The 57,426-nt window shown below is 69.4% G+C and carries 43 protein-coding genes and 2 pseudogenes; 30 read left to right on the forward strand and 15 right to left on the reverse strand.

What is annotated here, in order from left to right:
* Positions 1-272 precede the first annotated feature (272 nt).
* The 4 genes from ABIA35_RS45510 to ABIA35_RS45525 all read left to right on the forward strand — a co-directional run bounded on the left by ABIA35_RS45510 (position 273) and on the right by ABIA35_RS45525 (position 3,988).
* Entirely contained in the window at positions 273-743 is a 471-nt protein-coding gene (locus ABIA35_RS45510; protein ID WP_370347145.1) for a GntR family transcriptional regulator, read from the forward strand.
* 5 nt (positions 744-748) lie between these two features.
* Positions 749-1,669, forward strand: coding sequence for an ABC transporter ATP-binding protein (locus ABIA35_RS45515; protein WP_370362164.1), 921 nt, complete (start codon positions 749-751; stop codon positions 1,667-1,669).
* Positions 1,666-2,685 carry an ABC transporter permease gene (locus ABIA35_RS45520; protein WP_370362165.1) on the forward strand — a complete coding sequence of 340 codons (1,020 nt, stop codon included), beginning with the start codon at positions 1,666-1,668 and terminating at the stop codon, positions 2,683-2,685. Before ABIA35_RS45515 ends, ABIA35_RS45520 begins: the two co-directional genes overlap by 4 nt.
* 238 nt (positions 2,686-2,923) lie before the next feature.
* Positions 2,924-3,988: a hypothetical protein gene (locus ABIA35_RS45525; RefSeq protein ID WP_370362166.1), complete on the forward strand. Its 1,065-nt coding sequence runs from the start codon at positions 2,924-2,926 to the stop codon at positions 3,986-3,988.
* Between the two features lie 42 nt (positions 3,989-4,030).
* On the opposite strand, the gene ABIA35_RS45530 is transcribed toward ABIA35_RS45525, so the two are convergent.
* Together ABIA35_RS45530 and ABIA35_RS45535 are read right to left on the reverse strand one after the other, a co-directional pair.
* Complete coding sequence (locus ABIA35_RS45530) at positions 4,031-4,498, reverse strand: hypothetical protein (RefSeq protein WP_370362167.1); 468 nt, start codon at positions 4,496-4,498, stop codon at positions 4,031-4,033.
* On the reverse strand, positions 4,491-4,667 hold the full coding sequence (locus tag ABIA35_RS45535) for a hypothetical protein (protein ID WP_370362168.1): 177 nt from the start codon (positions 4,665-4,667) through the stop codon (positions 4,491-4,493). The genes ABIA35_RS45530 and ABIA35_RS45535 overlap by 8 nt, the downstream gene beginning before the upstream one ends.
* Positions 4,668-4,788: 121 nt before the next feature.
* Between ABIA35_RS45535 and ABIA35_RS45540 the strand changes: the two genes are divergently transcribed.
* The 7 genes from ABIA35_RS45540 (at position 4,789) to ABIA35_RS45570 (ending at position 27,831) form a co-directional block, all read left to right on the forward strand.
* Positions 4,789-5,649 carry a 3-hydroxyacyl-CoA dehydrogenase family protein gene (locus tag ABIA35_RS45540; RefSeq protein WP_370362169.1) on the forward strand — a complete coding sequence of 287 codons (861 nt, stop codon included), beginning with the start codon at positions 4,789-4,791 and terminating at the stop codon, positions 5,647-5,649.
* Positions 5,646-5,924 carry an acyl carrier protein gene (locus tag ABIA35_RS45545; protein ID WP_370362170.1) on the forward strand — a complete coding sequence of 93 codons (279 nt, stop codon included), beginning with the start codon at positions 5,646-5,648 and terminating at the stop codon, positions 5,922-5,924. The genes ABIA35_RS45540 and ABIA35_RS45545 overlap by 4 nt, the downstream gene beginning before the upstream one ends.
* A gap of 64 nt (positions 5,925-5,988) precedes the next feature.
* A complete protein-coding gene (locus tag ABIA35_RS45550) occupies positions 5,989-7,116 on the forward strand; it encodes an acyl-CoA dehydrogenase family protein (RefSeq protein ID WP_370362188.1) in 1,128 nt (375 codons plus the stop codon).
* 37 nt (positions 7,117-7,153) lie between these two features.
* Complete coding sequence (locus ABIA35_RS45555) at positions 7,154-8,233, forward strand: HAD-IIIC family phosphatase (RefSeq protein WP_370362171.1); 1,080 nt, start codon at positions 7,154-7,156, stop codon at positions 8,231-8,233.
* A gap of 144 nt (positions 8,234-8,377) precedes the next feature.
* Complete coding sequence (locus tag ABIA35_RS45560) at positions 8,378-19,723, forward strand: amino acid adenylation domain-containing protein (protein WP_370362172.1); 11,346 nt, start codon at positions 8,378-8,380, stop codon at positions 19,721-19,723.
* A 30-nt stretch (positions 19,724-19,753) separates the two neighbouring features.
* On the forward strand, positions 19,754-26,821 hold the full coding sequence (locus ABIA35_RS45565; RefSeq protein WP_370362173.1) for an amino acid adenylation domain-containing protein: 7,068 nt from the start codon (positions 19,754-19,756) through the stop codon (positions 26,819-26,821).
* A 2-nt stretch (positions 26,822-26,823) separates the two neighbouring features.
* On the forward strand, positions 26,824-27,831 hold the full coding sequence (locus tag ABIA35_RS45570; protein WP_370362174.1) for a 3-oxoacyl-[acyl-carrier-protein] synthase III C-terminal domain-containing protein: 1,008 nt from the start codon (positions 26,824-26,826) through the stop codon (positions 27,829-27,831).
* Between the two features lie 90 nt (positions 27,832-27,921).
* On the opposite strand, the gene ABIA35_RS45575 is transcribed toward ABIA35_RS45570, so the two are convergent.
* Positions 27,922-29,646, reverse strand: coding sequence for a condensation domain-containing protein (locus ABIA35_RS45575; protein ID WP_370362175.1), 1,725 nt, complete (start codon positions 29,644-29,646; stop codon positions 27,922-27,924).
* Positions 29,647-29,904: 258 nt separating this feature from the next.
* The gene (locus ABIA35_RS45580) at positions 29,905-30,729 is read right to left on the reverse strand and encodes a MerR family transcriptional regulator (protein WP_370362176.1); all 825 of its coding nucleotides are present in this window, start codon (positions 30,727-30,729) and stop codon (positions 29,905-29,907) included.
* Between the two features lie 159 nt (positions 30,730-30,888).
* Here ABIA35_RS45580 and ABIA35_RS45585 point away from each other — a divergent pair, with 159 nt between their 5' ends.
* The 3 genes from ABIA35_RS45585 to ABIA35_RS45595 all read left to right on the forward strand — a co-directional run bounded on the left by ABIA35_RS45585 (position 30,889) and on the right by ABIA35_RS45595 (position 32,730).
* A complete protein-coding gene (locus ABIA35_RS45585) occupies positions 30,889-31,266 on the forward strand; it encodes a VOC family protein (RefSeq protein ID WP_370362177.1) in 378 nt (125 codons plus the stop codon).
* A gap of 90 nt (positions 31,267-31,356) precedes the next feature.
* Complete coding sequence (locus ABIA35_RS45590) at positions 31,357-32,343, forward strand: zinc-binding alcohol dehydrogenase family protein (protein ID WP_370362178.1); 987 nt, start codon at positions 31,357-31,359, stop codon at positions 32,341-32,343.
* Between the two features lie 105 nt (positions 32,344-32,448).
* Positions 32,449-32,730 (forward strand): hypothetical protein, encoded by a 282-nt coding sequence (locus ABIA35_RS45595; protein WP_370362179.1) that lies wholly within the window; start codon positions 32,449-32,451, stop codon positions 32,728-32,730.
* Positions 32,731-32,834: 104 nt separating this feature from the next.
* On the opposite strand, the gene ABIA35_RS45600 is transcribed toward ABIA35_RS45595, so the two are convergent.
* From ABIA35_RS45600 to ABIA35_RS45610, 3 genes are all read right to left on the reverse strand, one after another.
* Positions 32,835-33,176, reverse strand: coding sequence for a hypothetical protein (locus ABIA35_RS45600; protein ID WP_370347113.1), 342 nt, complete (start codon positions 33,174-33,176; stop codon positions 32,835-32,837).
* 55 nt (positions 33,177-33,231) lie between these two features.
* Entirely contained in the window at positions 33,232-33,684 is a 453-nt protein-coding gene (locus ABIA35_RS45605) for an SUKH-3 domain-containing protein (protein WP_370362180.1), read from the reverse strand.
* Between the two features lie 179 nt (positions 33,685-33,863).
* Positions 33,864-34,916, reverse strand: a complete 1,053-nt coding sequence (locus ABIA35_RS45610; protein WP_370347109.1) for a LuxR C-terminal-related transcriptional regulator — start codon at positions 34,914-34,916, stop codon at positions 33,864-33,866.
* A gap of 572 nt (positions 34,917-35,488) precedes the next feature.
* Between ABIA35_RS45610 and ABIA35_RS45615 the strand changes: the two genes are divergently transcribed.
* Positions 35,489-36,148, forward strand: a complete 660-nt coding sequence (locus ABIA35_RS45615) for a hypothetical protein (protein ID WP_370362181.1) — start codon at positions 35,489-35,491, stop codon at positions 36,146-36,148.
* Here the strand turns inward: ABIA35_RS45615 and ABIA35_RS45620 are convergent.
* From ABIA35_RS45620 to ABIA35_RS45630, 3 genes are read right to left on the reverse strand one after another with little or no spacing between them, the layout of a single operon-like run.
* Positions 36,131-38,107 (reverse strand): glycosyltransferase family 2 protein, encoded by a 1,977-nt coding sequence (locus tag ABIA35_RS45620; RefSeq protein ID WP_370362182.1) that lies wholly within the window; start codon positions 38,105-38,107, stop codon positions 36,131-36,133. The genes ABIA35_RS45615 and ABIA35_RS45620 overlap by 18 nt on opposite strands.
* Entirely contained in the window at positions 38,107-39,525 is a 1,419-nt protein-coding gene (locus ABIA35_RS45625; protein ID WP_370362183.1) for a biotin/lipoyl-binding protein, read from the reverse strand. Before ABIA35_RS45625 ends, ABIA35_RS45620 begins: the two co-directional genes overlap by 1 nt.
* 26 nt (positions 39,526-39,551) lie before the next feature.
* Positions 39,552-40,793 (reverse strand): NAD-dependent epimerase/dehydratase family protein, encoded by a 1,242-nt coding sequence (locus ABIA35_RS45630; protein WP_370347101.1) that lies wholly within the window; start codon positions 40,791-40,793, stop codon positions 39,552-39,554.
* A gap of 423 nt (positions 40,794-41,216) precedes the next feature.
* On the opposite strand from ABIA35_RS45630, the gene ABIA35_RS45635 reads away from it, so the two are divergent.
* The 7 genes from ABIA35_RS45635 (at position 41,217) to ABIA35_RS45665 (ending at position 48,503) form a co-directional block, all read left to right on the forward strand.
* On the forward strand, positions 41,217-41,909 hold the full coding sequence (locus ABIA35_RS45635; RefSeq protein WP_370362184.1) for a phosphoadenylyl-sulfate reductase: 693 nt from the start codon (positions 41,217-41,219) through the stop codon (positions 41,907-41,909).
* Between the two features lie 35 nt (positions 41,910-41,944).
* Complete coding sequence (gene cysD, locus ABIA35_RS45640; protein ID WP_370347097.1) at positions 41,945-42,862, forward strand: sulfate adenylyltransferase subunit CysD; 918 nt, start codon at positions 41,945-41,947, stop codon at positions 42,860-42,862.
* Positions 42,862-44,199 (forward strand): sulfate adenylyltransferase subunit 1, encoded by a 1,338-nt coding sequence (locus tag ABIA35_RS45645; RefSeq protein WP_370362185.1) that lies wholly within the window; start codon positions 42,862-42,864, stop codon positions 44,197-44,199. The genes cysD and ABIA35_RS45645 overlap by 1 nt, the downstream gene beginning before the upstream one ends.
* Positions 44,196-45,314, forward strand: coding sequence for an ABC transporter substrate-binding protein (locus ABIA35_RS45650; RefSeq protein ID WP_370362186.1), 1,119 nt, complete (start codon positions 44,196-44,198; stop codon positions 45,312-45,314). The genes ABIA35_RS45645 and ABIA35_RS45650 overlap by 4 nt, the downstream gene beginning before the upstream one ends.
* A gap of 15 nt (positions 45,315-45,329) precedes the next feature.
* Entirely contained in the window at positions 45,330-46,178 is an 849-nt protein-coding gene (locus ABIA35_RS45655) for an ABC transporter ATP-binding protein (protein ID WP_370347091.1), read from the forward strand.
* Positions 46,171-47,049, forward strand: coding sequence for an ABC transporter permease (locus tag ABIA35_RS45660; protein ID WP_370347089.1), 879 nt, complete (start codon positions 46,171-46,173; stop codon positions 47,047-47,049). Before ABIA35_RS45655 ends, ABIA35_RS45660 begins: the two co-directional genes overlap by 8 nt.
* A 227-nt stretch (positions 47,050-47,276) precedes the next feature.
* Positions 47,277-48,503, forward strand: coding sequence for a carbohydrate-binding protein (locus ABIA35_RS45665; RefSeq protein WP_370347087.1), 1,227 nt, complete (start codon positions 47,277-47,279; stop codon positions 48,501-48,503).
* 112 nt (positions 48,504-48,615) lie between these two features.
* Here ABIA35_RS45665 and ABIA35_RS45670 read toward each other — a convergent pair.
* The 3 genes and pseudogenes from ABIA35_RS45670 to ABIA35_RS45680 all read right to left on the reverse strand — a co-directional run bounded on the left by ABIA35_RS45670 (position 48,616) and on the right by ABIA35_RS45680 (position 50,467).
* Positions 48,616-49,467: pseudogene (locus ABIA35_RS45670) on the reverse strand (IS5 family transposase).
* Between the two features lie 161 nt (positions 49,468-49,628).
* On the reverse strand, positions 49,629-49,982 hold the full coding sequence (locus tag ABIA35_RS45675) for a TauD/TfdA family dioxygenase (RefSeq protein WP_370347939.1): 354 nt from the start codon (positions 49,980-49,982) through the stop codon (positions 49,629-49,631).
* 107 nt (positions 49,983-50,089) lie between these two features.
* Positions 50,090-50,467, reverse strand: a complete 378-nt coding sequence (locus tag ABIA35_RS45680; RefSeq protein WP_370347937.1) for a carbamoyltransferase N-terminal domain-containing protein — start codon at positions 50,465-50,467, stop codon at positions 50,090-50,092.
* Positions 50,468-50,683: 216 nt separating this feature from the next.
* On the opposite strand from ABIA35_RS45680, the gene ABIA35_RS45685 reads away from it, so the two are divergent.
* The 7 genes from ABIA35_RS45685 to ABIA35_RS45715 all read left to right on the forward strand — a co-directional run bounded on the left by ABIA35_RS45685 (position 50,684) and on the right by ABIA35_RS45715 (position 55,062).
* Complete coding sequence (locus tag ABIA35_RS45685; RefSeq protein ID WP_370347935.1) at positions 50,684-51,076, forward strand: winged helix-turn-helix domain-containing protein; 393 nt, start codon at positions 50,684-50,686, stop codon at positions 51,074-51,076.
* Positions 51,073-51,210: a hypothetical protein gene (locus ABIA35_RS45690; protein ID WP_370347934.1), complete on the forward strand. Its 138-nt coding sequence runs from the start codon at positions 51,073-51,075 to the stop codon at positions 51,208-51,210. Before ABIA35_RS45685 ends, ABIA35_RS45690 begins: the two co-directional genes overlap by 4 nt.
* A 29-nt stretch (positions 51,211-51,239) precedes the next feature.
* The gene (locus tag ABIA35_RS45695) at positions 51,240-52,502 is read left to right on the forward strand and encodes an MFS transporter (protein WP_370347932.1); all 1,263 of its coding nucleotides are present in this window, start codon (positions 51,240-51,242) and stop codon (positions 52,500-52,502) included.
* A gap of 173 nt (positions 52,503-52,675) precedes the next feature.
* Positions 52,676-53,503 carry a carbamoyltransferase N-terminal domain-containing protein gene (locus ABIA35_RS45700; RefSeq protein WP_370347930.1) on the forward strand — a complete coding sequence of 276 codons (828 nt, stop codon included), beginning with the start codon at positions 52,676-52,678 and terminating at the stop codon, positions 53,501-53,503.
* Entirely contained in the window at positions 53,484-54,428 is a 945-nt protein-coding gene (locus ABIA35_RS45705) for a carbamoyltransferase C-terminal domain-containing protein (protein ID WP_370362187.1), read from the forward strand. Before ABIA35_RS45700 ends, ABIA35_RS45705 begins: the two co-directional genes overlap by 20 nt.
* The gene (locus ABIA35_RS45710) at positions 54,429-54,554 is read left to right on the forward strand and encodes a hypothetical protein (protein WP_370347926.1); all 126 of its coding nucleotides are present in this window, start codon (positions 54,429-54,431) and stop codon (positions 54,552-54,554) included.
* Between the two features lie 64 nt (positions 54,555-54,618).
* Positions 54,619-55,062, forward strand: coding sequence for a hypothetical protein (locus ABIA35_RS45715; RefSeq protein ID WP_370347924.1), 444 nt, complete (start codon positions 54,619-54,621; stop codon positions 55,060-55,062).
* Between the two features lie 227 nt (positions 55,063-55,289).
* On the opposite strand, the gene ABIA35_RS45720 is transcribed toward ABIA35_RS45715, so the two are convergent.
* Positions 55,290-55,874 (reverse strand): hypothetical protein, encoded by a 585-nt coding sequence (locus tag ABIA35_RS45720; RefSeq protein ID WP_370347922.1) that lies wholly within the window; start codon positions 55,872-55,874, stop codon positions 55,290-55,292.
* A 453-nt stretch (positions 55,875-56,327) separates the two neighbouring features.
* Between ABIA35_RS45720 and ABIA35_RS45725 the strand changes: the two genes are divergently transcribed.
* Positions 56,328-56,771 carry a hypothetical protein gene (locus tag ABIA35_RS45725; protein WP_370347920.1) on the forward strand — a complete coding sequence of 148 codons (444 nt, stop codon included), beginning with the start codon at positions 56,328-56,330 and terminating at the stop codon, positions 56,769-56,771.
* 168 nt (positions 56,772-56,939) lie between these two features.
* Here ABIA35_RS45725 and ABIA35_RS45730 read toward each other — a convergent pair.
* Positions 56,940-57,287: pseudogene (locus tag ABIA35_RS45730) on the reverse strand (hypothetical protein); the annotation flags it as partial.
* Positions 57,288-57,426: the final 139 nt, after the last annotated feature.

Here is a 57,426-nt window from a genome sequence, read left to right on the forward strand (position 1 = left end):
TGCCAGGGGGACCTGGTGGGAGAGTAGGACGCGGCCGGACTAAATTTCACAGTAGGCCCCCGATGGGTTTCCATCGGGGGCCTACTGCTTTTCCGCGCTCGTCTTCGATGCCGGGCGTAGCCGGGTGCTGCCTTGGGCTGCGCGGCCGGCTGTGGGCCGCGGTTGAGATCTTGGTTCGTACGCCCGCCGTACCTCGCCGATCCCCGCAGGTCCTGGGGCTGAGCTGAAGCAGAGTATTGACATCCGCGGGCTCGCGGTTTATCTCTTTACCTATGACGATAGATAAACAGGTAAGTGGCGGCGAGGGGTCGCCGATCGAGTTCCGGCTGGACCCGGGGTCGGGCGTGCCGACCTACCTGCAGCTCGTCCAGCAGGTCGAGCACGCGCTCCGGCTTGGTTTTCTGGAGCCCGGCGACCGGCTGCCGAAGGTCAAGGAGGTCGTCGCCGGGTTGGCGATCAACCCGAACACGGTTCTCAAGGCCTACCGGGAACTCGAACGCAAAGGGCTGGCGGTCGGCCGTCCCGGGCAGGGCACCTTCGTTGACGGGACGCTCGGCACCACGCCGTTGCGGGAGCAGCAGACGTTGCGCCGGGCCCTCACGGCCTGGATGCGCAGGGCCGACGAGGCCGGACTCGACGAGGACGGCATGGTGGCCCTGTTCACCAGCGCTCTGCACGATTTCCGCGCCGAGAGCACCGATCGCACCGGGACGGCGGGAGATTCGGGGGTGATCGCATCATGATGGGGATGCCGGAGGAGAGTCTGGCTTTGGAGGCGAGCGGGCTGGGCAAGCGTTACGGGTCGACGTGGGCGCTCCGCGACTGCGGGCTGTCCATCCCCGAGGGACATGTAGTCGCGTTGGTCGGTCCCAACGGATCGGGCAAGACCACCCTGCTGCACCTGGCTGTCGGGCTGGTCACGCCGACCACCGGTCGAGTGCGTGTCCAAGGCGGCCTGGATGCCGGAAGCCTTGAGGCGCTGGGACGTGTCGCCTTCGTAGCCCAGGACACCGCGCTCTATCCGAGCCTGTCGGTTGCCGACATGCTGCACCTGGCTCGCAACCTGAACGCCGACTTCGACTCGGTACGCGCCCAGGCCCGTATCGCAGAGCTCGACATCCCGTCGGCGCGCAAGGTCGGCAAGCTCTCCGGCGGGCAGCGCGCCCAAGTCGCGCTGACCCTCGCCCTGGCCAAACGTCCCCGGCAGCTGATCCTGGACGAGCCGCTGTCCAGCCTCGATCCGTTGGCCCGTCACGACTTCATGGCGGCGCTCATGGCCGCCGTCGCCGAGGACGGCATCTCGGTCATCTTCTCCTCCCACGTCGTCGCCGAGTTGGAACGCGTCTGCGACTACCTGGTGGTCCTGGCCTCCGGCCGGGTACAGGTCGCCGGCGAGGTCGACGATCTGCTCGCCTCCCACCAGCTCTACACCGGTCCGGCCGCACATGCCGACCGGATCGCGGCGGCTGTGCCCGTCGTGCGCGACCGGCGCGCCGAAGCCCAGGCCCACCTCCTCGTCCGGACCAGCGGGCGACGAGCAGAGGCGCCGACCGGCTGGGAGGTACACCAGGTCGGCTTGGAGGAAATGGTTCTGGCCTACCTTCGCGACCCTGGCGCATCCGCGCTGCCCGGACCCCGTGAGCTGACAGGAAAGGGAGCCCGACCGTGACCACAGCAGTGACCCGACCCACCGCCGCGCCGAGCCGGTCATCTCGGCCGACGCTGCGCGCTCTGGCCTGGGTGACCTGGCGCCAGCACCGGACCGCCTTGGTCGGGCTGATCGGCGTTCTCGTGCTCTGCGCGCTGTTGCTGCTGCAGAACGGCCTCGCGATGCATGCCGACTTCCGCAGGTTGGGCCTGGCCGACTGCGTGCCGGGCCGCCAGAACCAAGCGTGCCCCGTCAGTATCGACGCGTTCCACCACGACCTGGACCTCGTCACCCGCCTCACCGCGGTCCTCTTCCCGCTCCCGCTACTGTTCGGCATGTTCCTCGGTGCGCCGCTGATCGCCCGGGAATACGAGTCCGGCACCCACCGGTTCGCGTTCACCCAGGGCGTGGGCCGGACTCGCTGGCTGGTCACGAAGATCACCTTGCTCGCGATGCTCACGGTCGTGTCCGCCGGTACCTTCGCCGCCATCGTCATGTGGTGGTACGGGCCGCTCGTGGCGTCGCACGGTCGGCTGGGAGAGGGAAACCTGACCTATGAGGTCTATGGCGTGGTCTTCGTCAGCCGCGCCCTGTTCGCACTCGCTCTCGGCATCTTCGCCGGTGCGCTGATCCGCCGCGTGGTGCCGGCGATCGCGGCGACACTCGCGGGTTGGGTCGCCGTCTTCGCGGTGACCTTCCTCAGCCTACGACCACGCTTCCTCACGCCGCGTACGGTCGTCGACGCGATGGCACCGGGCATCAATCCGTGGGTCATCGCCGAGAAATGGACCGCGCCTGACGGACACGTGCTCACCACGACGGAGAAGATCTCCATGTTGCAGAACGCGACCTCGACGCCCGGCCCCACGCGGGACACGTACGCCTACCTGGCCCACCAGGGATACAGCTACAAGGCGAGCTACTTCCCGCAGAGCCGATTCTGGACTTTCCAAACCATCGAGGCCAGCAGCCTGGCGATCCTGTCCTTCCTGCTAATTATCGCCGCAGTCTGGCTCGTTCGGCGACGTGGTACGTAAGCGGCGACACCACCGAAGACGCGATCGTGCCCCGAACGGCACCGTCAGCGCGATCGTCATCCATCCTGCCTGACGCTCAACGGGCCCGAGCCGACCCCAGGAGTAATCGCAGAGCTGCCCTAGCCACGGCTGCTTGACGATAGCTTCGCTGACCAACCTGCCCTGCTGCACACGACACCATCGACGCAGCCGGCATGATCGTCTAGCCTTGGCGGCTATGCCAGCCTCCTTTCTGTCGTTGTTCGACGAGCTCGAAGCCTCGGCGCGCAATGAGGACCCGCGCCGGTTTCAGCAGCGGTTCGGCGAGATCTGGACGGCGGCTCAGGATCTCGGCCCCGAGGAGCTGACCGCCGGGGTCGAGCGAATTGCGACGTTCCTCGGCGGCTGCTGGGGCATCTTCGCCAAGTCGGCGGTGCTGGCCGGTGCTCTGGTCGAACGTGGCGGCTCTCCGGTGCCGCTCGCTGGCGTGCTGCCCAAGCGTGCGGCGGTCGCCATGGAGCGGCAGGTGCAGTTCCCCGGCGTGTGGGCTGCGGCGACCAGGGGCAGGCCGTTGCCGGATCCTGCCGGTGGTCTGTCCGGATTGGTCGATGCCGGGATGCGGATCAAGAAGAAGGCAAAGCGCACCGGCCTGTCCGAGGACGAGTGCTTCATCGTCAGCGTCTCCTGGTTCGACACCGAGGAGTGGCTGAAAGCCCTGATCACCGTTCTGGCGCTGCGTGACTTCCGCGCCGCGATGGGCGAACACGACAGGATCCGCGTCCGCGACGCAGCCGCCGCGATCGCCCACGACGTCCAGCGCGCCCACTGGGTACTCGGCCTGAGTGTCGTCCTCGACGACGAACCGCTCATCGTGCTCGATCCGTCCTCCGGGCGAGGCTTCCGGCTGACGATGAGCGGTGTCGGCGACAACCACCAGCTCCACACGCTCCTCGCCGATCGCCTGATGGGTCCGGGGCTGCTCGACGGTGAGCGCCCCGGCGATGCCTGGGTCGCGGCGGCTTCCACCGCGCACCCCACTCCGCCCGGCAACGACCCCATCTACCGACGGTTCCGACTCTTCGACGGAACCGGTGCGTACGTGTACCCCGAGGGCCGGCCCGCGGACATCGAGCGGCTCAACGGCATGCGCGTGCTGGTGCTGCATCCGCCGCGCGGCAACTACGGCTGGCTCAACGGTCGTACCTACGAGCACATGGAGTCGCAGCTCGACCTCGATGGGGAGCTGACCCCGGTGGAGGCAGGCGACTGGCTTGCCCGAATAGCGCCGGCGAGGGAAACCGACCTCATGGGGATGAACCCGTGAGGCGCCGGCGAGCCGACTCGGGTTGTCACCGCCGACTGGTCGTCAGATGTGCGCCAGGATCTGCCGGACGTCGCAGCCGAGTGCGGCAGCGAGTTGAGCGAGCTCGGCGGCCGTCAGCCAGTCCCTGTTCGGGTTCCATACCTCGAGCTCGAAGCGTGCGAACCCGCACGGCCAGTCGTAGCGCAGGTCGTTGAGGGACACCTCACCACCACAGCACGGGACCGTCGCGGTGAGGTTCGCGAATCCGGCCTCGAAGCGTTCTTCCAACAGATCGACCCACCACTCGACGTCGATGGCGTTCTGGCAGGCGGGGCATTCGATCCGTTCCAGGTTGGCGCCGCAGTCGACGGCGGCCACCTTTTCGTGCCAAGTGGTCCGGTACTCCGTGGTGACGAACCCGTCGAGTTGAGGTGCCAGCCGCCGGAGGACCGCCATGGCGGCGTCCGCAGCCTCGGCCGTGGGTTGCCAGTCGGGGTCCGTCGGAATGATCGACAGGATGTTGTCACTCATGGCCGCCTCCGTGACGATCAGTGCCGATATGGCGGTCCGCAAGAGTACCAAGATCGAGCGGTCTGATCTCGATACGGCGAATCGCCGCGATCATCGCACCGAACGCTCGGATCAGGCGGCCGTTCTCCATCGCGCGCAGCCACACCCGGTCGCAGACGTTCTGCATCACGCGGGCGTGTCAGTCCTCTGCGGACAGATCACGCCGAATCGGGGTACATTGACGCTGCAAATAAGGGCACTCCTTCAGGGCGGGAGGAGCCGGAGCAGCCCGAGTCGGCGGGGGAGCGGTGATGGGTGCGGACGCAGAACACCGGCTGGCGATAGTGGGGGCCGGTGTCATGGGCACCGGGATCGCGACGTTGGCGGTCGGGTACGGGGTGCCCGTGACGCTCATCGACGTCGGCGAGTCGATTCTGGCCGAGGCGCGGACGGCGGTGGCGCAGCAACTGCGGCTGGCCCGCCTGATGGGCTCGCTGCCGCGGGAAGGCGACGAGGGCGGACTGGTCACAGGCGTGCGGCTGGCCGACGTGGCCGCGGCCACGATCGTGGTCGAGGCGGTGACCGAGCGGGCGCGGCGCAAGCTCGACATCCTGGCCGAAGTCAGCAAGCTGGTGGCGCCCGGCACGCCGCTGCTTTCCAATACCTCAGCGATCCCCATCGGGGAATTGGCCGGCGTTACGGCTCGTCCGCAGGATGTGCTGGGCGTTCACTTCATGAACCCGCCGTACATGATCAAGATGCTTGAGGTGATCCGCGGCCCGCGGACCGGCCAGGAGGCCCTGACCAGGACGCTGGCGCTGCTGGACGTTCTGGAGCGCACGGGGGTCGTCGTCGGGGACGGGCCCGGGTTCGTGATCAACCGGGTGTTGCAGCGGATGATCAATGAGGCCGCCCGGATCGTCCAGGACGGCATCGCCAGCCCGGAGGACGTCGACGCCCTGTTCACCGGGTGTCTGGGCCATCGCACCGGCCCGCTGGCGACCGCCGATCTGATCGGGCTGGACAACGTCGCCGACTCTCTGCGGGTGCTGCTCGAGCGGACCGGCGACGAGGGCTACCGGCCGTGCGATCTGCTGCTGGACAAGGTCAAGGCGGGCCAGTGGGGCCGCAAGACCGGCCGCGGCTTCTTCGAATACGGAGGCACACGATGACTGCGCCAACCTCGGCACGGCAGGAGCGGGGCGATGCCGTCCGGCGAGACCTGATGAGCTTCCTTGAGCAGCGCACCAAACGCGCCGTCGCGGCGGACGTCGATCTGTTCGCCGCCGGCCTGGTGTCCTCGCTGTTCGCCCTTGAGCTGGTGATGCACCTGGAGCAGTCGTTCGGCGTGACGGTCGCCGGGCCCGACCTCACGCTGGACAACTTCCGGACCGTCGAGGCCATGACCGCGCTGGTGCTGCGGCTCGGCGGCGACGGTAGTGAGTGAGCAGGCTGTAGTGAGTGAGCAGGCTGTGGTGAGCGAGGAGCCGGCGGGGAGCGAGCAGGCGGCGGTGGGCGAGCAGGATCTGACCCGGCTGGTCACCGATCTCGTCGCCGACCGCGCGGAGGCGTGGGACCGGGCCGGACGGTTGCCGGTCGACGTGATCAGGTCCCTGGCGAAGGCGGGTGCGCTGAGCCCGCAGATCCCCGCGGAGTTTGGCGGCCGGAACTGGTCCAGCGGCCGGGCCGGCGAGTTCACCGCACACGTCGGTGCTCTGTGCTCCTCCACGCGGAGCCTGATGACCTCCCAGGGCATGGCGGCCTGGACGGTGCAGCGGCTCGGCGGCGCCGATCAGCGATCGGAGATCCTCACCCGGCTCGCCTCGGGATCGGTCGCCGCGGTGGCGTTCAGCGAGCCGGCCGCCGGCAGCGACCTGGCAGCCATCCAGACCCGCATCGAGCGGTCGGGCGACACGGTCCGGATCAACGGTGCGAAGACCTGGATCACCGGCGCCGCGTACGCGGACCTGATCGTGGTCTTCGGCCGCTACGGCAACGGCAACGGCAACGGCAACGGCAACGGCGGCGCGGCCGTGGTCGTACCGGCCACCGCGCACGGCGTCACCGTGACCACGGTGCCCGATCCGCTCGGCTGCCGGGCCGCCGGCCACGCCGACGTGCGGTTCGACGACGTCGAAGTACCCGCCGACCAGCTCCTGTCCGCAGCCGGATCCCCGCTGGAGTGGCTGGTCACCTCCGCACTGACCTACGGCCGCCTGTCAGTGGCCTGGGGATGCGTCGGAATCCTGCGTGCCTGCTTGAGGGCGACCACCGCCCACGCGCGAACCCGCAACCAGTTCGGCGTGCCCCTGGCCGAGCACCAGCTGGTCGGCCGCCACCTCGCCGAGCTTTATGTGGCCGAACAGGCCGCCACCGCGCTGTGCGAGTCCGCCAGCGGCGCGTGGGACGTCGGCCGCTCGGATCTGGTGTCGGCCGCGGTGGCCGCGAAGCATTTCGCGGCGACCAGTGCCGCACGCGGCGCGGCCAGTGCGGTGCAGGTGCTGGCGTCGGCCGGCGCGCACGACGGACATCCTGTGGCCAGGGCGTATCGCGACGCGAAGCTGATGGAAGTCATCGAGGGATCGAACGAGATCAGCCAGCTCGTGCTGGCCCGGCAGGCGGTGTCGCAGTGGTCGTGAGCGGTGCGATGGACGCGGCAAGCCTGGGGGAGTTCTGATGGACATGGTCAAGTGCCTGATATGGGACCTGGACGACACCCTGTGGCAGGGGGTGATCCTGGAGGACCGGCACGTCACCGTGCGGGAGGAGATCCGGGAGGCCGTCGTCGAGCTCGATCGGCGGGGCATCCTGCAGTCGGTCGCCAGTCGTAATGATCACGACCAGGCGTGGGAGTGGCTGGAGAAGCTCGGCCTGGCCGAGTACTTCGTGTTCCCGCGGATCGGGTGGAGCCGCAAGTCCGACTCGGTGCGGGAGATCGCCGACGAGCTCGGCTTCGCCCGCCACACCATCGCCTTCATCGACGACCAGCCGGCCGAACGGGCCGAGGTGAACCATTACCTGCCCGAGGTGCGGTGCTATCGGGCCGATCAGGGCCCTGTGTTGCCGAGCCTGCCCGAGTTCACCCTGGCGGCCGTCAACGCCGAGTCCCGCCTGCGCCGATCGCTGTACCAGGCACAGGAGCGGCGAGCTGCCCACCGGGACGTCTTCGAGGGCACGGACGCGGACTTCCTGCGCACCCTGGACCTGCGGCTCGCCATCCGCCGCGCCACCGACGACGACCTCGGCCGGGTCGAGGAGCTGACGCTGCGGACCAGCCAGATGAACGCCACAGGCGTGCACTACTCCGACGCCGACCTGCGCGGCCTGCTCGCGAGCCCGTCGCACGAGGTGTTGGTCGCCTGGCTGCGGGACCGGTTCGGGTCCCACGGCGCCATCGGCATCATGCTGCTGGACAAGCACCCGGGGACCTGGCATCTCAAGCTGCTGGCCACCTCGTGCCGGGTGGTGACGTTCGGCGTCGGCACCGTGCTGCTGCACTGGCTGGCGAATCAGGCCGCGACGGCCCGAGCGCATCTGGTCGCCGACTTCCTGCGGACAGACCGCAACCGGATCATGGAGATCGCCTACCGGTTCGCAGGCTTCACCGACGACGAGTGCTCCTGCCGCCGGGCGGTGGCGGCCGACGACGGCGTCGCGCGTCTGCATCTGGTGGCGACGAGCCAGCCGCTGCCCACCACGATGCGGGTGGACGCCGACCTTGGCGAGGCGTCGGTCGGTGCATTGCGGGTGTGCTGAGCCGCTGTTAGCGTGATGGATCTGCCGCCCCGAAGTGTGTAAATGTTCTGCCATGATCGGGAATATCACCAGTTCACCCCCGATCGGTTCTGCACTGGCTCAGAGATTCCGCAGCTTGTACCCGGCTGGATCGGAAGGCGTGAGATGCGTGGACAGGGCACGGACGGCCCGGTTCTGGACGCCCTGCTCGACGCGCAGGCCGCGCGTACGCCGCACACGACCGCGCTGGTGTGCGGGGACGAGCGGCTCAGCTTCAGCGAGTTGGCCGACCGCGTGCGCCGTTTGGCGTTCCGGCTGAGAGCGCACGGCATTCGTCCTGAGACCCCGGTCGGCCTGTGCCTGGAGCGGGGCGTGAACATGGTGGTCGGCGTGCTCGCCGTTCTGCGGGCCGGCGGCGTGCTGGTGCCGATGGACCCGGAACACCCGGCCGAGCGGCTGGCGTTCCTGCTGGCGGACTCCAGTGCCGCTCTCGTGCTGACCGATCCCGCGTATGCGGAGCGACTGGCCCGGGCTGCGGCGAATAAGCCGGTCCTGCTGTTCGTCGACGGCGGCGCCGAGTCGTCCGGCGTGCCTCCGACGAGTGCTGCGGCAGCTGCCGGACCCGGACCTGTCCCTGCCAACGCCGCGTACCTCCTGTATACCTCCGGGTCCTCGGGCGTGCCCAAAGGAGTCACTGTCTCGCACGCGAGTCTGGTCAACCTGTTCCTCGACTACCGGACCCGGCTGATCGACCCCGCGGTGCGGGCGGCCGGGGGCCGTCGGCTGCGGGTGGCGCACACGGCGCCGCTGACGTTCGACGCGGCCTGGGTTCCGCTGCTGTGGCTGCTGGCCGGGCACGAGATGCACGTCGTCGACGCCCTGACCCGGGACGACCCCGAGGCGCTGAGCGACTTGTGCGCCGGCTCGCGGCTCGACGTGCTGGACGACACGCCGGCTCGGCTGCGCCTGCTGCTGCGCGCCGGTCTGCTCGCGGACGGCCGGCACCGGCCCAGCGTCATCACCGTCGGCGGCGAGGCGCTGGATGCTGCCCTGGCTGGGGAGCTGGCCGACACCGACGCCGTCTGTCACAACACTTACGGCCCCACCGAGGCCGCCGTGGACGCGCTCAGCTGGCGGATCCGCGCGGGCGGGGCGCCGCTGATCGGGCGGCCGGTCGCGGGTGCGCGCGCCTACGTGATGGACCGGCGGATGCGGCCGGTTCCCACCGGTGAAGCCGGTGAGCTGTGGCTGGCGGGCCCAGGACTTGCCCGCGGCTACCACGGCCGTCCGGGCCTGACCGCGCGGTGCTTCACGGCCGATCCGTACGGCCCGGCCGGCTCTCGGCTGTACCGCACCGGAGACCTGGTGCGCCGCACCACCGACGGCGAGCTGGAGTTCCTCGGACGCCTGGACGACCAGGTGAAGATCGGCGGCGTACGAGTGGAGCCCCGCGACGCGGCGGCGGCTCTGGAACGCCATCCCGGGGTGGACTGGGCCGTGGTCACCGTCGGCGCGCATGCCGACGGACGGCCGTTCCTGACCGGCTACGTGGTGCTGCTGCCCGCATCCCGGGAGACAGCCGCGCCCGACGCCGCCGGACTGCGCGCCTTCCTGGCCGGGACCGTCCCTCGGTACCTCGTGCCGGCCGCACTCGTCGTCCTGGACCGGCTGCCGCTGCTGCCCAGTGGAAAGGTCGACCGGCAGGCGCTGCCACCCGCCCGGCCGACCTCTGATCGCGCTCATGTATCGCCGCGCACCCCCATGGAGGAGGCGCTGGCCGGGATCTGGGAGCGGGTTCTGGGAACCGGATGCGTGGGTGTGCACGACGACTTCCTCGCCCTCGGCGGGGACTCGATCCAGGCCATGCGAATCGTCTCGGAGCTGCGGCGAACCTGGAGCGGTGCCGGCTCAGCAGGTGAGTTGCACGCCTGGACCCTGTTCAAGCACCCCACGATCGCCGCGCTGGCCACCGCGCTGGAGCAGCTCTCCGGGCCGACCACCGCGACTGCTACGGCCACCCAGGCCACCTCGGCCACCCCGGCCACCCCGACCGGGCCCTCCTCGGACGGCGACCGCGTGTTCCCGCTGTCGCCCGCACAGCGGCGCCTGTGGTTCCTCGACCAACTCCGGCCCGGGTCCACCGAGTACAACAGCGCGGCGGGCTTCCGGCTGCGCGGTCCGCTGGAGCAGGCCGCTCTCACCACGGCGCTGAACGCCCTCGCCGCCCGGCACGAAGCACTGCGCACCACCTTCGCCACCGTCGACGGCCAAGGCGTACAGCGCATCGGCCCGCCCGGCCCGGTCCCGGTCGAGGTGGCGGACGTGTCTCAGGTGCCTGAGACCGACCGGTCCGCCGCGGCGGACCGTGCCGTACGCGCCGAGCTCGGCCGGCCCTTCGACCTGGAGCGCGGTCCGCTGTTCCGCGTCCTGCTGGTGCGCCGCGCCGCCGACGACCATCTCCTGGTCCTGCACCAGCACCACATCGTGACCGACGGGTGGTCGCACGGCATCCTCAGCGAAGAACTCGGCGCGCTGTACTCGGCGGCCTGCCGAGGCCAGGCTGCTTCCCTGCCTCAGCCGATCATGCGCTACACGGACTACGCCGCGGCGCAGCCCGAAACCGCCCCGGAGGAGCCGCTCGCGTACTGGCGCCGGCAGCTCTCCGGCCTCAGCCCGCTGGAGCTGCTCACCGACCGGCCGCGGCCCGCCGTGCGGACTTCCTCCGGCACGGTGCATCGCTTCCTCATACCGGCGGACCTGACGGCCCGGCTGACCCGGACGGGACGGGCCGTGGGAGCGACGCCTTTCATGGTCCTGGCCGCAGCCCTGCAGGTGCTGCTGGCCCGCAGCACCGGGCGTCGTGACGTCGCGCTCGGCACCGTGGTCTCCGGCCGTGACCGGACCGAGCTGGAACACATCGCGGGCTTCTTCGCCAACACCGTCGTCCTGCGCTCCCAGGTCGAGGGGGACCAGCCCTTCCAGGACTTCCTGCGCGCTGTGCGGTCCACCGTGCTGGACGCTTTCGTCAACAGCCAGGCGCCCTACGACCGCGTGGTGGAGGCACTGCATCCCGAGCGCGACGCCAGCCGCTCTCCGCTGGTCCACGTGGCCCTGGTGCTGCAGAACACCCCTCGGCACCCTTTGGAGATGGCCGGGCTGACCGTCGAGGACGCCGAGCTGCCCTGCCTGACCTCGCTGTTCGACATGACCTGGGAATTCTGGCCGCAGGGCGGAGCGCTGGCGGCGACGGTCGAGTACGACACAGCCTTGTTCGACGCGGCAACTCCGGCCCGGCTCGCGGATCAGTTGTGCGTCCTGCTGGAGGGGATCACCGCCGATCCCGGTTGCGCCGTGGCCCGGTTGCCTCTGCTGTCGGCGCGGGACCGGAGCCGGCTGGCGCGCTGGGGTACCGGGGACGGATCGCAGACGCCTGACACCACCGTGCACGAGCTGGTGGCCGAACAGGCCCGGCGCCGCCCGGACGCGGTGGCACTCTCCTATCGCGGGGACCACATCACGTACGCCGCACTGGAGGCGCGGGCCGGGGAGGTGGCCGGCCGGCTGGTGGCCCGTGGTGCCGGGCCCGGCCGGCTGGTCGGCGTCCTGCTGGAACGCGGCGCGGATCTGGTGGTCGCGCTGCTGGCGGTCCTCAAGGCGGGTGCCGCCTATGTGCCGCTGGATCCCGCCTACCCCGCCGAGCGACTGGCGTTCCTGCTCGCCGACTGTGGCGCCGGTCTGGTGCTCACGCGCTCCGGTCTGTGTGAGCGGCTGCCCGCACCGGGCCCACAAGCGCTGTGCCTGGACGATGTCGATGTCGATGTCGATGCCGGTGTCGGTGCCGGTGCCGATGCCGATGCCGCAAGCCGCCCCGCCAGTCCCGCGACGCCTGCGGTCCGCCCTTCCGCCGGGCCGCGCGACCTGGCCTACGTCCTGTACACCTCCGGCTCCACCGGCAAGCCCAAGGGCGTGCTGACCGAACACAGCTCGGTGGTCCGGCTGTGCCGCGCGCCGCAGGTCCGGCCGGCCCCCGGGGACGTGGTGGCACTGGGCTCGCCGGCGTCCTTCGACGCCGCCACCTACGAGATCTGGGGGGCCCTGACCAACGGCGCGCGCCTGGCGGTCCAGCCGCCCGGCGTGCTCTCAGTGTACGAACTCGGAGTGTTCCTGGCGGCCGAGCATGTCAGCACACTGTGGCTGACCGCCGGTCTGTTCCACCAGGTGGTCGACGCCGACCCCGGGGTGCTCGCCGGGCTGCGCCGCCTGATCGCGGGCGGCGACGTGCTCTCGCCGTCGCACTGCGCCGCGCTCCTGCGGGCCGTGCCGCACCTGGAGCTGATCAACGGCTACGGCCCGACGGAAGGCACTACCTTCACCACGTGCCACCGCGTCGTCCTGGATGCGTCCGACCGCTCAGTGCCTATCGGCCGGCCGTTGGCGGCGACGCGCTGCCACGTGGTGGACCGGCATCTGCGGCCGGTCCCGGCCGGGGTGCCCGGCGAACTGCTCATCGGCGGCGACGGGTTGGCCCGCGGCTACCTCAACCGGCCGGGTCTGACCGCTCAGCGGTTCGTCGCCGCTCCCGGCGAGCGGCTGTACCGGACCGGTGACCTGGTGCGCTGGCTGGCGGACGGGACCCTGGAGTTCCTGGGCAGGCTCGACAGTCAGGTCAAGATCAGGGGATTCCGCGTCGAGCCCGGCGAGGTGGAGGCCGCGCTGACCCGTGACCCCGGCGTCGCCGAAGCCGTCGTCACGGCCCGCACCGACGGCGGCCACCGTCAGCTGGTGGCGTACGTGACCGCGCGAGCGGGTGCACCGGCACCGACCCCCGCCGCACTGCGGGCCCGTCTGGAGGAGACCGTACCCGGCCATCTGGTGCCGGCCCGGTACGTCGTCCTGGAGCGGCTGCCGCTCACCCCGCACGGCAAGGTGGACCGCCGCGCCCTGCCCGCGCCACCGCGGACCGGCGGGCACACCTTCACCGCGCCAAGCACAATGCTGGAGCGGACGCTGTGCGAAGTGTGGTCGCGGGTGCTCGGGGTCGAACGCGTGGGAGCCGACGACAACTTCTTCGACCTCGGCGGCGACTCCATCCTCAGCATCCAGGTCGTGGCCGCCGCGCGGGCGGCCGGGGTGCGCATCACGGCCGAGGACATCCTGCTGCGGCAGACGGTCGCCCGGCTCGCCGCGACGGCTCGAAGCGAGCCACAGGCGCCGTCCGTCGCCGCCCCCGAAGCGGGCCCCGTACCGCTGACGCCCATCCAGCGGTGGTTCCTGGACACCGCCGAGGCCGGCCACACCCTGTTCAACCAGTGGATCATCGCCGACCTGGCCGAGGGCACTTCGGCCGGTCCGCTTCGAGAGGCCGTCGCCGCCGTGTCCCGCCGGCACGGTGCCTGGCGGCTGCGGTTCATGCCGGACGGAGCCGGCTGGTGCCAGCACACGATCCCCGATGGCGCCGGCGAGGGCCTGATCTTCGAGCACTGCGACTTGTCGGCTCTGGAACCAGCAAGCCAGGACGCTGCCATGGACGTGGTGATCACCCGGACCCACAGCAGCCTGCGTCCGGACACCGGGCCGCTCGGCTGCGCCGTGTTGTTCGATCTGGGCCCGCACCGAAGGCCCCGCCTGTTCGTGACGGTCCATCATCTTGTGGTCGACGGGGTGTCGTGGCGCGTCCTGCTCGACGAGCTGGACCGCGCCTACCGGCAGGGCGTCCGCGGCGCGCGCGTCGATCTCGGCCCGCCTCCCGCCTCCTTCCAGGACTGGGCGTACCGGCTGCGCGACCACACCGCCGCCGGCGGTTTCGACGGTGAACTCGACCACTGGACGCGGACCGCCGCACGGGTGAGTGCCCAGGTGCCCCTGGACCTGGATCTGGTCGGCGCCGACAGCACCGACAGCGTTGCCTGCGAACGCTCGGTGACCGTACGGCTCGGCGCCGCCGACACCGCTGCGCTGCTGTGGGACGTGCCGTCGGCCTACCGCACCCAAGTCAACGACGTGCTGCTCAGTGCACTGGCCCGGGTGCTGGCCCGGTGGACCGGACGGCCCGAGGTGTCGATCGCCTTGGAGGGGCACGGCCGTGAACAGCACGTACTGGGCGGCGGCCTGGACCTGTCCGGCGTGCTCGGCTGGTTCACCACTGTCTTCCCGGTCGTCTTGGACGTTCCCGGCACAGACGTTCCCGGCGCACCTCATTGGGGCCCGGTGCTCAAGTCCGTGAAGGAGCAACTGCGCGCCGTCCCGCAGCGGGGCATCGGATACGGGGCCCTGCGCTCCTTCGGTGCGGCCCAGGCCCGCGAGCGGCTGCGCGGCGAAGAGCCCGCTGTGGGCTTCAACTATCTGGGGCGGTTCGGTGCCGACAGCGTGCCCGGCGGCCTGTTCGCCCAACCGCCCGACCGGATCGGTCTGTCGCAGAGCACTGACGGCGCGCGCCTTCGTCCGCTGGATGTCACAGCCCTCGTGACCGACGGCGAGCTCGAGTTCACCTGGCACTACTCCGCCGCCCGCCACCACGAGAAGACCGTCCGCACCCTCGCCGAGGAACTGCTGACCGCTCTGCGCGGCATCGTCGCGCACTGTGCCGCGCCGGGCTCCGGCGGAGCCACGCCCTCGGACTTCCCCCTGGCCGGGCTCGACCAGGCCCAGGTGGACCGGCTCGCGGGCGACGGCCGCACGGTACAGGACATCTACCCGCTCACACCCGTTCAGCAGGGCATGCTCTTTCACGGCCTGTCCGAACCGGACACGGGCATGTACCTGGAACAGGTGCACCTGGAACTGAGCGCGGTCCCCGATCCCGCGGCGTTCGCCGATGCCTGGCACAGGACGGTCGACCAGATCCCGCAGCTGCGCACCGCCGTGGTGCGGACCGATACCGGACGGCCGCTCCACGCCGTCCACCGGCGGGCCGTCCTGCCGGTCACCCACCACGACTGGCGCACCCTTACTCCCGCGGACCGGGAGGAACGGCTGCGCGCCCTGCTGACCGCCGATCGCGGTGTGCCCTTCGCCCTGGACTGCCCGCCCCTGATGCGCGTCGCCCTCATCCGGCTCACCGACGACCGGATCCGGATGGTGTGGACCTTCCACCATCTGCTGCTGGACGGCTGGAGCGTGTTCCAGGTCCTCACCGACGTCCTGGCCCGGCACACCACGCCCGGCAGCGAGCCGCCGTCCCGGGCGCCGTTCGCCGAGTACCTGCGCCGGCTCGCGGACCAGGACACGGACCAGGACACGGACCAGGCCACGGACCAGGCCACGGACCGGACGGCGGACTACTGGCGCGCGCAGCTGGCCGGGCTGCGGGCGCCGACTCCACTGCCGTTCGACCGACCGTCCGGGCAGGCGCATCGGACCCGGGCGACCAGCGTGGTCGACGTCCGCCTGCCGGCCGCCGCCTCGGCGCGGCTGTACGACTTCGCGCGGGGGCACCGGGTGACCGTGAACGCGGTGGTGCAGGGCATGTGGGCGGTCCTGTTGTGGCACTACGGCGGCGGGTCCGAGGTGTGTTTCGGGACCACCGTCTCCGGACGGCCGCCGGACCTTCCCGGCGTCGAGTCCACGATCGGCATGTTCGTCAACACCGTGCCCCTGCGGGTACGGATCGACCCCGAGGCGGAACTGGCGCCGTGGTTGGCGCTGCTCCATGCCGGACGGATCGAGGGTCGGCAATACGACCACGCCGCGCTGACCGACCTGCGGCGCCTCAGCGGGATACCCGCCGGGACGAACCTGTTCGACAGCATCCTGGTATTCGAGAACTACCCTCTGGACACCCCGGCACTGGCCGCCCTCGGTGCCGATCTGGCCGGGCTGGACGCCGTGGAGGTCACCAACTATCCGCTCAACGCCGTCGTCGCCGCCGGGGAGGAGCTGTCGCTGCGGCTGGTGTACGACCCGGCCATGTTCGATTCGGCCACCTGCCAGGCGCTGGCCCAGCATCTTCTGACGCTGCTGCGCGCCGCCTCCGGCGCGGGTCGGCAGTCCCTGGCCGCGCTGCCCCGCCCGCCCGGCGCCGCACAGCCCTCCCGCCCCGTGGCCGTGCTCGCGGTGTCCAGCGCACCGGATAGGGAATCCGCCCCCTACGTCGCACCCCGGACGGCCACGGAGCACACCCTGGTGCGCATCCTGACCGAGGTGCTCAGGGCGGATCGGATCGGCGTCCACGACGACTTCTTCGAGCTGGGCGGCGACTCCATCCTGTGCGTCCAGGTCACCTCGCGCATACGGACCGAACTGGGCGTGGTGATGTCCCCGCGGCAAGTCTTCGACCATCCCACCGCGGCCCGCCTGGCGAAGGCCCTGCCGGTCCGCCCCGCCCTCGCGGCCGACCCGCCGACGCGGACCGCCGAACCGCCTACGGGCACCGTTCTGTCCCCCGGGCAACAGCGGCTGTGGTACCTGCACGAACTCGCTCCGGACAGCGCCGAGTACAACTCCGCGCTGCCGCTGCGGCTGCGCGGCCGGCTCGACGTCGCGGCGCTGAACGCGGCACTGACCGCGCTGACAGAACGGCATGAGGTACTGCGCGCCACTTTCGACGGTGCCGTACAGCACGTCCACCCGCCCGCGCCGGTGGTGGCGGAGATGACCGACCTGTCCGCGTTGGCCCCGGCGGCGCGCGCCGCCGAGACGGCCGAGCTTCTGCGGGCCTGGACCACGCGGCCGTTCGACCTTCGGCGCGGCCCGCTACTGCGGGTCAACCTGCTGAGACTGGCCGAGGGCGAACACGTCCTCCATCTGGGAACCCATCACATCGTCTGTGATGGCTGGTCCATGGCGGTGCTGCGAGCGGAGCTGACGACCTGCTACACGGCGGCTGTGCGCGGACAGAGTCCCGTCCTGTCACCGCTGCCCGTGCGCTACGCCGACTTCGCCGAACGGCAACGCCGCCAGGACGGACCCGCGGCAGAGGCCCACCTGGACTACTGGCGGCATCGGCTGGTGGGCGCAGCCGGCCTGGAACTGCCCACCGACCGGCCACGTCCGCTCGCATGGAACCCGGCCGGGCGTGCCGAGCGGTTCAGCATCCCGGCCCCGCTTACAGAACGGCTGCATGCTCTGGCCTCCCGGAACGAGACCACCTTGTTCACCGTCCTGGCCGCGGCCGTCAAGCTGGTGCTCGCGCGGTTCTGCGCGCAGGACGACGTCACCGTCGCCACGGTGGTGGCCGGACGGGACCGCACCGAGTACGAGGGACTCGTCGGCTTCTTCGTCAACACACTGGTGTTGCGCACCCAGGTGGACGAGGCGCTGTCGTTCGCCGCCCTCCTGGCTCGGGTGCGCGGCACCGTCCTGGAAGCTTTCGAGCATGCGGACACGCCGCTGGAGCAGGTGGTCACGGCTCTGGGCCAGGGCGGGGACCCGGGGCGTCCAGCGCTGACCCGGGTGGCGGTCGTGCTGCAGAACACGCCGCGTGCGACGGCGGACCCGCCCGGGCTGCGGCTGGAGGAGGCGGAGGTCGAGGCGACCACGGCCCAGTTCGACCTCGCCTTCGAGTTCCAGGAGCAGGACGGGGTCCTGACCGCAGAACTGCGGCATCGGGTCGATGCGTTCGAGACCGCCACGGTCAGCCGGATCGGCCGTCATCTGCTCGCCGTTCTCGACGCGGCCACGGCCCGCCCCCACACCCCGCTGCACCGTTTCCCGCTGACCGGCGCCGCCGAGAAGAGCCGATTGACCGTGCCGGGCCCTGGCTCGGCCAGCGCTGACTCGGCCGGTCCCGATCCAGCCGGACCAGGCGCGCCCGACACGGTCACCTCGTTGTTCGCCGCCGCCGTTCGGCGCACCCCGCACGCCGCCGCGATACGGGCAGGCGGGCAGACGACGACCTACGCCGAACTGGAGCGCCGAGCCGACGACCTGGCCCTGCGCCTGACGGCTCTGGGGGTTCGAGGCGGCGACCGGGTCCGTGTCGTCCTCCCTCCCGGCGCCGAGGCCGTCACCGCCTTCGTCGCCCTGGCCCGGATCGGGGCGGCCTACCTCAGCGCCGAACCGGACGCGCCGCCCGAGCGGCTGCGGTCCGTCGCGGCCGACAGCGGCGCCGTCTTGGTGCTCGACGCCGACACGGTGTTGCCACCGGCACCGCAGCACACTGTGTTGCCCGTGCCGCCCGGCCCGGACCACCCGCTGGCGTGCGTCCACACCTCCGGCTCCACCGGCCGTCCCAAGGGCGTCGTCCTCACCCACGCGGGGGTGGTGAACCTGCTGGCCGGCTACGCGGCCGCCTTCAGCCCCGCCACGGAAGCAGGGGAGGGGGAGGGGGAACGATATGGGCAGGTCGCCGATCTGTCCTTCGACGCCTCGGTGGGCGAGGTGTGGTCCGCACTGTGCCAGGGGGCATGCCTGTGCGTGGCTGATCCGGCTCTGCGCCGCGACCCGCGTGCCTTGGGCCGCTGGGTGGCCGAGGAGGGACTGACGCTGTGCTTCCTGCCCACCGCGGTCGGCGAGCGGATGCTCGCCGACGGCGTCCTTTCCGGCGCCCGCCGACTGCGCCATGTGCTGCTCGGCGGGGAACGGCTGATGCGGCTGCCGACCGAGCCAGTGCCCTTCAACGTCGTCAACGGCTACGGGCCCACCGAGGCGACGGTGTTCACGAGTTGGTACGACACCACCGGTTGGCCGCAGGCGGGGCCGCCTCCACCGATCGGCCGCCCCCTGCCGCAAGTGCGGGCCTACGTCCTGGACCGCTGGCTGCGTCCGGTCGCCCGCGGGGTCACCGGGGAGCTGTACATCGGCGGACCCGGAGTCGCGCAGGGCTACCTGGGGGCACCGGGGCAGACCGCCCGGAGCTTCGTCGCCGACCCGTTCGCAGCCGACAGCGGCGCCCGGATGTACCGCACCGGCGACCTGGTGCGGTGGAGCGCCGACGGCCTGCTCGACTATCGCGGCCGGGCCGACCGGCAGATCAAGTCCGGCGGTGTACGCGTGGAGCTTGACGAGATCGAACAGCTGCTCACCGCGCACCCGGCCGTCGGCGAAGCCGCTGTCGTGGCTGTTCGCCGCCACGACGGGCGCCTGGGCATCCGTGCCTATGTGACGGCCGCGCACCGCGACGGCGAAGACCCCCCGGCGGGGGGCACCCTGCGTGAGTGGCTGGGGCTGCGCCTTCCCCGCGCCGCGGTTCCGGGTTCGGTGACCGTGATGCGGGCATTGCCCCAGACACCCTCGGGGAAGGTCGACCGGCAGGCGTTGGCCGCGCGCTCCGACGCGGGCGGCGCCCGGTCCCATCCCGCGCTCCGGTCGCCCCGCACTCCCACCGAGCAGGCCGTCGCGCGCGCATGGGCCGCGCTGCTCGATCCGCGTGACTTCGACGTGCGGGAGAAGTTCTTCGACGCCGGAGGCTCCTCGCTGCAGCTCATGGACCTGCGGAGCCGTCTGGAACCGATGTGCGGCGGGGAACTCCCCATCGCCCTGCTGCTGGAACATCCGACGATCGAGGCGATGGCCAGGCTGGTGGACGAGCGCCGGGGAGCCGGGGCAGGCGATACGACCCGGCACGAGCTGTGACACGAGCTGTGAGAGGCAGGGGTGCGCAGGATGCGTGACGGCGACGTGGCGATCATCGGGGCGGCAGGGCTGTTCCCCGGGGCGGACGGCCTGGAGGACTTCCACGAGCGCTTGGTGACCGGATACGACGGGATCGCGCCTCCCACGCCGGAGCGAGTGCTCCAGCACGCCGCCCCGTCCGGGGACCGCTATCTGCACCTGGGCTACCTGGATCGGATCGACCTGTTCGACCACGAGTTCTTCCGTATCTCGCGGCGCGAGGCCGAGCTGATGGATCCGCACCAGCGCCTCGTCCTGCAACTGGCCCACCAGGCGATGGAGAACGCGGGCTACGCCGCCGGGCAGCTGCGCGGATCGCGCACGGCGGTGTGCCTGGCGCACGCCGACTCGCTCTACGAGACCCTGTGCGAGGGCGGCGACCCCCAGGGGATCCTCGGCACACTCCCGGCCGCGACCGCGGCCCGGGTGGCCTATCTGCTCGACCTCGTCGGCCCCGCTCTGGTGCTGGACACCGCCTGCAGCAGCGCGCTGGTGGCCATCGCCCACGCGGTCCGGGCCGTGCGCTGCGGGGACGCCGATCTGGCGCTCGCCGGCGGAATCAGTGTGCAGACGGTGCTGACTGAACGGCAGGATCGCGACGTCCTGCGCGGTGTGGAGTCGCCGACCGGCTCCTGCCGGCCGTTCGACGCCCGCGCGGACGGCACCGTCGGCGGCGAGGGCGGCGGGATCGTCCTGCTCAAGCCCCTGCGTCAAGCGCGGGCCGACCGGGACACCGTCCTGGCGGTGATCAAAGGCGTCGCGGTCAACCACAACGGCTACCGGGCGGCAAGCATGGGCGCTCCCAGCCAGATCGCCCAGAGCGAGGTGATCACGGCGGCGTGGCGGGACGCGGACGTCGACCCGCGCACCATCGGGTACATCGAGTGCCACGGGTCTGCCACCCCGCTGGGCGACGTGGTGGAGGCCGACGCGCTGCGGCGGGCCTTTCTCAACGCCGGGGTGGACGCCCCGCACTGCGCCATCGGCTCGGTCAAGGGCGACATCGGCCACCTGGGCAACGCCGCGGGCGTCGTCGGCCTGCTGAAGGTGCTCGGCGGCGTGCGGGACGGCGTGATCCACCCCATGGCCCACTTCACGCAGGCCAATCCGCTGATCGACTTCACCGGGCCGGTGTACCTCGACCCCGCCGGCGGCCCATGGCCCGGCGACGGCGACAAACCGCGGCGGGCCGGTATCAGTTCCTTCGGCCTGACCGGGACCAATGCGCATGCCGTCCTGGAACAGGCCCCGGACCCGGACCCATCGCCCGGCCCACAGCCGCCCGAACAGGCGCCGGACGGCGTGGAACTGGTCACCGTATCGGCCAAATCCCCCGCTGCTCTGGAGCGCTACCGGCTGCGGCTGGCAAGCTTCGCCGAGAGCAGCGCAGACGAGCTGCGTGCCGTTGCGCACGTGCTCAACCGCGGCCGGGATGACCATCCCTACCGGTTGGCCGTCACTGCTGCCGATACCGCGGAGCTGGCCAGGGCCCTGCGATCTGCGGCGCTGCCCGGGGTGGACGCGGCCGCCGAGCAGCGGCCCGTCGTGCTCTTGTTCTCCCCGGACGCGGTGTGCGAAGGGCCGTATTGGACAGAACTCGCCGCCGAGCTGCCCGAACTGGCGCACGCGGCGCCGCGGGCCGGTGCCGCGGCCTGCGGTCCGCGCGGCCAGGTGGTGTGGCGCCAGCTCGCACTGTTCCGCGTGCTGCAGGACTGGGGTTTGGGCGGGCTGCACTTCGTGGGCTGCGGAAGTGCCCCACCCGGTGTGCGTGCTGCCGAGGGCGAGCTCTCTGTCGAGGACGCGGTACGCGCAGCCGATGCCGCCGATACCGCCGAGCCCGACGCGATCGACCCGGATCGGCTGCGCGAAGCCGTCCGCGCGTTCCGGCGGGAGGGGGCCGTCTTGGTGGAGATGGGCGCCGACGGCCTGCTGTCCCGGCGGATCTGCGCGGCGGCCCCGGACCTGCCGCTGGTCGCGTTGCTGTCGGGTGGGGGAGTGCGAGGTCTGCTGAACCAGCTCGGGAAGGTGTACGTGCTGGGCGGGGCGTTCGACTGGGAACACCGCTACCGGGGTACGGACATTGGCCGAATCCAGGCCCCGACCTATCCCTTCGAGCCGGTGCGTTGCTGGGCCGGTCCACCCGCCGCCGACCCGGTTTCGCGTACGGCTTCCCCCGCAGCGGAAGTCCCTGCCCGGCGGGTCCCGGCCGGGGAGGCGGAGGCCGAACGGTTCGTCGCAGCGGTCTGGCAAGAGGTGCTGGGAACGGACGAACTCGACGCCGACGCGGACTACTTCGCCCTCGGCGGCACCTCGATCGCCGGGATCAGCGTTCTGCGGCGGCTGGAACGCGACCTGGGCGTCACGCTCACCTTCGCCGACCTCTACGCCCACCACACGGTCCGCTCCCTGGCCGGGCATGTCAGTGGGCTGCGATCGCAGGGAGCGGCGAACATGGACCGCACGATCCCCCGCCTCGATCACGGCGGCCGGCTCCCGCTCTCCTACGGCCAGGAACAGCTGTGGTACCTGGACCGGCTGAACCCGGACAGCCCTCTGTACAACATCCCGGCCGATCTGCGGCTGCACGGTCCGCTCGATACCACCGCGCTGCGCGGAGCGCTACAGGACCTCGCCGACCGCCACGAGATCCTCCGGACGGCCATCCGGGACGACGACGGCGAGCCCTACGCCGAGCTCCTGCCCGCCGGCCCCGACCTGAAGCTGGTGGACTTGAGCGCTCTGGCGCCCGCCGAGCGTGAGCACCGGGCCCGTCTCCTCGCCGACGAGGAGGCGCTCAGCCCGTTCGACCTGGCCGCCGGGCCGCTGCTGCGCACAACGCTCCTGAGACTCGACGACGACGACCACGTGCTCTTGTACACCCACCACCACATCGTCTTCGACGGCTGGTCGCCGTCGGTGTTCTTCCGCGACCTCTTCGCGCTCTACCGGTCGCGGTGCGCCGGGCAGCCCGCGGAACCGGCCGCACTGCCCGAACCAACCGAACTGACTGAACCAACCGAACCAACCGAACCGACTGAACCGACTGAACTGCCCGAACTACCTGAACTGCCTATCCAGTACGCCGACTTCGCCGCCTGGCAGCGCACCTGGCTGAGCGGGGAGCAGTTGGAGCGGGGCCTGGACTTCTGGCGCGCGGAGCTGGCCGGTCTCGACACCGCCGCGCTGCCCCTGGACCGGCCGCGTCCGGCCGTCCAGAGCTTCGCCGGCGCCATCACGGAGTTCACATTCGATGTCGAACTCGCCGCGCGGGTGCGCTCGTACAGCCGCGAGCAGGGCGTCACGACGTTCGTGACCATGCTGGCCCTGGTCGACGCGGCCCTGCACCGCTGGGCCGGACTGACCGACGTGGTGGTCGGCGTCGGCACCTCGGGCCGCACGAACCCCGCCACCCACGACCTGATCGGCTACTTCAACAACCTGCCGCCGTTCCGCACCCGGGTGGAGGGCCGGTTGTCCTTCGGCGCGCTGGTGCGCCGCTGTGCCGAGACCGTCGCCGGGGTCCTCGACCACGAGGACATCCCGTTCGAGAAGATCGTCTCCGCGGTGTGCCGCCGCCGCGAACCCGGACGCCACCCGCTGTACGACGTGGCCTACACGTACCAGAACGCCCCGGCCCCGGCCCTTCCGCCCGGCGACCTGCGCCTGACGCGGCTGCTGGACGGGCCGATCGGCGGCATCGCCCCGGGCACCGCGAAGTTCGACCTCACCGTGGGCGTGACCGACCAGGACGACGGCCCGCTGCACGCCTACCTGGAGTACGCGGTGGCATTGTTCGACGACACGACCATGGCCGGGCTGGCCGCCTGGCTGCCCGAACTGCTACGGGCCGCGCTGGATGGTCCCGGTCGCCCCCTGGAGGCGCTGCCGGGTCCGCCGCGTCCCGCCGCCCGGCCCCTGGCTCTGCTCACCGGTGCCCGCGCCGTCCCCGGGGACGGACGGCTGGTGCACGATCTGGTCCAGGAGCAGGCGGCGCGCCGCCCCGACCACCCCGCGGTGGTCGCCGACGGACACGTGCACACCTACGCGCAGATCGACGCGGCGGCCGGCCGACTCGCCCGGCGGCTGACCGCGGCCGGCGTCGGCCCGGGGAGTGTGGTGCCCGTGGTCGCCGACCGCGGCCCGGACCTGGTGGTGGGCTGGCTCGGCGTCGTCAAGGCCGGCGGCGCCTTCCTGCCCGTCGACCCGGCCTGGCCGCGGCAGCGGATCGAGGACATCCTGACGAGCGCCGGGATCGGACCAGCCGCCCCCGTGGTCGGGAATCTGCGGGGCCGCACTTGCATGCCGGCCCGGCCGGCCGTGCCCGAAAGCGGCGACGAGGACGTCCTGGTGGAAACCGCCACTGGGTCCCCGGGCCGACCGGGGTCACGCGACCTGGCGTACGTGGCGTACACCTCCGGTTCCACGGGTCGGCCGCACGGGTGCGAGATCGAACATGTCAGTCTGCGCAACCTCGTCGACTGGTACCACGACGCGACGCAGCTCACCGGAGACGACCGGGTGATGCAGGTGGCGGCGCCGGGTTTCGACGTCGCCGTGCTGGACGTGTGGACGACCCTGTGCCGGGGCGCCACCCTGCACTTCGCCTCGACCGCACTCCAAGAGCCGGGGGCGTTCCTGCACGGGCTCGCCGCGGACGGCATCACCGCGGCCTTCCTGCCCACCCACCTCGCCGAGGTCGTCCTGACCGAGTGCGCCTGGCCGCCCGGTCTGCGGCTGCGGGTGGTGACCACCGGGGGCGACCTGCTCCGCGTCCGTCCCCCGGCCGACTGCCCGTTCCGGCTGGTGAACATGTACGGTCCCGCCGAGTGCACGGTCGTCTCCACCGCCGGCGCGACCGGTCCCGCCACGGACGCCGATATGTCCGCACTGCCCGGCATCGGACGACCCGTCACCGGCACCTCGGTGTACCTGCTGCGGCCGGACGGCTCACCGGTCGCGGCAGGCGAGATCGGGGAGATCACCGTCGCCGGCCGTGCGGTCGGCCGCGGCTACCGCGGACTGCCCGCACTGACCGCCCGGCGCTTCACGGCCGACCCGTACTCCGGAACACCGGGTGCGCGCATGTACCGCACCGGCGACCTCGGACGACTGCGACCGGACGGCACGATCGAGTTCCAGGGGCGCCTCGACGACCAGGTGGAGATCCGCGGACAGCGGGTGGAGCCCGCCGAGATCGAACGGGTGCTCCTGAGCCACCCCTCGGTGCGTGGCGCTTCAGTGGTTCCCGCGCCGGGACCGGGTGGGGCCACCCGATTGGTCGCGCACGTGACGACCGGCGGCCCGGCGCTCCCGGTACTCACCGAGGACGCCCTGCGCCGCTGGAGTGCCCGGGCACTGCCCCCATTCATGGTGCCCGGCAGCGTCGTCTTCCATGACCGCCTGCCGCTCACCGCGACCGGAAAACTCGATCGCAGGAGCCTGAAGGAGACGGCCATGGCGACCCCCTCGTACGCCGAAGAAGTTCTCACCCGCGTTGTGGCCGAACTGCTCGGCACCGCGCAGGTCCGTCCCGAGGACAACTTCTTCGAGCTGGGCGGCGATTCGGTCCTGGGCGTGCGGGTCGCCGCTCGTGCCGCTCGCTCCGGAGTCCACTTCACCCCGCAACAGATTCTCCAGCACCACTCACTGCGCGACCTCGCCGCGGCGACGACGGTGAGCGCCGACCTCGTTCCCGCGGTCGGCCCGGCTGTCGCCATCCCGCCCGCCCCCAGGACTGCCGCTGCCGCTGCCACGGCCCGGCCTGACCATCGCCCGGTCCCGTTGACACCGATCATGCGCACGTTCCTGGACCGGATGCCGCCCGGAGCGCCGGACTTCGCGGACGCACACCTGCTGGAGGTCACCGTCCGGACGGACGCCGAGAGCGTACGAGCCGCGGTCGACCATCTGCTCGCCCGGCACGAGCCGCTGCGCTACCGCTTCCGCCGCAACAGCCTGGGCTGGCGGATCGACTGCGCGGAGCCGGACGCCGTCGACGTCTTCGACGTCCAGGTACTGCCGCCGATGGACGCCGAAGCAGAGCGGGAGTTCCTGGCCGCCGACATAGCTCAGTTGAGGACCCTGATCGATCTGGAACGCGGCCCGGCCCTGCGCGTGCGGTACTACGACCGCGGCCATCGCCGGAACGCCTGGATCGTCTTCCTCGTCCACCACTTCGTCTTCGACAACATGGCCACCGTCGTGCTCATCGACGAACTGGACGCCGCCCTGGGCGAACTCGTCGCCGGACATCCGCTGCCCGCCCCCACGCCCGTCCTCACCTGGCCCCAGTGGTCCCGGCATCTGACGGACATGGCTTCCTCGGACGCCCTGGCGGGAGAACTGGCCTACTGGACCAGCACTCTGCGATCAGGCGCCGCCCTGCTCGACGGCAAGCCGCCGGCCATCGGCAGCCGACCCGCCGGGGGAGTCGTCCATCGCGTACTGGAAGCCCACCAGGTGGCCGATGTCCTGCGAGGCGGGCCCGACGCGGACCCGGCCGCGATGTGCGCCTTCGCCTGTGCCCTGGCCCGGTGGCGCGGTACGGACGGGGCCAGCGTCATGACCGAGGGACGGGCCGCGCCCAACGTCTTCCGGCCTGCCGGCAGGTCACCGGCCATCGGCTGGTTCACCAGCGTGCATCCGCTGACCCTTCCCGTCGACCCGGCCGCGGACGTCCGCGCCTGCCTGCCGGCCGTCACCGACGTGGTCCGCTCCGTCCCCAACGACGGCGTGGGGTACGGCATGCTGCGCCATCTGAGTCCGGCCTCACCCGCGGTGGACCGGCTGCGGGCGCTGCCCGAACCCCAGGCGCTGGTCATCCACGGCACTCATGACGGCTCCGGCTTCGACACGGGCATACGGCTGCTGCGCAACCGCCGGGACCTGACCTCCCGCGGCCGGCGCCTGCTACCCGCCGGGTTCCCGCTGGTGCTGACCACCGCGATCACCGACAGGACCCTGCAACTGGTCCTGCTGTACGACGACAGCCACACCGACCAGGAAGCGGAGAACCTGGCCGAGGAGACCGTCCGGGCCTTCACAGAACTGGCGCGCTGAGGATGTCCTCCATCGCCCTGCGGGCAGCGTCCTGGTATCTGCCCCCGACCACGGTCGCCGTCAAGGACCTGCCCGAACTGCTCCACCTCTCCCCGGACGAGCACGAGACCTGCATGGCCCTGGGCATCGAGGAGATCCGCACCGCCGACGAACTCGACACCGTGCATCTCGCCCTGCACGCCTCACGCCGAACCCTCGCCGACGCAGGCCTGGCCCCCCAGGACCTGGACGCCCTCATCGTGGTGGAACCCCGAGCCCCGGAGGCATTCGTGGCATCCGAGGTCACCAGGCTCCAGGCACTGCTGGGCGCGGACCGCGCACTGACCTTCTCCACCGGCGGACTGGGCTGCGACTCCCTCACCCCGGCCCTGCTGACCGCCAGGGGCCTGCTGTGCGCCGATCCGGACATCCGCCACGTCCTGATAGCCCACGGCAGCAAACCCGCGGCCCCGCACCGCTACCGCCACCCCGTCACCATCTACGGCGACAGCGGACAGGCCCTCCTCCTGGCCCGCGAGGGACCGGTACGCATAGTGGACATCCTGCAGGAGAGTAACGGCGCCTACTGGGACCTCTTCCGCGTCGACTTCCGCGACCGCCCCCAGGAGCAGTGGCACGAAGTGTGCACCGACATCTCCCGCTACTCCTTCACCCTCGCCATGGAAACCCGCACAAGGCTGGGCACCCTGCACCGCCGACTCCTCGAACGCAACAACCTCCGTCCAACCGACATCCAGCACCACGTCAGCCAGAACACCTCACTCGCCGCCCTGCAGTTCTACGAGGAGACACTCGGAGCCCCCCTCCACAGCGCCTGCCGCAACAATCTCCGCCGCTACGGCCACCTAGGCGCCAACGACCCCCTGCTCAACCTCTACACAGCACTCGAACAAGACCCCGCGCGTCCCCCGACCCGGTCGGTGGTACTCAACGCCAGCCCAACGGCCTCCTGGAGCGCCGTGCTGGTGGAGAGCGGTGTCGGGAAGATGGGCCGGACACACGCTTTGTGAGCTGTGAGCTGTGAGCTGTGCGCGCTGATGAAGCGTTGGCGCGGCGGGTCGGACGCGAGCAAGAGCCATGCCATCTCCGAGTCGCCTGGCCTATTGGTTGTCCTGGTGCGTCTCGGTTTCCAGCGTGGTCGATGAATGGTCGGCGAAAGCCTCGTGGAGCCCGGGGCGGCCGTCGCCTTCGGCGATGACGCGCTGGCGGCGCCAGGCGGCGAGATCGTCCAGGTCGTCCGGCGCGGTGGCGCAGATGATGTAGCGCGCGGGTGTCACGGCTGTGGGCCGCCACCGAAGTGCGGCCAGGCTGGCCAGGTGCGCCGAGCGCGGGGTCAGGTCGGGTCGGGCGAGGTAGCCGACCAACTCGTCGCCGTCCAGGAAGGCCCGGCCGGCCGCACCCAGCAGTTCGTTGACCGCGGTCGGCTGCACCTGACACTCGGCGATCCGCCACCACGTGCCGCGGCGGGCGGCGGGCGGCTCGGGCCGGGCGAGGGCCGTGTCACCGGCGGCGGCGTCGATCAGCAGTTGCTCGACCTCGCGCAGCAGTCGTTCCACCGTGTCCGCGGTGAAGAACTGCCCGTTCGCGGTGACGTCGAGTTCGAGTTCGCCACAGGCTCGCAGCACCTGGAAGAACAGCATCACCGGCAGCTCCGACTCGGCCGGCTTGCGGCTGATCCGGGTCTCCGGCCGGGCCCGGTCGACCAGTTCCAGCGGGGCCGGTTCGTTGTTCTGCCGGTCCGGTTCGATGTTGGCCGCGACGTCGTTGAAGACCCAGTCGCGGGTGAAGCCGACGCCGCGCTTGTCAAAGGTCTCGTCTATCACCGGCCACACTGCCTTGGCGTCGAACTGGCTGTGCTTGAGCGCGGTCAGCTGGGCCGATCGGGCCTGTTCCACGAGTGCATCGAAGCTCGGGGCGGTCAGGTCCAGGCGGATGAGGGCGTCCTGCGCGAGTGCGCCGACGTATCTGCTCAGCGTGCTGCTGAACCGGTTGGCGCTCAGCGAGGCGAAGAGAGTCGATTCTTCCCCCGTGTACCGGCCCAGCACGGCGGCCACCGCCGCCAACACGACGCTGGAGTGCCCGACCTTGGTGCGGTCCACGATCCGGGTGACGGCCAGGGCAGCGGCCGGCGAGGTGATCCGCAGCTGCTGCGACTCGCCCGGCTCGTCCAGCGGCGGCACGGCCAGCCGCAGCGGCCCCTGGGCCAGTCGGGAGCGCCAGTATTTCAGCGAGTTCTGGCTGCGCCGCAGGCCGACGGGGCTCAGTTCGATCTGCGCCTGGTCCAGCGGCTGCAGGCCCGGGTCCGGCAGATCGGCGGGACTCTTGCCTTCGACCAGATCGGTCAGCTCCTCGGTGAGGATGACGCCGCTGCCGACATCGATGGCCATGTGGGTGATGACCATGACGATGGTCGTCCGCGGTCCGTCCTGTGCCCCGGGCTCGGTGACGATCGCAGCCCGCACCGGCAGTTCAGCGGTCAGCTCGAAGGGCGTGGCGCACATCTGCCGCGCCAGCTTCGCCGGGAACTGCGCGTCACCGTCGAAGTTCTCGTGCACATCCACGATCAGTTCTCCGGCCTCGCGGACAACCTGGATCGCTTCACCGGACTGGCGCAGATAATTGGTCCGCAGCGAGTCGTGCCGCCCGATCACCACGCCGATCGCCTCCGCGACCCGGTCGACGGGCACGCTCCCGTTGACCGCATGGATGACCGGGATCACGGCCGACCACTCATTCGAATCCTGGCTCACCCAGCTGAGCACGTTGGCCTGCCCGAAGGTCAGCGGACCCGGCTCCCGACGGCTGCCGCGGTAGGACACACGCACCTGTAAACCTGAAGACGTCGCAGTCATGCGCCGGTCCTCCCTGTGACGGATCGTGAAACGTTTACTCGGGCGGTACGGGTAAGGGAGATAAGCCAAGGAAATTGGTCCGCCTCGTCGCTTTCGCGAGACAACCGCCGTCCGGTTTGTCAGGAGGCGAGCTGCGGTCCGAACACTTCAGAGCTCACTTGCGAAATCTTGGTAAGGATTCTGACGCAGCGCCGGGAGTCGTGGCAAGAGAAGCAGGGATCTTCTGGCTGTTCAGTCGTCGGCGCCGGTGCTGAAGATCGGCCAGCAGACTTCGGTGCGCCACTGCTTGTCGTCGGCGGTGTCCTGGCGGCCGATGAGGTAGTACTCGCGGATGGGGCCGTCCAGTCGTAGTTCGTGGCTTGCCACGTAGGTGGCCAGTGTTCCGTAGGCGCGGTCGAGGTCGGCGGTGGAGCCGGGGTGTTCGATGACGGCGAGTTCGGCGGCCGGCACGACGAGGGGTTCGACCCGCCCCAGCCGCGGGATCTCCGCCTCGGTCGGGACGAAGACCGTGGCCTGTCCGCGTTCGTCGGTGAACAGTTCCCCGTCGTACAACCCGCCGGCCGGGCCGGTGGCGCGCATGCCCCGTGCCTCGATGGTGGCGTGTAGTTCGGCGAGCGCGCCCTGATACCAGGGGAGGAAGTCGCCTTTGTCGACGACGGTGGTGACGGCCGCGGTCATGGTCGCGGTGGCCCGGCGGTGGCTGACCGGTGCGGCGGCGGTCGGGCCGGCGAGCAGGTCGCGCAGCGACGCCACCGCGGACTGGGTCTGGGCCAGGGTCTGCTCCAGGTTCGCCAGGTGTTCGGAGATGAGCTTGTTCCGGGTGTACAGGTCCGGGGCTCGCAGCACGGCGTGGATGTGGTCCACCGGCATGTCCAGGTCCCGGAAGCGGCGGATGACCTGTGCCGTCGGGATCTGATCGGCGGTGTACCAGCGGTATCCGGTGTCCGCGTCGACGTCGGCCGGCGTCAGGAGCCCGACGCGGTGGTAGTAGCGCAGGGTTTTGACGCTCAGGTGGGTGGCCCGGGAGAAGTCGCCGATGGCCAGTGTGGCAGGCATACGCCCAGTATGTGGCCCTCCCCTAAGGGGAGGGCCAAGGCTGCCCGCCGCTGTTGACCCTCCCCTGAGAGCACCGCCGACGGTGGAGTCACTCGGCCGCGAGGTCTGCGTGCCGGTCGCAGTAGAGACCCATCGAAACCCGTTTGGAAGGAAATCATCATGAACGCAAACGTCCCTGCCGTCAGTGTCATGGCTTTGACCATCGACTGTGCGGATCCCGCCGCGCTGGCGGAGTTCTGGGGGAACGCTCTGGGCCGCCCGGTCAGCCCGGGATCGACCGCGGAGATGGCGCAGCTGGAGGCCGCGGGCCCGGCAAGCGGCCCCCGGATGTTCTTCCAGCGCGTCCCGGAGGCCAAGACCGTCAAGAACAGGCTCCACCTCGACCTGGCCACCGAGCACTACGACCAGGAGATCGAGCGGCTGACCGGCCTGGGCGCCAAGGCGGTCGACGAGGTCAAGGTGCCCGGGGTCCGCTGGACCACGTTCGCCGACCCCGAGGGCAACGAATTCGACCTGCTCACCTTCAAGAGCGAGTAACCGCCGAGGGCGAACGGCAACCACTTCCCGGTACCGGCCGTCACGCGGTACCGGCCCATCGTGGGAAACAGCAACGAAAGGATCTTGATCATGACCAGCAAGCAGATGGACGCGATCGTCCTGCAGGCCTTCGGGTCTCCGGCGCAGGCGTTGACACGCCGGTCCGAGCCGGTTCCCGAGCCGGGCCCGGGCGAGGTGCTCGTCGAGGTGCACGCCGCCGGGGTGAACCCGCTCGACGTCTTCATCGCCACCGGCATGCTCGGCACCCCGGTGCCGGTGATCCCCGGCGGCGACTTCGCCGGGGTCGTCGTCTCCGACGGCGGCCTGGCCGGCCAGGAGGTGTGGGGCAGCGGATGGTCGCAGGGTGTGGAGTTGGGCATGACGCGTCCGGGCACGCACGCCCGGTACGTCGCCCTTCCGGAGAAGCTGCTCTCCCGCAAGCCGGCGCGGCTGACGATGAGCGAGGCCGCCGCGGTCGGCCGTTCCTACGTCGCCGCCTGGATGACGGTGATCACCCAGATGGACATCCGCGGCGGCGAGACCATCCTGATCACCGGCGGCGCCGGCATGATCGGCCAGGCCGCCACCGCGCTCGCGCGCTGGCGCGGCGCGACGCCGATCATCGCCGCCCGGCACAAGCCCGAAGGCGTCGAGCACTACATCGACACCGCCTCCGGCGACATCCCCGAGGCGGTGCGCGAGCTGACCGAGGGGCGCGGCGCCGACCTGGCGTTGGACATCGTCGGCGGCGCGCTGTTCGAACCCGCCGTGCGCAGCCTGCGCTTCGGCGGCCGGCTGGCCGCGACCTTCAACAACCTCACCCGGATCGAGTTCAACCCGGGCGAGGAAATCGTCAACAGGCAGCTGCGCATCTCCGGGATCGCCAGCCTGTTCTGGGAGCCGACCGAGATCGCGGCCATCTTCGACCAGCTCGCCCCGCTGTTCGACCGCGGCCTGCTGCCCGCTCCGGCGGTCAAGGCATGGCCCCTGGACAAGGCCGCCGAGGCCTACCAGAGCGTCGCTGCCGGATCAGCCGGAATCAAGCAGGTCCTGCTGCCCGGCGACACCACGGAATAGCGTCGCCCGGCATCTGTGGCACGGGTGGTGATTGTTCATAGCGGCGCCACTCGTCGGTCATGAACGATCTCTGCCTCGGCAGCCCGCCCCTTCCTTAATTAGCCTATGAAACTTTCTACCAAGCTCCGCTGGGCGGCCGTGGCGGCGAGCGCCGCGGTCGCGTCGGCGGCGGTCGGCCTGGCGGTGGCCGCTGCCGCCGGCGGTCCCGCCGCGTCGACCGGTGGCGGGCAGAGCTACTCCGCGGCCTGTCCGGCCGCGGATGTGGTCACGCCCGCATTGAACAGCAACCTGATCGAGAACGCCGGGGCCGAGGACTACACGGCGCTCACCACGCTCGGCGAGCCCGCCACCGAGGACCCGCCCTCGGCCGAGACCAAGAGCGGGTGAAATGGAGTGCAGTCGACGCTACGCGATACGGACCCGGCGGACAGCGGCAAGGCCGTACTGATCGCGGGTGGCCGGCCGCACTGCGATCGTCGCCCGCGCGGAACCTATCCTTCCCCGAGAGCCATACTGGTGAAGTGCTCGGCGGTCTCGCGAAGTGACTGCTCCAGCAGTTGCAGACCTTCGGCCAGGCGCCACTCGCGGCCGCGCTCCTGGCACATGCGCCAGACCTCGCAATACCGGTCCTCAAGATCCAGCGCGCGCTCGATGGCGTCGAAGTCGATCGGCGACTTCCTCCGGGAAGGGCCGGCGGCCTTCCGCTGTAGCGCCTGCGCATTCACCCGCTCGTGGGCGATGAGGATCTCCCCGACCCGCTGCAGATGGATCCCGCCGACGATGTCGCTGCTGATGATCTCGGCGAGGACGCGGTTCCGTTCGTCGCCGCTCAATCGCCCTCCTCGGTCTGTATCACGGCCTTGATTTGGGTGCATACCACGCGTTCGCTTACAGGCGAGTCAACGGTTCTCGCTTCCGGATCGCCAGAAGAGCGCGATATCCGTCATCGGCGACTTTGCCCAGATAGTGGTCGTACCCTCCATAAACAGCGCCTGTCGAGTCCATCAGCAGGGTCAGGCCTCCGCTAGCGGATTGGCCGATGGGGCACAGAGCCTCCCCAACCCTTTCTTCGTACTCCGCTACCGTAGCCCGGTGAATCCGTCGCGAGGGCATTACGCCAGAAACGAAACAGGCGTGCAGGCCTCCCACGGAGCTGTGGCGAGGGTACTCAAATTCCAGGCCGCTGCATTCCCCCATCCACCTGTGAACGGCATCGGAGACGCTATAGCCTTCCGTCTCCCATTCCTCCAGGTCGGCGGCCAGATCGACCTGCCTGCCGGGATACCAGCCGATCTCCCGTAGGAAACTGAGCAGCTCGGCTTCCTCGAGTGCAGGCTTCATGCGGTCCTCTACCACTCGGTTTCTCTCATGTGGGCATTCATATACTCAGCGACCTTCGAATCGATGACTCGGGAGGGTACGGCTCCACCGAGTCGATCCACAGGTACCGAGCCTTGCCCCGGCGGGCCTCGATGCCCGATTTCGTGGGGCCGCGCCGGCTTCGTGCGTCTGCGCCGGTTCTAGAGCAGTCCCCGCCGAACCGCCTGCACCCCGGCTTGGAAGCGGTTGCGCGCGCCCAGCTCTTCCATCAGTTCGCTGACCCGCCGTTGGACGGTGCGCGCCGAAACCTGTAGCTGGCGGGCGATCGCGTCGTCGGTCATCCCGGCGGTCAGCAGTGTCAGCAGTTCCAGGGCCCCGAGGCGCTGCCCGTCGGCTGATCGGCCGCCGGTCGGGGTGCTGCCGTCGCTGACGGCGCCGGTCTGGTCGCGCGGATCGCCGCGGCCGGCTGTCGCCGGTATGGGCATGGCGCGCGCCCACTGGGCTTCGAAGGTCTGCACCAGCGCGTCCAACATTGGCGATGGCCGAACGATCAACGCGCCGTCCAACTCCGCGCCCGATGCCACGGGCAGCAGGGCCCAGCGCCGGTCCACGACGGCCAGCTTGAAGGGCAGCTCGGTGACCACGACCGCCTCCTCGCCGGCGGCTATCAGCATTCGGACCTGTTCCAGATGTCCGGGCAACAGCAGTGCTGAGCGTTCGTACACCGCCCGGCACAGGACCCCGCGCTCCAGGACCTCCAGTTCCGGGCCGACGTTGTCGTCCTGGACGAACGGGGCCTTGTCCAGCACCGAGACCTCCCGGCGCGCGCCGGCCAGCATGGAGAGCCAGACCTCTGCGATGGCGTCGCGTCCGGTGACGACCTCGGCCAGGTCGGCGCAGCCGGGATCGCGGCGTCCGCGCTCGCGGTGGTAGCCGTCCAGGAGCCGCGTGATCTCCTCGCGCAGTCGGCGTTCGGACTGCTCGCGCTTGCTGAGCACGCGCTCGATCGCCACGTCCGGTGCCGCGGCGCACCACGGGGTTCGGGCGCCGTTCTCCGACATCCGCACCAGCCGCCGGCTGTGCAGGCCGGTGAGCAGCTGCAGGACGTCGTCCTGCACCATTTTGAGCGCCTCTGCCAGCTCGGCGGTGGTCGCCGTGCCCCGTCGGCACAGCTCCAAGTAGACGAGCTCCTCGCCCCGGGTCACGCCTATGCCGCTCCCGGGTCCTTTCTGCTCTTCCGTCTGCTCCAACACGGGCTTTCACCTTCTTGTCGCTCCGGGTGGCCGACGGCGCGGCGGTGGTCAGACCGGGTCGCGCCATCGCGGGCTGAGCCTTTACATACCCTGATATCCGGACGTTGCCACCTCACGGGGGACGCGTTCGTCATGTCCGGATTCCATCGGACAAGAAGCCTTTCGTGTGTGTGCGGGATTGATCGGCATTTGGCCAAGCTTTTAACCCGCCGCCTACCGTCGGCGTCCCATAATCGGACTCATCGCCAAGGCGGGATGGATGGTGGGGCTCTGTGAAGGTTCTGCGCCGGTTCGGCATCGCCGCGCTGGGGCTCGCGATCGTCGCGACAGCCGGATGCACTGGCCGTGCCTCACATCCACCGACAGCTGTGCCAAAGACATCTGTGCCGCCGACGTCTGCGCCACCGGCGTCGGCATCCGCCAACTCTGCGCCGACATCCCCGTCCGGTTCCCAGGACGGCCGAACCGGCGCCCTGTCATGGATCATCGGTGGCAGTACGCTGACTCAGCTGCGAGCCGCCGACACCGCCGGGAATCTGACGAAGCAGTTCTTTGACACGCCGCGCGCCTACGTGATCACCAACCCCAAGGACTGGTCCGTCCCCGACGGCTGGACCAGCACGCCCACGGCCAGCTTCACCAGCTACGCCGCCCTCCAGGCGGCCGTGAGCTCCGGCAAGCTCGACCCCCGAATCCGGGCCGTGCTCTACGACAACGAGAGCTGGTCGCAGACCCCTGTCGCCGAACAGCGCGATCCGGCACACTACGACCAGCTGGCCGCCCAACTTGTCCACCAGCACCATCTGTTGTTCATCGCCACCCCGGCGGTCGACCTGACGAAGTCCGCCGGCGCCCAAGACCGCTACAGCCGTTTCCTCGCCTCCGGCTTGGTCGGCTCGATCGCCGGCGACGCCGACGTCATCGACATCCAGGCACAGGGCTCCGAGATGGATGTGGCCAAGTACGAGGCCTTCGTCAGCGCGGCGGTGGCCCAGGCCCGGCGGAGCAACCCCGGCGTCAAGGTCCTGGCCGGGATCAGCACGAACCCGACGGGCCAGGCCGTCACCACGCAGGACGTCGTCAAGGCCATCGGGTCCGTGCAGGGGACGGTCGACGGCTACTGGCTCAACGATCCGGCCCGGTCCGCGTATTGTCCGACCTGCGCCGGCCCCTTTCCCCAGGTCTCGCTCGGCATCCTGTCCGCCCTGGCCGTGTCAGGGAAGAGTGGTTGAGCGAGCCCTGGCGGCGGCGGGGCGCCAGAACGCGCTCCACGTCGGATAGCGGCCGCGGACCGCCAGCGGCGGACGGACCGGACGGACTCCGCAGGCCAGGATCGCCTCCAGCAGGAACACCCGTTTGAGCATCGCGAACACCAGCCACAGCGGCGCCCACGGCAGCACGTCGAGCCGTCGGTAGTAGACCAGGATGATCAGACGAGGCACCAGTCCCGGCAGGAACGAGATCAGCAGGAACCCGAAGAACTTGAGGATGTTGTGCTGCGCGCCGGGCACGATCGCGGCGTACTGGAGCGCGAGGATCATGATGAAGAAGTGCGCCGGCGAGAACAGCCTGGTCCCGGCGCTCTTCGGGAGCTGATACCAGAAACGCGGTCCGGGGGCCCCGTTGCCGAACGGTGTGAAGCGGCCGAAGTTCATCAGCCCTCCCATCCCCCACCGGAAGCGTTGTACGCGAAGGTCCTTGACGGTCGGCGGGACGTCCTCGTAGGACACGATGCGCGGATCGAGCGCCGCCCGCCAGCCGAGCCGCCCCAGCGCGCAGGTGAACTCGGCGTCCTCGCCGAACATGCCGCTGACGAACCCGCCGAGGGCCAGACCCGCCTCGCGCCGGAAGGCGGTGAAGCTGCCCAGGATGCACGGCACCGCGTCGACCTGGGACAGCATCACCTGCGAGAATCCGAAGTTGAAGATCTGCTCGATCGCCCGCATCCGGTCGATCCAGGTGCCGTAGGGCTCCTTCGGGACGGTCAGCGCGCCGACCACGCCGACCCGGGGATCGGCCAGGAAGTGCGGGATGCTGTAGACGAAGGCGTCCGAGTCGATCGCACAGTCGGCGTCCAACCGGTACATGTAGTCCGCGGTGCACCGCTGGAGGGCGAGGTTGAGCGCCTTGGCCTTCCCGCCGTGAGCACCCTGGATCACCTCGCCGGTCGCGTGGCCGTAGGCGTGCATTGTGGCCTCGGCGAGCGCGCTCGTCTCGTCGGTCGAACCGTCGTCGCACAGGATCACCCGGACGGGTCCGCCGTAGGCGGCCGCCGCGCGGTCGATGGAGCGCAGCAGCCGTTCGATCCCCACTGCCTCGTTGTAGGCCGGGATGATGACGTCCAGCGCGGGTCGCTCGGGGCCGGGTTGCGGCCGGCGGCCACCGGTCCACTTGACGAGCCCGAGCAGGATGTAGACGAAGTCTGAGATCGCGGTGCGCAGGCTGACGATGATGACGAACACCGTCACCGGGTGGTCGCCGACGGCCTCGATCATCACCAGGGCCAGCGTCCCGATGATCCCGGTCGCCCCGACCAGGCAGAACAGCAGTGTCAGCGTGTCGCGCCAGTCGCCGCGTCGCAGATTCGGCTGCGAGGTGACCCGCGGCAGGGCGTAGGTGGTGAAGGACAGCCGGAAGACCATCATGAAGCCGAGCGTGTACTCCAGGTAGATCCCGGCGATCGGGACGAGTCCCGCCGGGACGCCGGCCGCCGTCCCGGCAAGTCCGATCAGGCTGTCCGACGCGACGGAGACCGCGACGAACAGCGGTGCGTGCAGCAGGATCACCAGACGGCGGCCGGGAGTGGCCGGCAGCACGACCGCCATAGTGATCAGATATCCCACGACCGCCGCCGGAACCAGGGGCGTGATGTGCTCGGCGTAGGCGGTCGCGGCGGCCGGGTCGCGGTCGATCGCGCCGATCACATCGGACACGAAGACCTGGTACACCCTGAGCACCTGGAAGTCGCGCATCCCGATGATGCCGGTGCTCACCGCCAGCCCCACGGCCAGGAACGCCAACAGGCGCCGCGTCGACGGCTTGCGGAACGGTGGCAGCTTCACCAGGCGGTCCGTGCCCTGGTCCGAATCGTCGTGGCGGCGCGACAGCGGCTGCCAGACGACCAGCACGAGGACCACGAGGTTGATCGAGAGCAGGGTCAGGCCCTTGATGTTGTCCATCGTGAGGGGCATCAGAACAGCTTGACGTCCACGGTCATGCCGGCGAGGATCTCCGGCCGGACCGTGTCCATCGAGATCAGGACGTCGTAGTACGTCGTCGTCCCCGGGACGTGCGCCGGGTCGAGCATCACCTGGCCTATCTTGCCGGTCACCGACGTCCCCGTCGCCGAGAAGTCCAGCTTCGCCGGCTCGCCGACGTGCACGGTGGTCATGTTCTGCTCCGGTATCTGTGCCACGACGTCGAGCGCGCCCGCGTACACGGTGATGAGCGGCTGGAAGCCGGACGCCTGCCCGGTCCCGCCGCTGTTGGCCGACGGCGGCACGAACAACTGGAAGCCAGGCTGCTGATTCGCCTCCGTCCCCGGCTGGGCGGCCGGACCCGCGTAGCTGTGCACGCCGTCGGATCCCGTGATGTCCCCGACCGCTCCCGCGACGTCCGCCACGACGCCGTCGGCCGGAGCCGTGAGCGTCGCGTTCTTCACGGCCAGCTGGTCGGCGGCGACCTGCGACTGCGCGGTCGCCAGGTCCGCTTTGGCCTGGGCGATGACCGCGGAGCTCAGCGGTTCGGCCGCCGCGGACGTCTTCTGTTGCGCGGCTGTGAGGATCGCTTCGCTCTGTGTCACGTCGTCCGCGTCATGCGTCTCCTCCAGCTGGGTCGAGGATTGCAGCTTCGCCAACTCGGCCTGAGCCGTGGACAGATCGGTCGAGTCCCGGTTCACCTGCGATTGCAGGTTCTGGCAGAACTGCATCTGTGTCGCGCTCGTACTGCCGCTCTGTGAAGGGCTGGGGGCGGATGCGTGCGTCGGGCCCGATGACGGCGTCGTGGCCGAGGACGGGGCGCACTGCTGTGTGTAGTGGCCGTTGTCGATGTTGTATGTGTTCTGATCCCCGGTGACCACCGCCGTCTGCTCGGCGATCGTGTGCTGGTCGTTGGTCTGCGCGAGCGTCAGCGCGCTCTTGGCGGTGGCCACGGCCGCGGTCGCCTGGGTGAGGCTCAGCCGGTCCTGCGCCTGCTCGGTGGCCGTGGCCTGCGGAGCTTGGTCGGCGGCCACCAAAGCGGTGTCCGCTGTGACCGCGGCCTGTGCCGCCGACAGGTTCGCCGCGGCGACGCTGCTGTCCATCGTGGCCAGCGGCTGTCCGGCCACCACATGCTGGCCGGGCTTGACCGTCAGCGTCAGCACCGTCCCGGTCGTCGGGAAGTTGAGGTAGTAGGTGTGCGACGGCGCCACCTGGCCGCTGAAGGCCGGCGTCTTGGTGGCCACCTTGTCATACGTCACCAGGCCCAGGCCCGATCCGGCGATCGCCACGAAGGACGCGACGGCCATCTGCCGGGGCCGCATCGGCGAGCGGGCCGGCCTCATCTCGCCGACGCCGGCCTCGCCGCTGGCCAGGGCCGCGTTCATGCCGCGCACGCGGTCCCGCTTCACCATGACTGATTCCTCTCGGTTCTTCTGACTCAGGGCTGGACGACGGCCCGGACGTGCGGGTCCGCCCCGTCCGGCAGTTCGGTCATCAGGTCCTCGGCGGTCTGCATCCCGGCCCGCCACACCGATCTCGCGATGATCTTCGACAGGTCGACCCGGTGCCGGTAGCGCGCCGCGATGTCGGTGCACTCGGCGAGCAGGCCGTCGGACAAGGTGGTCGGGTTCAGGCCGAGCGCGAGGAACCGGTCGTTGCGGACGACCAACTCGTTCTCCACGGCCTCCCGGCGCGGGTTCGGCAGGTGCGCGACCTCGACCCCGGTCAGGTCGCTGACCATCTTCGCCAGGTCGTAGACCCGGTGCGTCTCGGTGATCTGGTTGAAGACCGCGGGCTTCGCCCCGGCTTCCGGCGGGTTCTCCAAAGCGATCTGGACGCACCGGACGGTGTCCCGGATGTGGATGAACGCCCTGGTCTGCCCGCCGGTCCCGTGCACGGTGAGCGGGTGCCCGATGGCTGCCTGCATGAGGAAGCGGTTGAGCACGGTTCCGTAGTCGCCGTCGTAGTCGAAGCGGTTGATCAGCCGCTCGTCGCGGACCGTCTGCGGGGTCTGGGTCCCCCAGACGATGCCCTGGTGCAGGTCCGTGATCCGCAGCCGGTCGTTGGCCGCGTAGAAGGCGAACATCAGCTGGTCGAGCGTCTTGGTCAGGTGGTAGACCGAGCCCGGGTTGGCCGGATGCAGGATCTCCCGCTCCAGGTCGCCGTCGGGGGTCGGTACCTTGACGGTCAGGTAGCCCTCGGGGATCGGTGCGGACCCCGACCATCCGTACCCGTACACCCCCATGGTGCCCAGGTGTACCAGCGCGGCATCGACGCCGGTGGCGACCAGAGCGGTGAGCAGGTTGTGCGTCGCGCGGACATTGTTGTCGACCGTGTAGCGCTTGGCCGTCGCCGAGCGCATCGAGTACGGTGCGGCGCGCTGCTCGGCGAAGTGCACGACAGCGTCGGGACGCAGCTCGGCCAACAGGGCGGTGAGCCGCTCGTACTCGGCCGCCAGGTCGAGGTGGACCAGCCCGATATCCCGTCCGGAGACCTCCCGCCAGGCCCTGACACGCTCGCCGGGTGGCCGGATCGGAGTGAGGGACTCGACTTCCAGGTCGAGGTCGATCCGGCGCCGGCTCTGGTTGTCGACGATGGTGACTTCGTGACCCAGGTCCGACAGGTGCAGGGACGTCGGCCAGCCGCAGAAGCCGTCGCCGCCGAGAATGAGGACACGCATAACGACCGACACCTTTCGGAAACGGAATGGAAATACGACGCGATTGCGCCGGGTGCCTGCCGAGCACTTGTCGGCGGATGCCGAGAAAGGCGGCCGGACGCTCCGGAAAGTACGCTCGGCGATATTCGACGTCAAGACGACGATCGGCTCGTCAATACCTGGTCTACACCTATGGTACAAGATCGTTGATTGGATGGGAGCAGCTCAGGGCGTGATAACGAGGAGCTCTTCGGGTCCCGAAACCCCTGGTGGCGAATTCCTGCCAAGTCGGGTTCCCGCAACTCGCAGGTCTCGACGACGTTACGCCGAGTAAAGCCTAATTAAAGAACTCGACCGTGGACCTGACGGAAACGGCTATGGGCGGTATCACCGTCCATGGCGCGTCTTTCGCCAATGGTTCGAACCGGGAAAGCAGGGGAGCGCATGCAGAAGAGCACTCGATTGACCGGTGACCTGGAACAGCTCGCGGTCCGGGCGGACCGCGAACTCCAGGGGGCCGACGCCCTGGAGATCCTCCGTTGGGCGGGCACGGCGTTCGGTCCGAGGCTGGTCGTCGCCTCCTCGATGGCCGACACGGTACTGGTGTATCTGGCGGCCCACGCGGTCCCCGGCGTCGACGTCTTGTTCCTGGACACCGGGTACCACTTCCCGGAGACCATCGGCACCCGGGACGCCGTCGCGGCCGTCTGCGACATCACCCTTGTCGACGTCGCCCCCGTCCAGACCGTCGCCGAGCAGGACGCGCGGTTCGGCCCGCGGCTGCACGACCGGGATCCGGACCTGTGCTGCCGGCTGCGCAAGGTCGTGCCGTTGAACCGGGCTCTGGGCCCCTACCTCGCCTGGGCCACCGGAGTCCGCCGGGAGGAGTCGCCGATCAGGGCCGCCACACCTGTCGTCGGCTATGACGCGGCCCGTGCGATGGTGAAAATCAATCCTCTGGCTCACTGGACCGAGGCCGATCTCCAGGCGTACGCCGCGCGTCATCAGATCATCGTCAACCCCCTGCTGGACCAGGGCTACGCGTCCGTCGGGTGCGCGCCGTGCACGCGGCCGAGCCAGAACCGTGACGGCCGCTGGGCCGGGGCAGCCAAGACCGAATGCGGGATCCACACATGACGCCGGTACCCGGGACGAGCGAACAAGGGGTTGCAATGGGGCTCGCGGGACCGCGTGACTACACGCTCTCGCATCTCGGCGTCCTGGAGGCCGAGGCGTTGCACATCTTCCGCGAGGTGGCCGCCGAGTTCGAACGGGCGACCCTGCTGTTCTCCGGGGGCAAGGACTCGATCGTCATGCTGCACCTCGCCCGCAAGGCGTTCGCGCCGGCCCGGCTCCCGTTCTCCCTGCTGCACGTCGACACCGGCCACAACTTCGACGAGGTCCTGGAGTACCGGGACCGGATCGGGGCGCTGGCCGGAGTGCGCCTGCACGTCGCCGCCGTGCAGGACTACATCGACGACGGCCGGCTGACCGAACGCGCGGACGGTACCCGCAACCCGTTGCAGACAGTCCCTCTGCTCGCCGCGATCCGCTCGCACCGCTTCGACGCGGTCTTCGGCGGCGGGCGCCGGGACGAGGAGAAGGCCAGGGCCAAGGAGCGGGTGTTCTCGCTGCGCGACGAGTTCGGCCAGTGGGACCCGCGGCGTCAGCGTCCTGAGCTGTGGCAGCTCTACAACGGACGGCACCGTGTCGGCGAGCACGTCCGGGTCTTCCCCCTGTCGAACTGGACCGAGCTCGACGTCTGGTCCTACATCGAGCAGGAGCGGATCGAGCTGCCGTCGATCTACTTCAGCCACACCCGCGAGGTGTTCCTCCGCGACGGCATGTGGCTGGCCCCCGGGGCTTGGGGCGGTCCGCGCGCCGGCGAGCGGGTCGAGAGCCGGACGGTGCGCTACCGCACGGTCGGCGACATGTCCTGCACCGCCTCGGTCGACTCGCGGGCGGCGACCGTCGCCGAAGTGATCGCCGAGATCGCCTCCTCGCGCCTGACCGAGCGGGGCGCGAGCAGGGCCGATGACCGGGTGTCCGAGGCAGCGATGGAAGACCGAAAGCGAGAGGGCTACTTCTGATGACACCGGCAACCGGGCTCCCGCAAGAGAAGCTACAGAAGGCTGAACGCATCGCGCCGCACCCGCCCGAGACCGCGGACCTGCTGCGACTGGCGACCGCCGGAAGCGTCGACGACGGCAAATCCACGCTCGTCGGCCGGCTGCTGCACGATCTCAAGGCTGTGATGCCGGACCAGCTGGCGGCCGTCGAGCGGGCCTCCCGCGACCGCGGCCTGACCTCGGCCGACCTGGCGCTGCTGACCGACGGCCTGCGGGCCGAGCGGGAGCAGGGCATCACGATCGACGTCGCCTACCGGTACTTCGCCAGCCCCAGGCGCCGGTTCATCCTGGCCGACACCCCCGGCCACGTGCAGTACACCCGCAACATGGTCACCGGCGCCTCCACGGCCGGCCTGGCGGCCATCCTCATCGACGCGCGCTACGGCGTCGTCGAGCAGACCAGGCGGCACCTCGCGATAGCCGCGCTCCTGCGCGTCCCGGAAATGGTCTTCCTGGTCAACAAGATGGACCTGGTCGGATTCGACGAGTCCGTGTTCGCCGGCATCGCGGCCGAACTCCAGGGCCACGCCCGCCGCCTCGGCGTCGAGGCGGTGTCCGCGATCCCGATCTGCGCGCTGCGCGGCGACAACGTCGTCGAGTGCTCCGATTCGATGGACTGGTATCAGGGCCCTACTCTCCTGGAGCAACTGGAGCAGATCCCCGTCGCCGCCGATCCCTCGAACGAGCCGGCCCGCTTCCCGGTGCAGTACGTGATCCGGTGCGCCGAGCAGGACTATCGCGGCTACGCCGGACAACTGGTGTCCGGGGTCCTGCGCACCGGCGACAAGGTCGTGGTGCTGCCCTCGGATCAGCGCTCGACGATAGCCGGGATCGACGTGGGCGGGACGGCCGCCGACACGGCCTTCGCGCCGCAGTCCGTGGTGGTCCGGCTCAAGGACGACATCGATGTGGGGCGCGGCGACCTCATCGCGTCCACCGCCTCGGCGCCCGCGACGACCCGCGACGTGAGCGCCATGGTCTGCCATCTCGCGGACCGTCCGCTGCGGGTCGGCGACCGGGTGCTCCTGCGGCACACGACGCGCACGGTCAAGGCGATCGTCACCGAGATCGTCCACCGGCTGGACATCACGACGCTGCAGACCTGCCCGCATCCGCGGGAGCTGCGCGCCAACGACATCGCGCGGCTGCTGCTGCGGACCTCCGCGCCGATCGTCGCCGACGACTACGCCGTGAACCGGCACAGCGGCGCCTTCCTGTTGGTCGACGAGCCGACGGGCGACACGCTGACCGCCGGCATGATCGGCCGGTCCCTCGGCGAGACCGGCAGTGCCCTGTGACACGCCGGATCGGGATGGTCGCCGCGGCCGCGATGTCCGTCCTGCTGAGCGCGTGCGTGCACGCCGAGACGACCGCGTCGGTGGGCGCGCAGGGCGGTGTCCAGGGCGCTGTCCAGGGCGGCGCGGCGGGCGGGACCGCGGGTGCTCCGGCCGCGTCGCTGCGTCTGGGGTATTTCGCCAACGTCACCCACACCACGGCGATCGTGGGAGTGGCCGGGGGGTACTTCGCGGCGAAGCTGGGTCCGACGAAGCTCTCGACTCAGATCTTCTCCTCCGGTCCTGATGAGATGACAGCGTTGTTGTCGGGGCAGCTCGACGCCGCCTATGTGGGCCCTTCCTCCGCGCTGAACGCGTTCGTCGAGTCGCACGGCCGGGGCCTGGCCATCGTCGCCGGGGCGGAGGACGCCGGCGCCGAGCTCGTGGTGAGCCCGAGGATCACCTCCGTCGCGGATCTGCGGGGCCGGACGATCGCCGATCCGCAAGTGGGCAACACCCAGGACGTGGCGCTGCGCTACTGGCTGGGGCAGCACGGGTATGCCACGACAGTGCAGGGGTCCGGGGACGTCAAGGTGCAGCCGGCGGACAACGCGACGACTCTCACGCTGTTCGAGAACGGCAGGATCGACGGGGCGTGGGTGCCCGAGCCGTGGGCCTCGCGGCTGGTGCTGGAAGGCGGCGGGCACGTGCTCGTGGACGAACGTACGCTGTGGCCGGGCGGCGATTTCGCCACGACGGACCTGGTGGTCGCCACCGGCTATCTCGCCAGGCATCCACAGACAATCAGAGCCCTGATCAGCGCGCACATCGCGGCGAACACCTGGGTCCGGGCCGACCCCGTCGCCGCGCGGGCATTGGTGAACGCCCAGCTCGCGGCACTCACGGGGACACCGCTGAAACCCGAGGTGATCGCCCGCGCGTGGGGGCAGGAGTCGGTGACCGACGACCCCGTCGCGAGCAGTCTGCGGACCAACCTGGACCACGCCGTCGCCGACGGCCTGATCCAGGCGTCGAAGGCCTCGGCGCTGTCCGGCATTTTCGACCTGACCCTGCTCAACCAAGCCCTGGCCGCCGTCGGGCAGCCGGCGGTGAGCGCCGACGGGCTCGGTGCCCAGTGACGAAGGACAAGATCCATGACCCATGTGACCAGCCCCGGCGCAGTGCCCTGGGCAGACCTGGAACCCGCTGTCGATTCCGCCACAGCCTCTGTTGAGGCGCTCGCGACCGCGGCGCCTGTCGCCGTACGTTTGTCAGGGGTCTTCAAGACCTTCGGGCGGGACGCCGTGCCGGTCCTGGAGGACATCGACCTCGAGGTGGCCGCCGGAGAGCTGGTGTGTGTCCTGGGTGCGTCGGGCTGTGGGAAGTCCACGCTGCTCAACCTGATCGCCGGCCTGGAGACCCCGACCGCCGGGAGTATCGACCTGCCCGGCGGGCACGCTTCGCTGATGTTCCAGGAGTCGGCGCTCTTTCCCTGGCTCACGGCGGCCGGGAACGTCGACCTGGCTCTGCGACTGCGCAAGGTGCCCAAGGCCGTTCGCCGCGAGGAGACAGTTCGCCTGCTGAGCCTGGTGCGGCTGGAAGGAGCCGCGGACAAGCGGGTCCACGAACTGTCAGGCGGTATGCGTCAGCGAGTAGCCCTGGCGCGAGCGCTGGCCCAGGAATCCGGGGTCCTGCTCATGGACGAGCCCTTCGCCGCGCTGGACGCGATCACCCGTGACGTCCTGCACGAGGAACTGATCAACCTGTGGCAGCGCGCCGCCGCGGCCGGGGCGCCCCTGGCGATCGTGTTCGTCACCCACAATGTCCGCGAGGCCGCACGCCTGGGCCAGCGCGTCGTCCTGCTCTCCTCCCGGCCCGGCCGCGTGGCACGCCAGTGGCGCGTCGACATCGACCACCCGCGCCGCATCGAGGACGCCCGAGTCGCGAGTCAGGCCGTCGAGATCACCGACGAGCTGCGCAAGGAGATAGCCCGCCATGCCTGACTCGGCCGCCGCCGCCCCGACTCCCAAGGAACTGGCCGCTCTCGAAGCCGGTCTGGACGCACTGGAGACCGGACGCGCCCCGCGCAGATCGCGCTGGCGAACATCCGCCAGAACCCTGCTTCCCCCGGCCCTGGCGATCGCCGCCCTGCTTGGCGTCTGGGACGCACTGGTCCTGTCCCGGATCAAGCCCGCCTGGGTTCTGCCCGGTCCCGGCGACGTCTACGACGCCCTCACCGGTGGCTGGGCCCACTACCGGATCGGCGCCGCACTCTGGGGCTCCGTATCGCGCGCACTGATCGGCTTCGCCGCGTCCCTGGTGATCGGCACCCTGCTGGGACTCGCGGTCTCCAGCAACCGGTCCCTGCGCGCCGCACTGGCGCCCCTGCTGTCCGGACTCCAGACCCTTCCGTCGGTGGCGTGGGTCCCGATCGGCATCATGTGGTTCGGCATCACCCCCGCCACCATCTACACCGTCGTCCTCCTGGGCGCCGTCCCATCGATCACCATCGGCCTGATCGGCGGCATCGACCAGATCCCGCCCCTCTACCGCCGGGTCGGCGACAACCTCGGCGCCCGCGGACCCGCACTCGTGCGCCATGTCCTGCTGCCGGCGGCCCTGCCGGCCTACGTGTCAGGACTCAAACAAGGCTGGGCCTTCGCCTGGCGCTCCCTGATGGCCGCCGAGCTGATCGCGGTCTCCCCGAACCTGGGCCCGGGTATCGGCCAGGTCCTGGACCTGGCCCGCAACAACCAGGACATGCCACTCGCCTTCGCCACCGTCCTGCTCATCCTCGGCCTCGGCGTGGCCGCCAACCAAACCGTCTTCGCCCCGCTCGAACGCAGGCTCCTGCGAACCCGCGGACTCATCTGACTCCCCTTGCCAATTGGTCTGAACCAGTCTTGTGAATGGTCTTGACCAATCCGTTCCCCGCACGTACAAAGTGGACACCGGGTCGGCCCACGGGCTCGGTGAGATGCGCAATTCACGGCACCTCTCCCCACTTTGGAGGGCTCATGCGGATCGGAAAACGGAATCTTCGCGCAGCACTTACAGCCGGCTCGGCGTTCGGGCTGGCAGTCGGCGCAACAGCCATCGCGGTGGCTGCGGCTCCCGCTGCACAGGCCACCACATGCGCCACGGCATGGAGTTCCACCGCGGTCTACACGGCAGGCCAGCAGGCCAGCGAGAACGGGACCAACTACACCGCCAACTGGTGGACTCAGGGCAATGATCCGGCGACCAGCAACGGCGGATCCGGTTCCGGACAACCGTGGACGTCCAACGGCGCGTGCACCGGCGGCGGCACCACCGGGGGCGGAACCGGAGGCGGTACAACCGGTGGCGGCACCGGCGGCACCGGCGGCGGAACGGGTGGGGTGAGCGGCCTGCTGCTCAGCCCGTACAAGGACGTCACCGTCAACATGAACTGGAACACCTACCAGATGCAGTCGGCCGTGACCGGGTCCGCCCTGCCGGTAGTGGGTTCCGGGAGCCTGGTGTCGCAGTACATCCCGAAACTGCCCGCGATCACCCTCGCGTTCGCCACCGGCTCCTGCGGCAGCGAGACCTGGGGCGGTGTCCCGGCCGCCAACTTCGCCTCGGAGAACGTGGCCCAACTGCACGCCGCCAACCTGAACTACGTCGTGTCGACCGGAGGCGCGGCCGGGAGCTTCACCTGCGCCTCGACGGCCGGCATGGACTCCTTCATCGCCCGCTACGCAAGCCCCAACATGGTCGGCGTCGACTTCGACATCGAAGGCGGCCAAAGCCAGTCGGACATCCAGAACCTCGTCGCCTCCGCAGTCGGAGCACAGGCGCAGTACCCGAATCTGCAGTTCTCCTTCACGCTCGCCACACTGGGCGCCTCCGACGGCAGCTACGGCGGCGTGAACTCGCTCGGCAACGAGGTCGTCCAGGCGGTGCGCGGCTCCAGCCTGAACCACTACGTCATCAACCTGATGACCATGGACTACGGCAGCGCGTCCAGCACCGTGTGCGTCGTCTCGGGCGGCAGCTGCCAGATGGCCCAGTCGGCGATCCAGGCGGTGAAGAACCTCGAGCACACCTACGGGATCCCGGCCAACAAGATCGCCGTCACGCCGATGATCGGCATGAACGACGCCACCACCGAGATCTTCACAGTCGCCGACGTGAACACCCTGTCGTCCTACGCAGTCAGCAACGGCCTGGCCGGCCTGCACTTCTGGTCACTGGACCGCGACACGCCCTGCTCGGACACCTACGCGTCCCCCACCTGCAACTCCATCCCCAGCACATCAGCCCTGCAATACACCAAGCAGTTCATGAGCGACACCGGACACTGACGAAGAACCCAAAGCGGGCCGCGCGAGTTCCCGTGCGCGGCCCGCTTCACGTGGACCTGGGGCCACCCGCGGCGCCCCTGTAGTGTCCCTTTAGAGTGACCGAGGATAGGCGTCACTTCAGGCGTCGAGTGGTGGGCCGGTTGTCCCAGCGGTAGCGGGTGCGGGCTTCCCGGATAAGGGCACGGACGGTAACGAACGCGGCGGCCAGATAGAGGTAGAAGTCGACGATCTGGCCGTCGCGTTCGAAACAGCGCCGGATCTTGCCGTAACCGTTCATCCACGATTGCGACCGCTCGACGACCCATCGCTTGCCGACCTGGATCGGAGCGGGCACACCCTTGGCGGCGATCTCGCCGACCAGGGCGTGGTCATCCAAGATCTTGCGGCACGGTTTGCCGTTGTAGGCGGAGTCCAGGTGGATGCGGGCGTTCGCCGGCAGTGCCCCGAGCTGCTTCTCAGCCGCCTGGAGGGTCGGCTTGAGAAGCTTGGAGTCGTGGCGGTTGGCGCCGTCGGGGGCGATGCCCAGCGGCACGCCCCGGGCCTCGACCAGGGTCGAGCGTTTCAGACCCTGCTTGCCGCGGTCCACCGGCGAGCGGCCGGCCTTGTCGCCCTTGACCGGAGCTTTGGTGTGGCAGCCGTCGGCCGACAGGTCGTCCAACTCCAGGCCGATCATCTAGTCGTAGGCGCCCAGGGCCAGACGGTGCAGTTCGTGGGCCAGGCCCAGGGCCGACCAGGTCTTCACGCGGTCGTGGATCGTCCAGTCCGAGCAGCTGTCAACGGCGATCCGCTCGTAGCCCGAGCCGTGCACCAGTGCCTCGACGACCAGCCGAAACGCCGTCTCATCGGGTATCCGCCGCTTGTGGCAGCCCAACGGGTGGCTCGGATCGAACTCGGGCCGGGCGGGCAACAGCGCCGAGAATTGGTCCCACAGGGGGTCGAGCAGGGATGATGGCATGGCAGGCACGGGCCCTCCGACGGTTACGAAGCGTAGAGAACTCCGAAACCATCAGGTCCGTGCCTGCCTGTCAAACCACTGAGTTACCACGAGCGCGAGACGCACCTATCCTCGGTCGCTCTAAGCCTCGACCTCGCCGCGCTGGGTAGTCTGGAAGGCTCCCTGCCAGCTCAGATCAACGCCGGTGCCGAGCGCACGTACATGACGCCGCCTCGCTCGAAGCGTTCGCGAATCCGGGTCGGCACGCGGTCATAGACGCGAGCGCTGTCTGCCAGCGGCGTCTCGCCGCCCTGCGCAGCTGCTACCAAACAGTCAAAGAACAACGTTCGCGGCCATACGTCCGAGTACGCGTTCTCGTTGTGCAACGGGATGGTCTGGTCGGGTGGATACTCGGTTGATGTGAAGACCCGCCCGGTAACCCGGCTGCGCGGGGTGGAACGGTTCGTGTAGTCGAGAAGCTCCCCGCCGAGCGCGGTGGCGAGGTCGGCCAGGCCACCGGCGTCAAGCGGCTGGAAACCGCGCAACAGGACAGCGCCGTGTTCGTCCCTGGTCGAACCCGCTCAGGTGGTGGGCACTGGCCGCATGTGCCACGTGATGACGGACCGGCACGAAGTCCCGGCGCCAGTCGCGTTCAGGCCAGCACTCCCGCAAGAGCGCGCTTGGCAGCGGCCGAGTGAACGGTCTCATACAAACCGCGTGCGTATTCGGTGGACTCAGTCAGCTCGCTCGGCTGGTAGTCGAACCCGAAGGCGACACAGTCGACGTCCGCCATGTCGATGCCGCCCTGTTGCATGCAGAAGTTCATAGCGTTGATCGGAAAAGCACCCGTCGTCTTCTGGCCGGTGAACCGCTCTTCCGCCGCTGCGGCGACTACGCCTTCGTCGGTCACCAACGCGGCCGCTGAGTCCAAGCCCTGGACGATGCGGTAGTGCCGCGGATCAAGACCGGGAAGCGCGTGCCGCTTGTAGTCAATGCTGTTGTGCATGCCGCTGAATCCGAGAACCCGCATTCCCGTCCACCTCGCAGTAGGCCCGGAACAATGAGCTTCACGCTAACCAGCCGGACATCGGGAATCCCCCACCGACAGACGGGTTCGCCCCCCTCCTCCGGTCGCCTGGGGCTCACCCGGAGGGCAGCAGCGCCACCGCTTATAAAGGTTTCTTTGCAACGCTACCTTTGGGGAGTGAGTGAATCAGAGCCGCGACATACTGTTCAGCTCGGCGAGGTGCGCGCGCTGCGCGCATACGCCCATCCCACCCGGCTGGCTCTCGTCGCCCACCTCCGGATCGAAGGCCCGCTGACCGCGACGCGCGCCGCCGAGCTGACCGGCGAGTCCGTCGCCAGTTGCAGCTACCACTTGCGAATGCTCACGAAGTACGGGTTGGTCGAGGAGGTGACCGGGGTGCCCGGCCGGCTGAAGCCCTGGCGGGCCACGGCCTCCTATACGGACATCCCGCAGACACCCGAGAATCCCGCGGTCGCCAAGGCGGCCGAAGAGGTCAGCGTCGTTATCGCCCGCCAATACCTCGAACGGATGACGGCCGCCATCCACACCCGCGGCACGCTGCCACGGAGTGGCAGGAGGCCGAACAGTTCGGTGACGCCTTCCTGTACATGACACCCACCGAGCTCCGGTCAGTGGCGGACGCCATCACTCGGGTCCTCGAACCGTACGCGGTACGCCTGGCGAATCCCGAGCTTCGACCGGAGGGTGCGGAGCTGGTCCAGATGCTGCGGGTGGCCTACCTGTAGAACCGGCTCTTCGCCAGAGAGGAACGACCGTGACAGTACTAGTCGACCGCCTGCCGACTCTCCTGCGCGAACGCACCTTCAGGCTGTTCTGGATCGGTCAGAGTGTCTCGCTGCTAGGGGACGAGATCGATCTCATCGCGATGCCGCTGACCGCGGTACTCGTCTTGGGCGCCAACGCCGGAGACATGGGCTGGCTGACGGCGGCACCGCTGGTCCCCTCGCTCGTGCTCTCGATACCTGTCGGCTCCTGGGTCGACGGGCGTAGAAGCAGGCGTCGGATCATGCTCTGGGCCGACCTGGGACGATTCGCCACAGTGGCGTCGATTCCGGCTGCGTACGCGCTGGGGGTGCTCACCTTTGCCCAGCTGTTCGTCACAGCCTTCTTGCTCGGGATTCTCAGCGTGCTGTTCAACGTCTCCAACAACACCCTCTTCGTATCCATCGTCACCAATGAGGACCTGGTGCAGGGATCCGTGCTCGTGAACGGCAGCCGTTCGGCCGCGTCGGTCGTCGGCCCCGGAGTCGGAGGCGTCCTCGTTCAGCTCTGCAGCGCCCCGTTCACTGTCCTGGCAGATGCCTTCAGCTATGTGGCGTCAGTGCTCTGTCTGTCCCGCATTTCTCCGTCCGAACCGCCTCCGGAGCCAGTCGGCAAGGGCCGCGCGCTTGACGGCATGCGGTGGGTGATCCGCACGCCGACCATGCGCGCGATCCAAGGCGCGGTCGCAACGCTCAACTTCTTCAACTACGCGTTTCAGGCGCTCTTCGTGCTATATGTGACGAAGGATCTCGGCCTCAGGCCGAGTGCCCTGGGACTGATCCTCGGAGCCGGCGCTGTCGGCGGTCTGGCCGCTGTGCTTCTGGCAAGCCGTGTCGTGCGGCGGTTCGGGATAGGGCTGGCCATCGCGTTCGGCTTCGTGGGATTCAGCGTCCCGCGGCTGCTCGTCCCGCTCGCCGCCGGCCCGGCCGCCCTCGTCACTGCCGTCCTGCTCGTAGCGACATTCCTGGCCAACGCGGGAGCGATGGTACTGGACACATCGGCCAACGCGTACATGATGGCGATCATCCCCGCGAAGATGCGGGCCCGTGTCTCCGGCGTGCTCCAGACCGTCAACTTCGGGATCCGACCGCTCGGAGCAGTCACCGGCGGTCTCCTCGGCAGTACTCTGGGCTTGCACACGACACTGTGGATCGCGACCGGGGGAGCAGCTTGCAGCGCCATCTGGCTGTGGACCTCCCCGCTGCCCGGGATTCGCGACATCCCCACCACGACGCCGGAGACGGTTTCGGTATAGCGCCGCTTCGGCGATCCGTTGAAGACCATCCCTTCGGACAGGCGGTTCCAGACTTCAGGCTAGGGCTGCGCATCCGGGGTTCTGGCTAGGCTGACTTCGAATCCACCGACCCCGAAGGCCGAGCGTCGTGCGGCGACGACTTCCCGGTCGCGTTTCAGACGTCCGGAGGAAGAATGAAGGCAGGCGCCGACCCCGTCTATGTCGGAATCTCGTTGGGGCCGGAAGACCCGTCGGCCGCCGTCGTCCGTGCCGGCAAGGTACTGGCCTACGCGGAGGAAGAACGCTTTGTGAGATCGAAGCACGCGATCGGCGTGTATCCGCTGCGTTCCCTCGTCTACTGCCTCGAGCAAGCAGCCACTTCGGTCGACGATGTTTCCAGCGTCTCGGTGAGTTGGGACCTATCGGCCTATTCCGACGGCACGATGGCGAGATTCTATGAGGGCTTGAGCGAGGAGTGGGATCTCGACGAAGCCACCCGCGCCTGGCAGCAGCAGACTCTGGCCGAATACGACTACGCGACCCTGACCGCCAGGCACCGCAGACGCTGGACCCAAGAGTTCGGGCTCCGCCGGCTCCCGCCGATCCGGTTCGCGGCACACCACTACACGCACGCGTTCCAGGCCGCGACGGAGTCACCCTTCGAATCAGCGGTGGTGCTCACCGCCGACGGCTCGGGCGAGGACAAAACGACCGTGCTGTGGGTGAAGCGGGGCACAGATATCAGGCCACTGCGTACCGTTCGGATACCGCATTCGCTGGGCTGGTACTACGCAGCTTTCACCGAATACCTCGGTTTCCAGGCCTATGACGGTGAATACAAGGTCATGGGGCTGGCGGCACACGGCGAGCCGGTGGAGTCACTGCGCGACGCCGTCCGCCAGATTTTGACGCCCGCGCCGGACGGTGTCGAGTACCGCATCGATCCGACCCTTCATCCACTTCGGGGAGCACAGCTACTCCGGAAGGTTCACCGACAAGCTGGTGAAACTGCTGGGCGCTGAACCACGACTACCGGCCGGCCCTGTGACGCAGTGGCACATGGACTTGGCGTACGCCGTGCAAAGCGAGATCGAGGAGGCAGCGTGTAGGTTGGTTCGGTGGGCTGTGCAGGAGACCGGCATCTCCACGGTGTGCCTCGGCGGCGGAGTCGCACAGAACGTCAAGATGAACTCGGCCATCTTCGCTATGGACGAAGTCTCCGACGTCTTCGCGCACCCGTTGTGCTCCGACAGCGGAGCGGCCGCGGGCGCGGCACTTGTGACGTGCTTCCGGGAGACGGGGGCGCATCCGCTGCCTCTCGCGACACTGGCACTGGGACCCGAGGAGAGCTCTGCGGCTATCCGTGCCTCACTGTGCAACGCCAAGGTCGCGTTCGAGCAGCCGGCCGACGTGTTCGCGATGACGGCGCGAGCCCTGGCCGATGGATTGCTCGTGGGATGGGTCGACGGGCGCGCCGAAGCCGGACCCCGAGCGCTCGGGCAGCGCAGCATTCTCGCCGACCCTCGCGCGGTCGAGAGCCGGGACACAGTGAATGCCGTGGTCAAGCAGCGCGAGCTCTGGCGGCCGTTCGCGCCCGCGATGCTCGCCTCGGCACGGGATCGATACTTCGACAAGTCTACCGACTCGCGCTTCATGACCATGGCTTTCCGGGCCAACGCGGCGCTGCGCCGGGACGCCCCCGCCATCGTCCACTCCGACGGTACCTCACGCATCCAGACCGTCCATCCTGACGTGACGCCCGCCTTCCACCGGCTGATCCAGGAGTTCGCCGGGATGACCGGTGTTCCGGTTCTGCTCAACACTTCGTTCAACATCCGCGGCGAACCGATCGTCAACACGACCGAGGACGCGCTGCGCACGTTCTGGGCCACCGGTCTCGACATGCTGGTACTGGGAGCAGAGTTCGTCGTCAGGAAGGAAGGATAGATGACCGCACGAGTGCTCGTCGTCGTGGCGCATCCCGACGACGAGGTACTGGGCATCGACCGGGGGATCAAACGCTGTCGGCAGTATTGCCGGGTTCGCGGACGGATGGCATCGGTCGCGATTTGAAGCTCCGGCGGAATTCCGGGCCTGCGAATGGGTAGCCCCGGGACCCGTTGCTACGCTCAGGCATATGGATGTCATGCGGTACCGCCGTCCGCCGGTGACAGCCTCGTTTGAGGATCTACGTCGGCGACGTCTGCCTCAGGCGCTGTTCGTGCACCCGTTTCTGCCTGAGGGCGCAACGGTGTGCGACATCAGCGGGTTCGCCGAGATGATCGAAGAGGCCTACCGCACCCCCTTCACCCTCCACATGGCCATGGAACTCGACGAGGACGGTAACGAGCGGTGCATGGGGATAGGCAACAACGGCATGTGGGAATGGATGGTCACCCGGCCGACCAAACTGCGCAACGGCGAGCGGTACACATCGGTTCTCCAGGGTATCTCGCAGATCTTGATCGCCCCGGAAATAGATGGACAGCGGCTCTGCACGGTTGAGGTGACGCCGACCGGTGAGGATCATCTGATCGCCGGTCGGAGGCCGATCATCTTCGCCATTCGGACTCGCCGCTAGCGGTTCTGCTGCCGGGGTCCGAGCTGAAACGCCCAAGCCCCGGCAGATAGGGAGAGAAGCCGAGCCTCGCAGGTCTCACACCTGCTTCGGCCTAGCGGTAGCGGCTAGGGGCAGCCGCTTAGGGTGTTCTGCAGAACTCCGGGTGGCTCCCAACTCATCCGGAGTGCGTCGCGGGCGTCAAGCCGAGCGGCTAACTTACCGCGGCCGCGTTGGCGATCAGGCTGCGGTCACGATGGGTCGCGATCCCCTAGCCGCAACTGGTCCAGTACCCAGGCTGGCGGTTCTTGAGGCTGGACCTGATGGATATCCGCGGTCAGGGCCCAGTCCCGGATCGAGGCCGGGATGTCCCGGCCCAGGTCGTGCACGATGTCCACTGCCGGATCGGGCAACGGGCAGCTGCGCCCCGCGCCGTAAACGCCTCGGAAACGGTCCTCGCCGTCATCGTCGCGGGATGCCACAAACGCGCGCCGCATGTAGTCCGGCAGCAATATGACCCCGAAATACGCAGTCCCGGGCTCGGGAAACGTGGGTTCGACGACCACGCCGTCGCCGTCAACGCACCACCCCATCCGCTCATGGGGGAAGCCGTGGCAGGCGAACCCCTCGCAATACAGCAGACCGGAAGCAGTCGCATGATCGTAGGCGTTACGCCGTGAGTACGCGGGCCGAGGATTCAGGCCGCGGACAACGGTGCCCGGTGTGAACAGGCGTGCGTACCGCATGACCGGACCCCAGTACTCCCTTTTGTGGGTCAGGCAACGCGAGACAAGCGACCAGACAACCCGGACTTCATCTTCGGTCAATGCGACCACCCCCAGACGCCTCAGATTACCAACGTTCCTGCCGAGATAGGGCCTATTCCTCGATGCGTACTCTGGGCCTTTTCGGATGATCGACCGGACACGCTCTAGGGCTGCCTGCGCAATTGCAATGGGCCTACGCTCGCCGTCGCCGGGTCGTACGGATCGGATCGACTTCCTCGCCGGGCGCCGTCAGCCGGGGACCCGGACCACGTGAGCACGTGGGCATGCGGCACTCCACGGTGTTGTCCAGGGCTGCTTCACTGCATGTCCCAGTGTTCGAACTAATGTTCCCGAGCTGGTCCGGCCCGCGTAGTCACGGAACCCGCGCGACGCGGGAGTTGGAAGTCGTGAAACGCGAATCTGTTGGAACGACGTTTCGCCCCTGATGTTTTCACAGGTGATTTGGTGGGCGGGTCATCTACCACTACCGGGCAGGTCCTGGGCACCGGTACGCTTGGACGCATGGATGCAATGAAATATCGTCGGCCGCCGGTGACTGCCTCGTTCGAGGATCTACGTCAACGGGGCTTGCCTGAAGTGCTGTTCGTACATCCGTATCTGCCTGAGGGTGTTACCGTCTGTGACATAACCGGCTTCGGTGCAATGATTCAAGAAGCCTACCGCACCCCCTTCACTCTTCATATGGAAAGGGAGCTTGACGAGAACGGCAGCGAGCGGTGCGCGGGGATTGGTAATAACGGTAGGTGGGAGTGGATGGTTACGCGGCCGACCAAATTGCGCGACGGCCGGCGGTACACATCGATCCTACAGGGGATTTCGCAGATCTTGATCGCCCCGGAGCTGGACGGGAAGCGTCTCTGCACGGTTGATCTGACGCCGAGCGGTAAGGATCACCTGATCGCCGACCTGAAGCCGATTTCATTCCCCATTCAGGTGAACTCCTAGAAGGCTGGTGAAATATTTCAATTTGGGTTAGCGGCCGGAATTGGTCGGTTCTGCCGGTGTCCGGACTGGGCTGTCCGGACACCGGCAGACAGGTAGTCGTGTCGACATGACCTGGCGAGGGGTTGAGCTTCGTAGCCCCTTAACCTGGTTCGGCCTGACCGTAGTTTCCTAAGGGCAGCCGTTGAGAGTTCTTTGAAGAACATCCTTTTCGGAGTAAAGCTGTCCTTGGTCCGGGGTGGTGAGCACGCTCAGGTTCCATTCGTATTTCACGGTGATCCACGCCTTGACGTACGTGCAAACGACGTCTTTGTTGTCCGGGAGCCATTCGTCAGGGCGCGAGTCTCCCTTCGAGCTGTTCGTCGACCATGACACCGCCCACAGCTCGGGTCCTTCTATGTCATTGGCGAAGTCGCTGATCTGCAGTCGGCCCGCAGTGGTAGAAGGGACTGACCACAGGCCGGCGTTCCAGGCATCCGCCTTGGGGTCGACATGGTCGATAGCTAACCTCGATGACTCAGCGGTCGCAGGTCTCTGATTTACCTCGTGGTCTGCCCGTTATTTCCCTCCGGGTGAGGTGACGGGCCGTCGCGTGTCGCCGCGGTAGCGCCGGGTTCCACAGGTCCGGGTGGGTGCTGTGCTGCTCCTTTCGAGGTTG

This window comes from Catenulispora sp. MAP12-49 (genome assembly GCF_041262705.1).
In the GTDB taxonomy this organism is placed as follows: domain Bacteria; phylum Actinomycetota; class Actinomycetes; order Streptomycetales; family Catenulisporaceae; genus Catenulispora.

Excerpts from the sequence above, each read along its gene's own strand:
- cysD (WP_370347097.1), top strand. The coding sequence starts at position 41,945 with ATGGGGCTCGCGGGACCGCGTGACTACACGCTCTCGCATCTCGGCGTC.
- ABIA35_RS45530 (WP_370362167.1), bottom strand. The coding sequence starts at position 4,498 with ATGAGTGACAACATCCTGTCGATCATTCCGACGGACCCCGACTGGCAA.
- ABIA35_RS45620 (WP_370362182.1), bottom strand. The coding sequence starts at position 38,107 with ATGCCCCTCACGATGGACAACATCAAGGGCCTGACCCTGCTCTCGATC.
- ABIA35_RS45645 (WP_370362185.1), top strand. The coding sequence starts at position 42,862 with ATGACACCGGCAACCGGGCTCCCGCAAGAGAAGCTACAGAAGGCTGAA.
- ABIA35_RS45660 (WP_370347089.1), top strand. The coding sequence starts at position 46,171 with ATGCCTGACTCGGCCGCCGCCGCCCCGACTCCCAAGGAACTGGCCGCT.
- ABIA35_RS45510 (WP_370347145.1), top strand. The coding sequence starts at position 273 with ATGACGATAGATAAACAGGTAAGTGGCGGCGAGGGGTCGCCGATCGAG.
- ABIA35_RS45625 (WP_370362183.1), bottom strand. The coding sequence starts at position 39,525 with ATGGTGAAGCGGGACCGCGTGCGCGGCATGAACGCGGCCCTGGCCAGC.
- ABIA35_RS45565 (WP_370362173.1), top strand. The coding sequence starts at position 19,754 with ATGCGTGACGGCGACGTGGCGATCATCGGGGCGGCAGGGCTGTTCCCC.
- ABIA35_RS45710 (WP_370347926.1), top strand. The coding sequence starts at position 54,429 with ATGACCGCACGAGTGCTCGTCGTCGTGGCGCATCCCGACGACGAGGTA.
- ABIA35_RS45680 (WP_370347937.1), bottom strand. The coding sequence starts at position 50,467 with ATGCGGGTTCTCGGATTCAGCGGCATGCACAACAGCATTGACTACAAG.
- ABIA35_RS45655 (WP_370347091.1), top strand. The coding sequence starts at position 45,330 with ATGACCCATGTGACCAGCCCCGGCGCAGTGCCCTGGGCAGACCTGGAA.
- ABIA35_RS45690 (WP_370347934.1), top strand. The coding sequence starts at position 51,073 with ATGACACCCACCGAGCTCCGGTCAGTGGCGGACGCCATCACTCGGGTC.
- ABIA35_RS45580 (WP_370362176.1), bottom strand. The coding sequence starts at position 30,729 with ATGCCTGCCACACTGGCCATCGGCGACTTCTCCCGGGCCACCCACCTG.
- ABIA35_RS45725 (WP_370347920.1), top strand. The coding sequence starts at position 56,328 with ATGGATGCAATGAAATATCGTCGGCCGCCGGTGACTGCCTCGTTCGAG.
- ABIA35_RS45605 (WP_370362180.1), bottom strand. The coding sequence starts at position 33,684 with ATGAAGCCTGCACTCGAGGAAGCCGAGCTGCTCAGTTTCCTACGGGAG.
- ABIA35_RS45715 (WP_370347924.1), top strand. The coding sequence starts at position 54,619 with ATGGATGTCATGCGGTACCGCCGTCCGCCGGTGACAGCCTCGTTTGAG.
- ABIA35_RS45515 (WP_370362164.1), top strand. The coding sequence starts at position 749 with ATGCCGGAGGAGAGTCTGGCTTTGGAGGCGAGCGGGCTGGGCAAGCGT.
- ABIA35_RS45545 (WP_370362170.1), top strand. The coding sequence starts at position 5,646 with ATGACTGCGCCAACCTCGGCACGGCAGGAGCGGGGCGATGCCGTCCGG.
- ABIA35_RS45590 (WP_370362178.1), top strand. The coding sequence starts at position 31,357 with ATGACCAGCAAGCAGATGGACGCGATCGTCCTGCAGGCCTTCGGGTCT.
- ABIA35_RS45585 (WP_370362177.1), top strand. The coding sequence starts at position 30,889 with ATGAACGCAAACGTCCCTGCCGTCAGTGTCATGGCTTTGACCATCGAC.
- ABIA35_RS45635 (WP_370362184.1), top strand. The coding sequence starts at position 41,217 with ATGCAGAAGAGCACTCGATTGACCGGTGACCTGGAACAGCTCGCGGTC.
- ABIA35_RS45560 (WP_370362172.1), top strand. The coding sequence starts at position 8,378 with ATGCGTGGACAGGGCACGGACGGCCCGGTTCTGGACGCCCTGCTCGAC.
- ABIA35_RS45570 (WP_370362174.1), top strand. The coding sequence starts at position 26,824 with ATGTCCTCCATCGCCCTGCGGGCAGCGTCCTGGTATCTGCCCCCGACC.
- ABIA35_RS45630 (WP_370347101.1), bottom strand. The coding sequence starts at position 40,793 with ATGCGTGTCCTCATTCTCGGCGGCGACGGCTTCTGCGGCTGGCCGACG.
- ABIA35_RS45700 (WP_370347930.1), top strand. The coding sequence starts at position 52,676 with ATGAAGGCAGGCGCCGACCCCGTCTATGTCGGAATCTCGTTGGGGCCG.
- ABIA35_RS45540 (WP_370362169.1), top strand. The coding sequence starts at position 4,789 with ATGGGTGCGGACGCAGAACACCGGCTGGCGATAGTGGGGGCCGGTGTC.
- ABIA35_RS45555 (WP_370362171.1), top strand. The coding sequence starts at position 7,154 with ATGGACATGGTCAAGTGCCTGATATGGGACCTGGACGACACCCTGTGG.
- ABIA35_RS45595 (WP_370362179.1), top strand. The coding sequence starts at position 32,449 with ATGAAACTTTCTACCAAGCTCCGCTGGGCGGCCGTGGCGGCGAGCGCC.